Source organism: Streptomyces sp. cg36, from assembly GCF_041080675.1.
In the GTDB taxonomy this organism is placed as follows: Bacteria; Actinomycetota; Actinomycetes; order Streptomycetales; family Streptomycetaceae; genus Streptomyces.
The window spans coordinates 4,035,891-4,093,561 of record NZ_CP163520.1 but is presented as its reverse complement, the minus strand read 5'-3'; the positions used below and the strand labels follow the sequence as shown (position 1 = coordinate 4,093,561).

The following is a 57,671-nucleotide window of genomic DNA, read 5'->3' as shown; positions in this document are numbered from 1 at the left end:
ACGTCACCGCCGCCGACATCCTGGTTTCGCCGACCGGGGACTGGGGACTCGTTCTCACTCCCGCCTGCGACCTCTACGAGGACCCGTCCACGGCGGAGGGGAGCAAGAAGCGCCGGGCCAAGGCCGAGTTCGTACGTATGGCGCGCGCCCACATCCTCCACACGTCGCCGCCCGTCGCCGAATGGCAGGCCAATGGGGGCAGCAAGCAACGTGTCTCCGACCTCTTCCGAACCGACCACAACCGCTACCGCGTGCTGCCGAAGTATCTCGACGTGCCGGATCTATTGGTGGACTTCGAGGACGTCTCCTCCCTCCCGCTAGACGAGGTACGGGGGTGGCGGCGCGTCGCCACGCTCGACAGCCCCTTCGCAGAGGCGATGTTGACGGGACACAGCCGGGCCGTGGGACGCATCGGAACTCCGGACATCGACTTCGAACGGCAGAAGGAGGAACTCGGCCTCAAGGGCAACAAGCGGCAAGTCAGGCAGCCGACCGTACCGGCCGCGCGAGGTACGGAGCACACAGCGGTCGCCGACTGAACCGACCATATTCAGGGGTTTCGGACTCGCCAGAGGGTGAAGCGAAGCAGAGAGACGGAAGCGTCGACCGGGACGGCACGGCGGGTTTTCCATCCTCAGGTTGATGCGTGGTGAAGGACGAGGACGAGGCAGCTGGTCACCACAGCGCGCGTCGACATCAACGCACCCCGGCTTCACGGCCTCAGGCACACTTTCGCCATCCGCATCCTGCTGCCAGTGAGGCGGGAGTCCGAATTCCCGGCCCGGTTGGGTAGTCCTAGGTCTATACGCAAAGCGTTCTCGGTGCGGCGACCCTTCCCTGATCAGTTATTCCAATAACATTCGGGAGTGAATCCTGCTCCCCGCCGCTCCCCGCGCCGGATCGCGCTGGTACTACCTCTCGACCGCAGCCTGCGTACTGTGCTCCTCTGCTCCACCGCAGGTGGCTGCCGCCCACCGGAAACCCGGGTACGACGCGGCGAGAGCTACGAGGATGCCGCTGCCCGGGCGGTGGCGACATGGTGGCGACGGCCGCCGGCGTGGGAATTCGGGTCGCTCACCGGGCATATCTGGACGCCGTCGTCATCATGCGTCCTGGCCGGGGCCGAGCTTCGGATGATCTTGGTGGTGTTCCGGAGCCTGCCGGGTCCGGCTGACCGGGTAGTCCTCTTGGAGGGCGCACGGTGGTGGAGTCTTGCCGAGCTCGCCGCAGTGACGACCCGGCCAGCCGATCTGGCCCTGGTGATCCAGGGGTACTGGGAGGGCTGGCTGCCCGACGGCCCTCTCTCGGTCGACTGGGAGGAGTTTCCACCCTGAATCCGGCCGACCGAACCTTCCAATTGCTTAATTGGATTTACAAGGTCGGCCTACACTGTGCACACGTCCCAAGGTGGTGCACGGCCCTGTTGCGAGGGGACGAAGGCGGATGACGGCATGGCCTGAACGGCTGGGCATCGGCGACCGGGTGCGTCTCGACGGGCGGGCCTTCACGATTACGGGTCTGGCAGGGCGGCAGCTCACGCTGGTGGACGCGTTCGGTGCCGAGGTCCAAGCCGATGTCGGCGCGGTGCTGGTCAGTACCGATTTCAAGGTGCTGGATCAAGGAGATCCGCGGGTTCCGGTGGAACAGGACTGGCCGTCGCCCGCGGCCAGGGAGCAGGCCCTCTGGTGGCAGCGGCACATCGTCGAAGTGATGACCGGCCTGCCGCCTGGTGCACCGTCTGACACTCGCCCGCGCCCGGAGTACGACCCCGCTCTGTGCACCTTGGGGGAGCGAGAGGCGGCCAAGGCCGTGGAACTGCTGGCCCAGGGGGTCCATGGGGCGTCGGTGCGCTCGCTGCGCCGACGGCGCCAGCGTTACCAGGCCGAGGGGATCTTCGGGCTGGTGGACGGGCGGGCTGGGCGACGCGAAGAGGTGGGTGCGCGCTGGGACTACCGGGTACGGGAGGCCCTGCAGGTGGCCGTGTCCGAACTGCCGGACCGCCGACGATTCACGGTGGAGGGGCTGCGCCGCAGAGTGGCTGCCCTGGTGGAGCAGCGCCACAGCGTGGAAGGGGTAGCGCTGCCGTCTCGTTCCGCGTTCCACCGGCTGTATGCCGAGGCCGTCGGCGCGGGGTTGCTGGAGGGCAGGGTCTTCACCTATCCCGGCCAGCGGTCCTCGCACTGGCCGGGACGATACGTCGTGCTGGACATGGTGCGGCTTCCTTCGCCCTTGGGCGCTTTTGGTCACCAGGACCTTCCCGAGATCGTCATCGCCGTGGACGCCGACTCCGCCTGCGTTCTGACCGCCGCGGTCCACAGGGACAGGCGGACCCTTGACGGGGCGGCCCTGCTGGCCCGTATGGCGGTCCCCGCCGATGTACGGGCACAGTGGGTTGGCGGTCACCGTTTACCGGACGCCACCCTGGCTCCGGGAGAGGCGCCGCTGATCCGCCCGCAGACCATTGGGGTGGCCGGTATGCCGGCCAGTCTGCGGGGCTTCTCTCAGGCGTGTACCCGACTGGGGGTGCGCATCCGGCAGCACATGCCGCGCGTCACCGGCCGCGAGCAGCACGTCGACCTGCTCATCGCGTGCATGGCCGACCAGCTCGCCGACCTCCTGGGCAGCGGGGAGGGGATGGCGTTGGAAGATGTCCAGGCGCGGGTGGACGAGTGGGTTCTTCGCGTCTGGCCTCACACCCGGCTCGGCGCGCGTGCCAAGGAGGTCGCCGTGCCAGGCGCAGAAACGCCCGCCCAGCGCTACACCGCTCTCGTCGCTCAGGCCGGCTGGCTAGCCACTCCCTGGTCCCCCGATGCCTTCGCAGATCTGCTCCCGCGAGCCACCCGGGCGATTTCACCGATGGGCATTACCCTGCACGGCTGTATCTACAACAGCTCGGAGCTACAGCAGAGTTGGGCATCACCTCCGTCTGGCATCAGGGCCGTGGCCGAGGTCCGGTGGGACCCCTACGACTTCCAGCGGGTATGGCTGGGCACCCCGGACGGGCGGTGGCTGACCGTGCCGTTGTGTACCGGCAGGCGGCCCTCGTCGCTCCCGCCGTCCTTTTACGACAGGCAATTTGCCCGGTTCCAGCGAGGGGAGACGGCTTCCGCCTCCCCGTCGTCCAGTACACGGCGGTTGCCCACACCCGTACGGGCATCACGGCAGGCCGCCACCACGCGCACGTGGCTACCCCTGCAGGCGCCGTCGTCGGCCGCCCTGGACGCGCCCCGTCTGGCCTATCACGCCCAACTGCCCATCCATAGCGGGGAAGTTGTCGCCGCGGCCGCTCGGGTGCAGGAGCTGGTCTTGATGAACAAGCATTCCACGGGTGCCCGGCACGGGCTTCTAGTGCACGGGGCCGCTGCCACCGGCAAGACGACCGTGCTGGTCGAATCCGCCCGCTGGTACAACTGCCTGCACCCTACCGGCCAGGGGGAATCACCTCACCGGCCCGTGATCCAGGTCTCTGTTCCGCGAAGCGCCACGCCGCGGATGCTGCTCACCGAACTCATCCGAACCGCTGGGGTATCCGTCGCCGCCCCCTCGCGCGTCACTATCGCCGATCTCATGTGGCAGGCGCGTGCTGCCCTGGTCGCCAGCGGCACCGGCCTCATCCTGGTGGACGAGATCGACGGCCGCCACCTGCGGGCGGGCGCCGACACCTCCACGGCCCGGGTGCTGCGGGAGCTGTACGACTGGCTGCCGGTCACCTTCGTGTTCGCCGGGATGGATCTCGGAGCGGCGGATGCCCTCTCCGTGTGGGAGCAGCGGCGCCTGATGCTGGTGAGACTCACAGGCAGGTCCAGCAAGCAGGCCTGGCATACAACGATCGCCGAGGCGGAGGCAGCGTTGCGGCTGCGTCACCATGCCGCCGGCACTTTGCCGGACCTGGCCGACCACCTCTACAAGATCACCGGTGGCAGTATCGCGCGGCTGGCCTACCTGGTGCGCAGCGGAGCGATCCGCGCCATCCACGACGGCACCGAGTCCCTCACCCGTGAGGAGTTCGACGCCCTGTCCGGCCTGTGGGGCTCGCAGGCCTGCTGAGCTGACATCCACCACAACGCCCTCACGCGTCTGCGCCACGCTAAGGCCAGTAAGAGTGGGACAGCTGTGGGACAGGGCGCCAATCGGCCAACTGCTACGGGATGTTGATAGGCGTGACAGGCTAGTAAGCAAGGGTAGATATCGCACTGGTATCTGGCGATGGAATGGGTGATCCCAGAAAATGCGGCCCCGGGAAGCGAATTCCGCATCTGCACCCGAGCGCTCACACATCGTGCTGACAATCAACTGCCGTTCGCCCTACCGTGTTTGCATGGCCTACGAGTCGATGGCCGAGGGCCTCCTCGCGGACCCTGCGGACCAGATGGACCTGCTGAACCGCCGGTGCAAAGCCTCTCTGCTGCGATATGACCAGGCCATCCCCGAGTTGGAGCAGCGGCTCGGGGAGATGCGGAAGAAGCGTGAAGAAGTCCTGGCCTTGATGACCCGGAACACTGCCGCGCACACCGACTGGCTCGCCGTCCGCGAGGGCGCCGAGCAACTCGGTCTTCTGGAGTCCTCAACAGAACCGACGCGCCTGTGGGTGGTTCCCGACGAGGAGCCGCCGCCCTCACGGGATGGGGACGGGACGCCTGCTTCCACGCCGATGCTCCAGCCGGAAGGGACCCCAGGGCAGGACGGAGCCCTCATGTCCGCAGCCGGCTTCGCCCCAGAAAACCCGTCCGTGGCCACGGCACCGGCGCAGCCGGACCCGGTGCTGGTGAGGGGAGCGCGGCGCCACGAGGTCCTGAACCTCATCGGTTCCAAGCCGCACACCACGTGGAGCGTGGTAGACGTCGGGGCGCTGCTGGGAATCGAGAAAGAGGACGAGGCCGGCTTGCATTCCGTGCGCGAGGTGCTGCGCAAACTTGCCATTCTCGGCGCCCTGGAGCGCATCACCATCGAGGGCGACATTCATGCCTACTACCGGCCGCGCGGCACCTGGAGGTTCATCTGACCAAGGACTGCAACAGCACCCGCTGACACAGCACTTCACCACACATATGAACCGTCGCCGCAGGTTCTTTACGCCCTGGATTGCAGCCAGGGTCTGCGGCGACGGGGCCACTAGGCCGTTCCCGACACTACCGGTGTATGCCTATCCGTGTCGGGCATTCGGCCATCTTCACCTGCTCCCGCTCCAGGAAGCCGAATGCCCATGCGAATTCACTCCGGTGGATTGCCCGGGTTCCGCCCGGGCCACAGGTCCACATTGAGTTCCTTCTCCAGGGTCGCGATCGTCAGCAGGTCGCACCAGACCTGGCCGGCCAGCACCCGGGTGATGGTGATCCGGTCCACTCCCGTCCAGCGGGAGACCTCCACGATCGTCCAGCCGTGCTCCTCGATGACGCGCCGCAGGCGCGCGGCCACTTCCTGGGCAACCTGCGCCCCGTGGTGGTCGTCAAGCACGGCGTGCGGCCAAGCGCCCTCGAGCAGGTACTCGGCGGGCTTGCGACGGCGCTTGTCTCCTTGTGGCACAGCGAAGAGTGTCGCCCATACGGACCTCCCGGCATGACAGCGGCCGCCACCTCCACTGAATGTTATTGGAATAACACCCCTCCTGGGGTCTATTCCTGGTGGAGAGTCGTCATGGATGCGATCGAGCAGTACCGGCCCGAACTGCCCGCCCCCGTATGGGAGCGCATCGGGCCCGGCTGCCGGCGCGCGGTCACCCGGGCCAAGCCCAACACCCCCAAGCAGGCACGGGACTGGATGGGCGCACTCGCCTACGCCACCGCCCACGCCGATCTCTGCGGACGCCCGGCCGCAGCCGAACAGGTCCTGGCGCGGGAGGCGGTCGAATGGTTCCTGGCCACCGGCTGCCTGCACCTGAGCGACGGCACCCGCGGCAACTACCGGGGCCGTCTGGGCCACCTGCGCCGGGCTCTGTTCGGCCCCGACCTGGCCACCGGAAAACCGGCCGCCTACGCCGGCTCGGACTCCTCCAAGCCGTACAGCACGGCCGAGCAGTCCAGCCTCTTCGCATCCGCCCGCTTCCAGCCCACCGCCGAACTGCGCCACGGCAGTCTGACCCTGCTCGCTCTCGGCCTCGGCTGCGCACTGGATTCACCGGAGATCATCCCGCTGCGTGCCCACGACGTACGGGTCGCGCCCAACGGGGAAGCGGCCGTCGCGGTCCGCGGCCGTCGTGCCCGTCTCGTGCTGTGCCGCACCTCCTGGGCGCCGGCCCTCGCCGAAGCCGCGGCCCAGGCCGGCGAACCCGGGCAGGTCCGCTATCTCTTCCGCCCCAACGGCTACGCCCGCAATCCCAACACCGTCACCAACTTCATCGCCCGTACCAGGACGTCGCCCGGCACTCCGCCCCTGGTGATGGGGCGGGCCCGGGCCACCTGGCTCGTGGATGCGATCGAAGCCCGCATGCACCTGCCGACCCTGATGGCCGCCGCCGGGCTGACCACCCTGCGCTCCATCGACCGGATCATGCCGTACGTCCGCAACCTCACCGCCGAGCAGGCCGCAGCCGCGCTGAAGGGGCTGTGATGAGGAGCCGTCCCGAACGACACGACCGCATCGCCAGGCTCCGTGCCCGCCGCGTCACCGTCCCCGACCAGGACGTCATCGACCTGCTGTCGACCCTGGGTGCCGAGGGGCTGGTCGACAAGGCTGCGGCCCTGGCCGAGCAGCGCACCGGACGCCCGCGCCACCTCAGCGCCGAGGGGCTGCTGCTCGGCATGTACCTGTGCTCCGTCCTGCACTCCGGAGCCGTGATCCTGACCGCCGTTGCCGACCTGCTGGCCTTCGGCATCAGCCAGGCCATGCGCGACCGGTTCGGCATCCCGCACTACGCCGACAACGACCAAGGCTCCGAAGCCTTTTACGCGGTCGTCCGACGCCTCTTCCACAAGATCGTCGACTCCATCGACCCGTCCCCCCTGCCCAAGAACCACCGCATCCCCCTCACCGAAGCAGCCGAATTCCAGGCCGCAGCCGATGAAGCTGCCCTCGCCGACAAGCGCTCCCTGCTCGTCCACTTCTCCAACAAGATCCTCGGTACCTCCCTGCAGCCGGCCCATGCCCTGCTCGAAGAGACCTGGGAAGGTGACACCGTGGTGGACGCCACCGTCGTCGGCGCCTATGCCAAGGGCCTCGCCCCGGACAGCGAGGTCACCTCCACCGACCCCGACGCCGGCTGGTACGTCCGAGGCGCCCGCCACGAAGACCCCCTGGCCCTCGAAGAAATCGCCCCGCAACCAGAAAAAGGCGAGGGTGGCAAGAACACGGGCAAGGCCAAGCGCCGGAAGGTGAAGAAGAAGCTGTACGGCTTCGACGCCAGCCTGATCGTCGCCCGCGGCACCAGCTCCGACGGCGCCCCGCTCCCGGACGGCTCCGCCGACCCCGACACCGTCCCCGCCCTGATCATCGCCTTCGCCCTGGAAAAGCCCAGCTGCCGCCCGGGCGAGGTCGCCATCGAAGCCCTGCTCCAGGTCGATCCCCGCTACCCGCGCGGATACCTCGCCGGTGACCGCCTCTACAACGGACAGAAGGCGGAGGTCTACCAGCTGCCCATCCGCGCCCTGGGCTACGCCCCCGTCTACGACTACACCAAGGACCAGCTCGGCGTGCAGGGCAGCGTCGCCGGGGCCCAGCTCGTCGAAGGATCCTGGTACTGCCCCTCCATGCCCGCCCCCCTGGTCACCGCCACCACCGACTTCCTCGCCAAGCGGATCGACAAGGACACCTGGATCAAGCGCATCCGGCTGCGCGCCTCCTACCTGCTCATGCCGAAAGAGGCCGCAGACGACGAAGGCCACCGCCGGATGATGTGCCCCGCCGAAGCCCGCCGCGTCCAGTGCATCCTCAAGCCGCACACCATGGGCATCGGAATCCACCTGCCCCTGGTCGACCCCGCCCCCAGCCCCACCAAACCAGACCGCATCTGCACAAAACGCAGCGTCACCATCCCGCCCCAGGCCGGCGCCTCACAATGGCAGGCCCTCCAATACGGGAGCGACGAATGGCAGCGCGTCTACTTCCGCCTCCGTAACGCCATCGAAGGCATCAACGGCTTCGGCAAGGACCCCCTGCACGAACGCATGGAAGCAGCAGGCACCCGCCGCGTTCGCGGCATCGCCGCCCAGACCGTGCTCCTCGCCTTCCAGCTCGCCCACGTCAACCGCCGCAAACTCGCCAGCTGGGCCGACGCAGTCGCCCTTCACGGCAACCGCCCCCGCCGACGCCCCACTCGCCGACGCAAAACCCTCCCCATCGGCTCCTGGGCACCCAAAGGGCACATCAAAGAGACCTGAACCACCCGGCACACACCGCCCCGGGCCCACAACCGAAGATCACCGCAACCACCACTGCCAGCGGCCCCAGGCCGCTGGCAGTCATGTGCGTGAGCACCCTCACACCCCAGCCCGACAGCCCCGACAGCCAAGACCCGTCAGGGCATAGCGAAACGGTCGGCATCATGATCATGATGCCGACCGTTTCGTCGGTGCAACCAGAGCACTTTCGTCGGTGCTCCTCTGTGGGCGAGGGGGGATTTGAACCCCCACGTCCCGAAGGACACTGGCACCTGAAGCCAGCGCGTCTGCCGTTCCGCCACTCGCCCGAGTGGTGTCCAGTTCTTCGGCCCGTTCCGGTCCGTTTCCCTGGCGACGTCGAGAAGATTAGCACGCTGCGCAGGGTGGATTCACATCCGTTGTTTCCGGCGGCCCTGAAGGGCAGAAGGAAGGGCATAAGGAGGGGTGGGCAGCGGGAGAGGAAGGGACGGCGCCCGGCCGCGGTCCGCGGGCCCACAGGAACCTCACAGGGTGCCGGGGGGAACGCGGAGGGGCGCCACCCACTCCTCCACGGTGCACCCCGGGTGCGGGACACTGTCAGGAGGCCACCTCTACGATCCGTGTGAGAGGTGACACTCGTCCACCGGTCACAGAAGGGGAACCAGCCGATTTCCCGACGCGTGGATACGATCAGTAAGCAGTACCAGGACGACATCGACGGAGGAGGTGCCCCATGGGAGTCCTGAAGCGTTTCGAGCAGCGTCTCGAAGGTCTGGTCAACGGCACCTTCGCGAAGGTCTTCAAGTCCGAGGTCCAGCCCGTCGAGATCGCCGGCGCCCTCCAGCGCGAGTGCGACAACAACGCGACGATCTGGAACCGCGAGCGGACCGTCGTCCCCAACGACTTCATCGTCGAGCTGAGCGCGCCCGACTTCGAGCGGCTGAGCCCGTACTCGGGCCAGCTGGGCGACGAGCTGTCCGGCCTGGTCCGCGACTACGCCAAGCAGCAGCGCTACACGTTCATGGGCCCGATCAAGGTCCATCTGGAGAAGGCCGACGACCTGGACACCGGTCTGTACCGGGTGCGCAGCCGTACGCTCGCCTCCAGCACCGACCAGCAGGACCTGCACAGCCAGCAGGAGCAGTACGGCGGCCGGCCCCAGGGCTCCGCGCGTCCCGCTCCCGCCGCGCCGCCGCAGTCCCCCCAGGGGCGCGGCGGCTACGGCCATCCGCCCGCCGCCGCGCCGCCGATGCCCGCAGCCCCGCCGCCCGGCGGGAACGGGGCGGGCGCGCGGGCGGGCGCGGAGCGCCGTCCGACGGCTCCCGGCCCGATGCCGGGCGCCCCGGTGCGGCGCTGGATCGAGATCAACGGCACCCGCCACCAGATCTCCCGCCCGACGCTGGTGCTGGGTCGCAGCACCGACGCCGATGTGCGGATCGACGACCCCGGCGTCTCGCGCCGGCACTGTGAGATCCGGACCGGAACGCCCTCGACGATCCAGGATCTCGGGTCCACCAACGGCATCGTGGTGGACGGGCAGCACACCACCCGCGCTACGCTCCGCGACGGCTCGCGGATCGTCGTGGGCAGCACCACCATCGTTTACCGGCAAGCCGAAGGGTGAAGCGGGGGCAATGTCAGAGCTGACCCTCACGGTCATGCGGTTGGGTTTCCTCGCCGTACTGTGGCTGTTCGTCATCGTGGCCGTCCAGGTCATCCGCAGCGACCTGTTCGGCACCCGGGTCACCCAGCGCGGTTCGCGCCGCGGCGGCGACACGGGCCGCCAGCAGACCGGGCGGCAGGCCGCTGCCGCCGCCCCGCCGCAGCAGCGCGGCCAGCAGCAGGCGCCGTCCGGCGGCCGTCAGCGCCGGGGCGCGCCGACGAAGCTGGTGGTGTCCGAGGGCACCCTCACCGGCACCACGGTCGCGCTGCAGGGCCAGACCATCACGCTGGGCCGGGCCCATGACTCGACGATCGTCCTCGACGACGACTACGCGTCGAGCCGGCATGCCAGGATCTACCCGGACCGGGACGGCAATTGGATCGTCGAGGATCTCGGGTCCACCAACGGCACCTACCTGGACCGGACCCGGCTCACCACCCCGACCCCGATTCCGCTGGGCGCGCCGATCCGCATCGGCAAGACCGTCATCGAGCTGCGGAAGTAGTACGACAATGAGCGAGCGGAGCGAGCGAGCCGCGGCGGTCCGGACGACGGACCGGGCGGGGCTCCCGAGCGGAGGGTGGGCAGTGTGGCTCGACAAGACCGGCTGTACCCCGAGCCGACGGGCGAGGTGGGTATGAGTCTCTCCCTGCGCTTCGCCGCCGGATCCCACAAGGGCATGATCCGCGAGGGCAACGAGGACTCCGGTTACGCGGGTCCGCGGCTGCTGGCGATCGCCGACGGCATGGGCGGCCAGGCGGCCGGTGAGGTCGCCTCCTCCGAGGTGATCTCCACGCTGGTCACGCTCGACGACGACGTGCCGGGCTCCGACATCCTGACTTCGCTCGGTACGGCGGTGCAGCGCGCCAACGACCAGCTGCGCATGATGGTCGAGGAGGACCCGCAGCTGGAGGGGATGGGCACCACGCTCACCGCCCTGCTGTGGACGGGCCAGCGCCTGGGCCTGGTGCACGTGGGCGACTCGCGGGCGTACCTGCTGCGCGACGGGGTGCTCACGCAGATCACGCAGGACCACACCTGGGTGCAGCGGCTGGTGGACGAGGGCCGCATCACCGAGGAGGAGGCGACCACGCATCCGCAGCGTTCGCTGCTGATGCGGGCGCTGGGCAGCGGCGACCACGTCGAGCCGGACCTGTCGATCCGCGAGGTGCGGGCCGGGGACCGCTATCTGATCTGCTCCGACGGCCTGTCGGGGGTGGTGTCCCACCAGACGATGGAGGACACCCTCGCCAGCTACCAGGGCCCGCAGGAGACGGTGCAGGAGCTGATCCAGCTCGCGCTGCGCGGCGGCGGCCCGGACAACATCACGGTGATCGTGGCCGACGTCCTGGACGTCGACTCCGGTGACACGCTGGCGGGCCGGCTCAGCGACACCCCGGTGATCGTGGGCGCGGTCGCCGAGAACCAGCTTCAGCTGAACGACGACGGGGCGATGCAGACCCCGGCGGGCCGGGCCTCGGGCCTGGGCCGCAGCGCGCCGCCGCAGGGGGGCTTCGGCCCGCCCGGCAGCGGTGACGAATCCGGCTACGGCGCCCCGCCCGAGGGCGCCTTCGGCGCCTACGCGGACGAGGACTTCGTCAAGCCGCGGCGCGGCAAGTGGCTGAAGAGATCCGCCTACGTCGTGCTGGCGCTGGCGGTGGTCGGCGGCGGTCTGTACGGCGGCTACCGCTGGACGCAGACCCAGTACTACGTCGGCTCCAACGACGAGCACGTGGCGCTCTACCAGGGCATCAGCCAGGACCTCGCCTGGGTGAAGCTGTCGAAGGTGGAGACCGACCACCCCGAGATCGAACTCAAGTACCTGCCGCCGTACCAGCGCAAGCAGGTCGAGGCGACGATCGCGGAGAGCAGTCTCGCCAAGGCCCAGGCCAAGATCACCGAGCTTTCCGTCCAGGCGTCCGCGTGCAAGAAGGACGAGCAGCAGCGCGCCGCCGAGACCAAGAACCCGCCGAAGACCGGTACGGCGTCGTCGCCGTCGCCGACCGGCAAGACCGGTTCCACCAAGACCACCGCCACTCCCACGCCCGGCCCCAGCCTCTCGGAGGAAGAGAAGAAGCTGGTCCCGCAGTGCGGTAAGCAGTAGGCAGCCGTAGGGGGCCTTTCCACACCATGAGCGTTGTCACCAACACGACCACCATCGGCGCGATCGACGCACCGAGCCGCCGCAACACCGAGCTCGCGCTGCTCGTCTTCGCCGTCGCCATCCCGGTGTTCGCGTACGCCAACGTGGGGCTGGCCATGACCGGCAAGCTGCCCTCCGGCATGCTCGGATACGGGCTGGGCCTCGGGCTGCTCGCGGGCGTCGGGCACCTGGTGGTGCGCAAGTTCGCCCGCTACGCGGACCCGCTGCTGCTGCCGCTGGCGACGCTGCTGAACGGTCTGGGGCTGGTGCTGATCTGGCGCCTGGACCAGTCGCCGCGGCTGATCCAGCGGGCCAAGAGCGCCTTCGGCGCCTTCCACCCGGACGCCCCCAAGCAGCTGCTGTACACGGCGCTCGGCATGGCGCTGTTCATCGCCGTGCTGATGCTGCTGAAGGACCACCGGATCCTGCAGCGCTACACGTACATCTCGATGGCGTTCGCGCTGTTCCTGCTGATCCTGCCGATGTTCTTCCCGGCAGTGAACGGCGCGAAGATCTGGATCTCGATCCCCGGTCTGGGCACCATCCAGCCCGGCGAGTTCGCAAAGATCATCATCGCGGTGTTCTTCTCCGGCTACCTCATGGTCAAGCGGGACGCGCTGGCGCTCGCCAGCCGCCGTTTCATGGGCCTGTACCTGCCGCGCGGCCGTGACCTGGGCCCGATCCTCGTGGTGTGGGGCGTCTCGATCCTCATCCTGGTCTTCGAGACGGACCTCGGCACCTCGCTGCTCTTCTTCGGCCTGTTCGTGATCATGCTGTACGTGGCGACCGAGCGCACCAGCTGGATCGTGTTCGGTCTGCTGATGTCGGCGGCCGGCGCGGTCGCGGTGGCCTCCTTCGAGCCGCACGTGAAGCTGCGCGTGGACGCCTGGCTCGACCCCTTCGGCTGCTACAAGACCACCGGCGCCTGTGAGCAGATCGGCCAGGCGATCATGTCGTTCGGCTCCGGCGGCACCCTCGGTACGGGGCTGGGCCAGGGCAACTCCGACCTCATCGGCTTCGCCGCGAACGCCGACTTCATCCTCTCCACGGTCGGCGAGGAGCTGGGTCTGGCCGGGATGATGGCGATCCTGCTGATCTACGGCCTCATCGTGGAGCGGGGTGTGCGCACGGCGCTCGCCGCCCGCGACCCGTTCGGCAAGCTGATGGCCATCGGCCTCTCGGGCGCGTTCGCGCTGCAGGTCTTCGTGGTCGCCGGCGGTGTCATGGGTCTCATTCCGCTGACCGGTATGACCATGCCGTTCCTCGCGCAGGGCGGTTCGTCCGTGATCGCCAACTGGGCGCTGATCGGCATCCTCATCCGGATCAGTGACACCGCCCGGCGCCCGGCGCCCGCCCCCGCCCCGTCCCCCGACGCCGAGATGACCCAGGTGGTCCGACCGTGAACAAGCCCCTGCGACGGATCGCGATCTTCTGCGGGCTGCTGATCATGGCCCTGATGATCCGCGACAACTGGCTCCAGTACGTGCGGGCCGACGAGCTGAACACGCACAAGTACAACCGCCGGGTCCAGATCGAGCGGTTCGCCCACGAGCGCGGCAACATCATCACCGCCGACGGCCAGCCCATGACCTCCTCCAAGGAGACCTCGGGCAGCGACTTCAAGTACAAGCGCGCCTGGAACAACGGCACGCTGTGGTCGCCGGTGACCGGCTACAACTCGCAGGCGTTCGACTCCTCGCAGCTGGAGAACATCGAGGACAAGATCCTCTCCGGCAACGACGACCGGCTCTTCTTCGACCGCACCCTGTCGATGTTCACCGGTGAGAAGAAGCAGGGCGGCAACGTCGTCACCACCCTCAACAGCGCCGCCCAGAAGGCCGCCTTCGAGGGGCTGGGCGACAAGAAGGGCGCGGTCGCCGCGATCGACCCGCGCACCGGCGCGATCCTGGCGCTGGCCTCGACCCCCTCGTACGACCCCTCGGTCTTCGCGGGCAACTCCACGGCGGACTCCAAGGCCCGCCAGAAGCTGCTTGAGGACAAGGACAAGCCCATGCTGAACCGGGCCCTGCGCGAGACCTATCCGCCGGGCTCCACGTTCAAGGTGGTCACCGCCTCGGCGGCGCTGGAGAACGGGCTGTACACCAGCATCGACCAGCCGACCCGCTCGCCGGTGCCCTACCAGCTGCCGCAGTCGACGACGCCGCTGAAGAACGAGGGCAACATCCCCTGCGAGAACGCCACGCTGAAGGTGGCGCTCCAGTGGTCCTGCAACACCGTCTTCGGCAAGATCAGCGATGACCTGGGCAACAAGAAGATGATCGAGGAGGCCGACAAGTTCGGCTTCAACGACGAGGTCTTCACGCCTGTTCGGGCCGACGCCAGCATCTACCCCAAGGACAACCGGCCGCAGAACGCGATGGCCGGCATCGGCCAGGCGTCCAACCGCGCCACCCCGCTCCAGATGGCCATGGTCGCCGCCGCGGTCGCCAACGACGGCAAGCTGATGAAGCCGTACATGGTCGACCAGCTCCAGGCGCCCAGCCTGGACGTGCTCTCCAAGACCCAGCCGGAGAAGATGAGCCAGCCGCTGTCGGCGGCCAACGCCCAGAAGATCCAGGCGATGATGGAGAACGTCGTCACCGACGGCACCGGCAAGAGGGGCGCCATCGACGGCGTGGTCGTCGGCGGCAAGACCGGTACCGCCCAGCACGGCCAGAACAACAGCGAGAAGCCGTACGCCTGGTTCATCTCCTACGCCAAGACCGACCAGGGCTCCCCGGTCGCGGTGGCCGTGGTCGTCGAGGACGGCGACGCCAACCGCGACGACATCTCCGGTGGCGGTCTGGCCGCCCCGATCGCCAAGGCCGTGATGAAGGCGGTGCTCAAGAAGTGACCCCGGGACGTTTCACGTGAAACAGTCCTCGTTTCACGTGAAACGTCTCTCGCGCCCTGTACCGGTCCGGTATCAGCTGACGGTCGCGGACGGATCCGCCACCGGTGCCCGGTAGCGTATGCGCGAACAGCACACCGCCGGACCACACACACGGGTGCGGTCGGGACTGACGGAGAGGGCTGGAACGTTATGGAAGAGCCGCGTCGCCTCGGCGGCCGGTACGAGCTGGGCCAGGTGCTCGGCCGTGGTGGCATGGCGGAGGTCTACCTCGCGCACGACACCCGGCTCGGCCGCACTGTCGCCGTAAAGACGCTGCGGGCCGACCTCGCCCGCGATCCGTCCTTCCAGGCCCGGTTCCGCCGTGAGGCCCAGTCTGCCGCCTCCCTCAACCACCCGGCGATCGTCGCTGTCTACGACACCGGCGAGGACTACGTCGACAACATCTCCATCCCGTACATCGTGATGGAGTACGTCGACGGCTCCACCCTGCGTGAGCTGCTGCACTCGGGGCGCAAGCTGCTGCCCGAGCGCACGCTGGAGATGACGATCGGCATCCTCCAGGCGCTGGAGTACTCCCACCGCGCCGGGATCGTCCACCGCGACATCAAGCCCGCGAACGTCATGCTGACGCGCACCGGCCAGGTCAAGGTCATGGACTTCGGCATCGCCCGGGCCATGGGCGACTCCGGCATGACGATGACGCAGACCGCGGCCGTCATCGGCACCGCCCAGTACCTCTCCCCGGAGCAGGCCAAGGGCGAGCAGGTCGACGCCCGCTCCGACCTGTATTCGACCGGCTGCCTGCTCTACGAGCTGCTGACGGTCCGGCCGCCGTTCGTCGGTGACTCGCCGGTCGCGGTCGCCTACCAGCACGTACGGGAAGAGCCCCAGCCGCCGAGCAACTTCGACCCCGAGATCACGCCGGAAATGGACGCCATCGTCCTGAAGGCGCTGGTCAAGGACCCGGACTACCGGTATCAGTCGGCCGACGAGATGCGTGCCGACATCGAGGCGTGCCTGGACGGCCAGCCGGTCGCCGCGACCGCCGCCATGGGCGCGGTCGGCTACGGCGGCTACGACGCCTACACCTCGGGCCCCCAGGACCAGCCGACGACCGCGCTGCGCCCGGCGGACGCGGCCGGCCAGACGTCCATGCTGCCCCCGGTCAACCCGGACGACGGCGGCTACGGCTACGACGACCGCCCCGCCCGGCGCCGCCAGAAGAAGTCGCGCACCTCGACGATCCTGCTGGTCCTGGCCGGTGTGCTGGTCCTGGTCGGCGCGATCCTGATCGGCAAGGCGGTCTTCGGCGGCAAGGGCGACGACGGCCAGGTGCCGGTGCCGCAGCTGGTCGGTGAGACCAAGAAGTCCGCCGAGGGCCTGACGGCCAACATCGGGCTCAAGCTGGTCGTCTCCAAGTCGGAGCCCTGCGCCGACCAGCCCAAGGACAGCATCTGCAGCCAGACCCCGAACAGCGGCAAGCTGAAGAAGGGCGAGAGCGTCTCGGTCGTCGTCTCCACCGGTGCTCCCAAGGTCGAGGTCCCGGACGTCACGGAGAAGAAGAAGGACAACGCGACCGAGATCCTGAAGGACAAGGGCTTCGTCGTGAAGACGACGCTCGTGGAGGCCGACCAGGACCCGGGCACCGTCGTCTCCCAGGACCCCAAGGGCGGCACCCCCGCCGAGAAGGGCTCCGACGTCACGCTGTCGATCGCGACGAAGAAGAAGACGAACATGCCCGACGTCAAGGGCACGCTCTACGACGACGCGGTCTCCCGGCTCAACGACCTCGGGTTCACCAATGTGGCCCGCCAGGACATCGACTCGAACCAGCCCGCGGGCCAGGTCATCGACCAGAACCCGAAGGCGTACAGCCCCCAGGCCGCGGACGTCCAGATCACCCTGAAGGTCTCCAAGGGCCCGCAGAGCCCGCAGCCCGTACCGGTGCCCGGTGTGCTCGGGATGACCGTGAAGCAGGCCACCGAGAAGCTCAACGCGGCCGGCTTCAGCAACATCCAGTTCGCGCCCGGCAGCTCCAACGACGACAAGGCGCGGGTCCTGTCGCAGACCCCCGGGCCCAACACCCCGGCCGACCCGGCCACCACGGGGATCGTGCTGACCACGATCGGCGGGGGCGGCGGCAACCCCCAGGGGCAGGACGGCGGCTTCCCGTTCGGCTGATGCCCGGCCGGGGCGGCGACTGACCCCCGGAACAGTGCGAAGCCCCGGTCCCCCTCACAGGGGGCCGGGGCTTTTCCGTTTCACAAGGGGAGCCGGGGCTCGTCCGCGCGGGCGCCGCCCGGCACCGCGGACCCTCCACGGCTCGGGGCGGCCCCCAGGAAGGCCCCCGGAGGCCGGGGAGGGGCTGCACGCAGGTCAGCGCAGCTCGGCGGGCTTGGTGCGCTTCTCGTCGACCTTCTGGGTGCGCACCAGCTCGCCCCAGACGATGTAGCGGTAGTCGGAGGTGTAGACGGGCGTGCAGGTCGTCAGGGTGATGTAGTGGCCCGGCTTCCTCGCCCCGGACTCCTTCGGGACCGGCTGCAGCACGTCCACGTTGTACTTCGACGTCTCCTTGAGCTCGGCGAACGTCTTGTAGATGTACCAGGTGTCCTTCGTCTCGAAGACGATGGGATCGCCGGTGTGCACCTTGTCGATGTTGTGGAACTTGGCGCCGTGGCCGTCGCGGTGCGCGGCCAGCGTGAAGTTGCCGGCGGAGCCGCTGGACGGCAGGACCGCCTTCAGCGGGTCGGTGTAGTAGCCCGCCACCCCGCCGTTGAGGACCTTGGTACCGGTGCCCTTCTTGACCAGCACCTCGCCGTTGCGCATGGCCGGTACGTGCAGGAAGCCGATGCCGCCCTTGGTGTCGAGGGCGCCGGGGCCGCTGTTCGCCCAGTCGCGGCGCACGTCCTTGCCCTGCCGGGCGGCCTCGCGGTCCGCTATGACGTTGGTCCACCAGAGCGAGTAGACGACGAAGAGGCCGAGCACCAGCCCGGCCGTGATCAGCAGCTCTCCGATGACGCTGACGACCCCGGCGACCGCGCCGCGGCGGGCCCGCGTCGGGGCGGGGGCTTCGGTGTGCTGCTCGTCGTGCTCGGTCCTCACTGCCACCGCACCTGTCTGTCGTTCCGTCAGCCGGCGAGCGCGTCGGGCAATCCCTTGCTGCGCGGTCGCTCGTCGACCATCTTGCCCCACACGATCATTCGGTACGTACTCGTGAACTCGGGGGTGCAGGTCGTCAGCGTCAGGTAGCGACCGGGCCGGGTGAACCCCGAACCGACCGGGATCGGCTTGAGCACCGACACGTTCTTGGGGCTGGTCGACGGGAGCGTACTGGTGATCGCGTACGTGTAGTACGCCTGCTGGGTCTCGACGATCACCAGGTCGCCGGGCTTGAGCCGGTTGATGTAGCGGAAGGGCTCGCCGTGCGTGTTGCGGTGCCCGGCGACCGCGAAGTTGCCCGTCCTGTCCCCGGGCATGGCGGTCTTGAGGCTGCCCTGGCCGTAGTGGCCGACCATGCCCTTGTCGAGGACCTTGTGCTTGCTGGTGCCCTCGGCGACGGGGACGACCACGTCGAGCTTGGGGATGTGCATGATGGCGAAGCCCTGGCCGGGCTCGAAGGCGCCGGGGGCGGTCGTCTTGCCGCTCTCCCAGCCGTGCGTGATCTTCTTCGCCTCGTTGCCCGCCTGCTGGTGGGCGCGGACGTTGGTCCACCACAGCTGGTAGGTGACGAACAGCAGCATCACCACGCCGAGCGTGATGAACAGTTCGCCGATCAGCCGGCTGGCGATGACGGCCGGGCTGTCCTTGCGCGCCTTGGCCGCGCGGCGCGCCTCGACGCGGGTGAGCGGCCGGCCGGGCGCGTCCCCGGCGGCGGTGGAAGCCGAGGAGGAGGCGGGTGCGGCGGCGCCCCGGTGCCCCTTGGCCCTGGCGGCCCGGCGGCGCTCGGCCCGGCCCCCGGTGGGCGGCGCCGGCTCCCCGGATATCGGGGCGAGGGCGACGGTCGCGTCGTCGAAGGGGGCGGGGTACGCGACCGGGTCCGCCGCGCCGGGTATGGACGCCGGGTCCGGTTCCGGCCCGGGGTCCGCGTACCAGTCCTGGGGTTGCTGCTGCGCCGCGCGGGCGCCCTGCCGGGCCGGGCCCGCCGCGTGCCGTCCCGGCCGCGGCCTCTCCTGGAAGGGCGCCGGGGGCTCGGGCGCGGAGTCCGCCCCGGGCTCCGCCACGCGCGCGTGGCCGCCCTGCGGGGCCTGTGCGAGGGTGTCCGCCCTGAACCACGGTGACCCGTGACCGCCCGCCGGGAGAGGGTCCGTCAGCGGGTCGAATTCGTGCTCGGGCCGGACGGCCGTCACGCCGCGGCCTTGCCCACCACCGGTGCCAGACCTGCCGACCGCTCGACGGCTCCCGCGTCCCCGCACCGCACCAGCCAGTTGGCCAGCATCAGATGGCCGTGCTCGGTCAGCACGGACTCGGGATGGAACTGGACGCCCTCCACCGGCAGTTCGCGGTGGCGCAGCCCCATCACGATGCCGTCCGCCGTCCGCGCGGTCACTTCGAGCTCCGCGGGCAGCGTGCCGGGCTCGGCGGCCAGCGAGTGGTAGCGGGTCGCGGTGAACGGCGACGGCAGGCCCGCGAAGACGCCCGCGCCCTCGTGCAGGACCGGCGAGGTCTTGCCGTGCAGCAGCTCGGGCGCCCGGCCGACCACACCCCCGTACGCCACCATCATCGACTGCATGCCGAGGCAGACGCCGAAGACCGGCACCCCGGTGCCGGCGCAGTGGCGCACCATGTCGACGCAGATCCCGGCCTGCTCGGGGGTGCCGGGGCCGGGCGAGAGCAGTACGCCGTCGAAGCCGTCCTGGGCGTGCTCCAGGGACACCTCGTCGTTCCGTACCACCTCGCACTCCGCACCCAGCTGGTACAGGTACTGCACGAGGTTGAAGACAAAGCTGTCGTAGTTGTCCACGACGAGAACGCGTGCGCTCATCGGGCCGCTCCCATCCCCTGATCGACGGTGACGTCGTTGAACGGCAGCAGCGGCTCCGCCCACGGGAAGACGTACTGGAAGAGCACATAGACAATCGCCAGTACGAGCACGAGCGAAGTGAACGCCCTTACCCATGCGTTGCCCGGCAGATGCCGCCAGATCCAGCCGTACATGCTGTCCGCTGTCCCTTCCGACGATCGTTACCGCACCAGACTAAGGGGCGGCGCTGTGGTCGGGGGGTCAGCCGGCCAAAGCCGGGGGCTTGCCGCGGGCCACCGGAGCGGTGGAGTCCAGATGTCCCCAGGCGATCAGCCGGTGGCTGCTGCCCCACTCCGGATCGCAGGTGGTGAGGGTCAGATAGCGGCCCGGGGAGCGGAACGGGGACTCGGCGGGCACCGGATCGATGACCCCGACGTCGCTGGGCAGCGTCCGGAAGGGCTTGTTGTCGATGCGGTAGGTGAACCAGGTCGTGCCGTCGGAGAGGACCACCGCGTCACCGGGCCGCAGCTCGGGGAAGTCCTTGAACGGGTCGCCGTAGGTGCGCCGGTGCCCGGCCACCGAGAAGTTGCCGACCTGGCCCAGGGGCGCGGTGCTCGCGTAGTGCCCGAGGCCCTTCTGGAGGTTCTTCACGCCCGTCCCTTCGAGGACCGGCTTGTGCCAGTCGCCGCCCAGGCGGGGGATGTACATGACGGCGAAGGACCTGCCGTCGGTGTAGGGGGCGGGCGGTCCGCCGTGCGGCGGCGCGGCTGCCGCGGGGGCCCTGGCCCACCGGTCGCGCAGGGCCGAGATCTGGTGGTCGGCGGCGCTGTCCGCCTTCACCCCGGTCCAGTACAGGACGTAGACGACGAAGAGGACGATCAGGGTCCCGGCCGTGATGCACAGCTCGCTGAGCGCCCTGACGACCAGCCGCACCGAGACCACCGGAACAACGGACACCGGCCGCCCCCTCCCGCGCTATCCCACCGGCTTCGCGTAGTGGAGATCCACTGTGCCCGAGTAGCCGGGCAGAGTCATCGCCCTGTGCTCGTCGACTTTCCAGCCGAGCCCGTACGCCTTCACATACAGCTGGTAGTTCTGGATCGCCGGGGAGGCGGCGAGCGCCCCGCGCAGCTTCCCGGTGTCGCCCACCGCGGTGATCTTGTACGGGGGCGAGTAGACCCGGCCCTGGAGGATCAGGGTGTTGCCGACGCAGCGGACCGCGCTGGTGGAGATGAGGCGCTGGTCCATGACCTGGATGCCCTCGGCGCCGCCCTGCCACAGGGCGTTGACGACGGCCTGGAGGTCCTGCTGGTGGATGACCAGGTCGTTGGCCTGGGGGGCGGGGTAGCCGGGGGCGGCGGTGGCGTTGGGCGGGGCGTCGTTGAGGGTGACGGTGACGGCCTTGCCGGTGACCTTCTCGGTGCCCGCCGCGTCCTTGAGCGCGGCCAGCTGCTGGTCCTGCGCCTTGGTGGAGCCGTTGTCGCGCTGGGCCAGGGAGTCGACGTCGTCGCGGACGGCGGCGGTGGACTGGTCGAGCTCCGCGTTCTTGTGGCTGCGCTGCTGGATGAGGTCGGAGAGCTTCAGCAGGGAGGCGTCCGTGCGGATGTTGGTGCCCTTGGCGGTGTTGAAGCTGGTGACGAAGATGAGTCCGGCGAGGGCGAAGACGGCGGCGGAGAGCAGCCGGACGGGGCGGGCGCGGAAGCGACGGCCAGGTCCGGGGGGCTGCTCGTCGGGGAGCCCTTGTGGGGAGTCGGCGTAATTGCTCAACGTACCCTTACTCCTTCGGCGCCACGGAAGCACTACGCTAACGGACGCCCGGGGGCAGCAGTGATCCCCGTTGCCCCTCCGCCGCCCAGCCACAGTTCCCTGCGCGGTCACGCAGCGCATCGACAGGAGTGTTCCTCGTGCCGAAGTCACGTATCCGCAAGAAGGCCGACTTCACGCCGCCGCCGGCGGCGAAGCAGGCCACCGCCATCAAGCTGGGCAGCCGGGGCTGGGTGGCTCCGGTGATGCTGGCGTTCTTCCTGATCGGGCTCGCCTGGATCGTCCTCTTCTACGTGACCGAGGGCGACCTGCCGCTGAAGTCCTTCGGGAACTGGAACATCGTCGTCGGCTTCGGCTTCATCGCCGGCGGCTTCGGTGTCTCCACGCAGTGGAAGTAGCTGCTCCACAACCTCCTCGTCAAGCCTTGCCCAGTGGTTATCCACAGCGCTATCCACACTGGGGAAAAGGTCAGACGATCTGTGGATAACCTCTGCCGTGTTGACGCCGGTGTGACTGCCACTGTCCCACAACGGCCCATGGCACGCCCCTTGTCCCTGCTGGGAAAACCCAGGTCAGCGACAAGGGGCACATCTGTTCCCCACCCGGTGCACAAGATCCGGCACACACTGTGGACAACCTTGGGGGAAAGCGCGACTCCATGTGGCCGCCCGGGTGGGCGGCCCGGGCTCAGGTGAGCGCCGCGGTGCGGGCCACGACCGTGAACAGGACGGCCGCGAGCACCAGTCCACAGGCCCCCCACTGGACGAGCGCGCGCCGCTCGCGGGGCGCGTGGACCATGGCGTACGCGATCACCGTGCCGCCGACCAGACCGCCGATGTGCGCCTGCCAGGCGATGCCGCCCCAGGGGTTGAAGGTGATCACCAGGTTGATCACCAGGAGCGCGATCAGCGGGCGCATGTCGTACTTCAGCTTGCGCATCAGCACGGCCGTGGCACCGAACAGTCCGAAGATCGCCCCGGAGGCCCCCAGCGAGGGCTGGTTCGCCGCGGCCAGCCAGTACGTCAGCGCGCTGCCCGCCAGGCCGGAGACCACGTACAGCGCGAGATAGCGGACCCGGCCCAGGGCCGCCTCCAGCGGGCCGCCGATCCACCACAGGCTGAGCATGTTGAACGCGATGTGCATGACACTGGCGTGCAGGAACATCGACGTCGCCAGCCGGTACCACTGCCCCTCGGCGACGCCCTGGAGCGCGTCGAACCCGGGCACGAAGGCCCGGCCGATCAGCTCGTACCTCTCGGTGAACTTGTCCCCGACCGCCTGCTGGAGCAGATAGCCCACCAGGTTCAGCCCGATCAGCACCTTGGTGAGCAGCTGCGGGTCACCGGGGGCGAGCGCGGCGCCCGCCATGGTCCGCGGCTGGTTGGCCGTGGGCGCGTGCCCCGTGCCCGAGCCGCCCCGCACGCACTCGGGGCACTGGAATCCGACCGAGGCGCTGACCATGCAGTCCGGGCAGATCGGGCGCTCGCAGCGGGTGCAGGTGATCCCCGTCTGCACGCCCGGGTGCCGGTAGCAGCTCGGCAGGCTGGCCTGGTCCATCGTGCTCCTTGTCGTGGGTGTACGCGGCGGGGAGGCGCGGCGGGCGCGGCGCCGACCCGGTCGCGCGGGCGGCAATCGCACCGCCCCGCTCGTCACGTCATACGGACGAGCGGGGCGGTTTGGTTCCCCTCGAACGGGTGATCGGGCCTGTGCCCGCCCCGGGCGGGGGCCCGGCCTTGCGGACGCGGCCCCCGCGGGGCTCAGCCCTCGCGGGTCTCCACGACCACCGACTCGATGACCACGTCCTGGACGGGGCGGTCGGTGCGCGGGTTGGTGGCGGTGGCCGCGATGGCGTCCACGACCTTCTTGCCGGCGTCGCCGGTCACCTCGCCGAAGATCGTGTGCTTGCGGGTCAGCCAGGCGGTGGGGGACACCGTGATGAAGAACTGCGAGCCGTTGGTGCCCGGCCCGGCGTTCGCCATGGCCAGCAGGTACGGCTTGTCGAAGGCGAGGTCGGGGTGGAACTCGTCGGCGAACTCGTAGCCGGGGCCGCCCGTGCCGTTGCCCAGCGGGTCGCCGCCCTGGATCATGAAGCCGCTGATCACGCGGTGGAAGACCGTGCCGTCGTAGAGGCGGCCCGTGGACTTCTGGCCGGTCGCCGGGTGCGTCCACTCCCGCTCGCCCTGGGCCAGCTCGACGAAGTTCCGGACCGTCTTCGGGGCGTGGTTCGGCAGAAGCCGGATCTCGATGTCCCCCTGGTTGGTCTTCAGGGTCGCGTAAAGCTGCTCGGCCACGGGCTGCCTTCCTTTGGTCTGCACTGATGTCCCACGATCCTCGCACGGAGTGCCCCGCGGCAAGGAAATGCGCCGCGTACCCGCCGATCCGGGCCGATCCGCGCCGAACAGGCGCGCGACGGGGCGAAGCGTGGCATCGTCGGGCGCGAGCCAGGACATGCCTTTCGGATCGTGCCGGCTTCGGTTCCGCCGCGCTGTCGTGGTGGGCGGGCGGGGTGCGGTGCGCCCATGCCGGACCCCGCGAACCGGACGGGATCCGCAAGACACGCCCCGGCCGCGCACCGCCACGCTCCCGTCCGCCCGCGCGTCACCCGAAGTCGCCCCACATGACCCGGATGCCTTTCCGCGCATGCCGGGTACCCGTCAGACGGGCATGATTTCGAGATGGGTGGAAAGGCGAACACTGTGCTCATTCCGGCGGCAACCCCCCGGACCGCCCCGAACCCCGCCACCAAGGAGGAGGATCACGTGACCCGCATGGACAGCGTGCGCGCCGCGACCGGCTCGGCGAAGGACAGCGTGCGGCACGCCGCGGATGTGGTGGCGCCCTACGCCGACTCGGCCAAGAGCCACGCGGCGGAGTACGCGCACGAGGCGCGCGTACGGCTCGCACCGAAGGTGAGCCGCGCCGCGCAGCAGGCCCGCTGCCAGGCCCAGCTCCAGTACGACGCCCTGGTCGCGCCGCACGTGCCGCCGAGGGTCGAGGAGGTCGCCCGGCAGACCGCGGCGCGCTCCCGCCGGGCCGCCCGCCAGGCCGCCGACTACACCGCTCCCCGGGTCAGCCAGGCCGTCGCCGCGGCCCAGCCGGTGCGCGAGGAGGCGATGGCCCGCTCCACGGCCGCCCTCGCCGCGCTGCGCGGACAGGTCTCCCCGCACCAGATCGAGAAGCTCGCCAGGAAGCAGGAGCGCCGGGCCCGGGCCGGGCGTCTCGCCAAGGGCCTGCTGGTCTTCGGCGTTCTGGCCGGTGGCGCGGTCGCCGCGTGGAAGTGGTGGGACAAGCAGGCCAACCCGGACTGGCTGGTCGAGCCGCCCGCCCCCACCGAGGTCCCCGACGGCGACCTGGCCGAGCGCCCGCCGCTGTCCTCGGTCGACGGCAGCCGCTCCGGACTCGACCCGGAGGTCGAGGCGAAGGAGGCCGAGGAGGCCGAACTCGACGGCGAGGAACGCGGCACCGGCCGCTGACCCCGACCGCCCGAACCTCCGCCGACCCGGCGAATCGGCGCGAAAAGACCCCCCTGACCGCTTTTACGCAGGTCAGGGGGGTCTTCGTGAGGTGGAGCCTAGGGGAGTCGAACCCCTGACATCTGCCATGCAAAGACAGCGCTCTACCAACTGAGCTAAGGCCCCGGGAAGGTGATGCGCAGACCAGAGTACCGGGTAGAACCGGGTATCCCGCAAAAGGATTGGGACTCCCGGTGAGCGACCACTCTCCGTAAGATGCTCGTCGGGGTTCGCGACAGCGAAGCGCCTCAATGGGGAAGCGATGGGGAGACGCGCAATGGACGCAACGCAACAGGAAGCGACCGCAAGAGCCAGGGAGCTCCAGCGGAGCTGGTACGGGGAGCCGCTGGGGGCGCTCTTCCGCCGGCTGATAGACGATCTCGGCCTGAACCAGGCCCGGCTCGCCGCTGTCCTGGGTCTGTCGGCGCCCATGCTGTCCCAGCTGATGAGCGGCCAGCGCGCCAAGATCGGCAACCCGGCGGTCGTCCAGCGCGTCCAGGCCCTCCAGGACCTGGCCGGGCAGGTCGCCGACGGCAGCGTCAGCGCCGCCGAGGCCACCGACCGGATGGACGAGATCAAGAAGTCCCAGGGCGGCTCCGTCCTCACCAACACGGGCCAGACCACGACCAGTTCGGGCGCTCCGACCGTGCGCCGGGTGGTGCGCGAGATCCAGTCGCTGCTCCGCTCGGTCGCCGCCGCCGGGGACATCATCGACGCGGCGGACACCCTCGCCCCGGCCCACCCCGAACTGGCAGAGTTCCTCCGGGTGTACGGCGCCGGACGCACCGCCGAGGCGGTCGCCCATTACGAGGCGCACCAGAGCTGACAGCCATGGGGGCGGGGATGCCAGGTGGGTGAGGTCTTCGCCGGTCGGTACGAACTCATCGACCCGATCGGCCGCGGCGGAGTGGGCGCCGTCTGGCGCGCCTGGGACCACCGCCGCCGCCGCTGTGTGGCGGCGAAGGTCCTCCAGCAGAGCGACGCGCACACCCTGCTCCGCTTCGTCCGCGAGCAGGCTCTGAGGATCGACCACCCTCATGTGCTGGCCCCGGCGAGCTGGGCCGCCGACGACGACAAGGTCCTGTTCACGATGGACCTGGTCTCCGGCGGCTCGCTGGCCCATCTGATCGGCGACTACGGGCCGCTGCCGCCCAGGTTCGTCTGCGTGCTCCTGGACCAGTTGCTCGCCGGTCTGGCGGCGGTGCACGCCGAGGGGGTCGTCCACCGGGACATCAAGCCCGCCAACATCCTCCTCGAAGCCACCGGCACCGGACGGCCGCATCTGCGGCTGTCCGACTTCGGGATCGCGATGCGCAAGGGCGAACCGCGGCTGACCGAGACCAACTACGTAATGGGGACGCCCGGTTACTTCGCACCCGAACAGATCATGGGCGCGGAGCCGGACTTCCCGTCCGACCTGTTCGCGGTCGGGCTCGTCACCCTGTATCTGCTGGAGGGTCAGAAACCGGACGCACGGGCCCTCGTGGAGTACTTCTCCACCCACGGCACCCCCGGCGCCCCCCAGGGCGTGCCCGAGCCCCTGTGGCAGGTCCTGGCCGGTCTTCTGCAACCCGACCCGCACATCCGGTTCCGGACGGCCACCGGGGCGCGCAAGGCGCTGGCCTCGGCCGTGGAGCTGCTGCCCGACACCGGGACCGACGAGGAGCCGGTCGAGGTCTTCGACCAGATAGGCCCGCTGCCCCAGGGGTTCACCCCGCGCGAGCTGCCCCGCGTACTCCAGCATCCACCGACACCGTCGGCGCGGACCCCGCTGCCGGTCCAGCATCCGCAGCCGGTCCCCCATCCGTCGGCCGCCCCGAACCCGTCGCCCGCAGAGCAACCGGCGCAGGCGCAGGCGCAGTCCTACGGGCTGAACCCGTCGTCGGCCCAGAGCCGGCCCCAGCCGTACGGGCAGGCTCCTGCTCCGGCCCAGGAACAGCCGTACGGCCAGGATCCGGCACCGGCCGCCCAGGGGCAGCCGTGGCCCCAGGAGCACCCTTGGCCCCAGGAAGAGCACGGCTGGCCCCAGGAGCAGCAGGCATGGCAGCAGGGCCACCAGCCCTGGGATCCCTCGGGGCAACGCCCGCTGCTGGTCCCGCAGTTCCCCACCCCGCCCACGGCGGACGGATTCCATACGCCCCCACCCCCGTACCCCTCCTCGGCACCCACCCCCGTCACTAAGAGGTACACCGCTCGAAGCACGCAGGTTCCCACTTCGGCCCCACCGGTTTCCGGGACGAGCGGCGCACCCGCGTCACCCGGGCCCCGGGCCTCGCGGCGGCGCCCGGGACCACCCGCGAAGGTCGCCGTCCCGGTGCTGCTGCTCGCCCTGATCTGCTTCGCCGTCGGTTTCTGGGCCCTCAGCCGACTCTGAACCCGGCCGGCCGAAACGACCCGGGCAGGCATAACTGATCCCAGCCGGCAGAACTGGTCCCGGTCGAGCCCAGCCGGACCGTGGACCGGCCAAGGACGGGATCAGAGCGGCAGCGCCCGCCGCCGGGCCAGCAGCGTCCACACCCCGAGCCAGAGCACGAGCAGCGTGCCCGTGCCGATCCCGGCGGCTGCGAGCGCCTTCATCCCGGCCGAGCCGGAACCGGTGGCGGACGCGGCGCCCGTACCCGTGGTGGGCGAGCCGGTGGCGCCCGTGGTGACGTCGGGCGCGTCCTGCCGGTAGGAGGGCCCGGCCTTGGCCTGGCCCCGTACGTTCACGCGCAGCGTCACGGCGTACGCGCCGGGGCCGAACTTCGCGGCGAGCTCGGGGCTGACGCTCACGGCCAGGTAGTAGTCACCGCCCAGGCGCATGGCGGAGACCATGCCCGAGGGGGAGAAGCGGTTGCGGTAGTCGACGGGCGGGAGGGGGGCGAACGAGGTGGTGGCGGGCTTGCCGTCGTACACCGTGTACACATCGGCGACGGGCCCCAGCACCGGGTTGTAGAGCTGGAGGTCCAGGGCCTGCGGGACGTATCCGCCGCCGCCCGAGCGGCCCAGCTCGGCGGTGGCGAACAGCTGCTGGCCCCAGCCGACCGGCACCCGGAAGAACCGCGTCTCGCCCGGCCGCAGCGTGTCGCGCCAGACGCCCTGGGGCGTGCGGGGCGCGTCGGCGAAGCCCGTACCGCCGCGCAGCTCGTGCGCGCCCCCGGACGGCGGGAGCGGTGAGGCGCTCGGCCATCGGGTCGGTGCGGCGGTCGGCTCGTCCGGTGCGAGCCCTGGCTCGCGCGAGTGCCGCAGCTCGATGCCCCAGTCGCCCTTGGCGGACGCGTCGTCACCGACCCGTTCGACCAACACGTAGTAGGTGCCCGCCGCCTGACAGGGCGTCCCGCTCCGCGACAGGCCCCGGGTGACGTACGCGGCGAGCGGGCGGGGGTACTTGGGCGGGTCGAAGGCGACGCGGCTGGAGTCGCAGGTGTTGCCGTCGCGGTCCTGGAGGCTGAGCTGGATGCCTTCGCCGTCCGAGACCTCGGCGTCGCGGCCGGGCACGGCCACGGCCGACACATAGGCTTCGCCCAGGCCGGGGAGGGCGACCTGGAAGTAGGTCTTCGCATGGGGCCCGAGCGCCGCCCGGTAGACCGAGCCGGCCGTGAGCCGGGGTCCGTCCTGGGCGCTCGCCGCACCGGTGACCGGCCGCGCCAGGCGGTCGTAGCGGTAGGGGCCGTCGGGCTGGGGCCCGTTGGCGGCGCCCGCGCGCCCCGGGCCCTGGAGTAACGCCAGCGTGCACAGCGCGGCCACGGCGACCGCCGACCGGCCCTTACCCCGCTGGTTCGCCATGCCGCCGCGCCCCCTTCAATTTTGCTTATGCAAGCCATTGATTTGCGCAGGTGAATCCTCGGGGGCGGCTGCCCCGGGCACATGACAGCACAGAGCCCCGGCCGCGTCGGCGGCCGGGGCTCTGCAACTGGACTCTGTGGGTCTCACACACCCGAACCTGCGGGCACGGAGTCGGTCGCCTCCGTCCACAGGTCCTGCTCGGCGCGATCCGCCTGGATCTGGCGGTACACGAGGAGCCCGCCGATGGCGGCCAGTGCGACCAGGAGGAGCTTCTTCACCGCGCGACCTCGTCTTTCCTTGACGTAAGGGACCTCTGTCGCCCGACTATACACACCGATCGATACCAATCGGTGATGGTCCATACGAGTGCAGTTCATCGGAAGATCCGCCCATAACGGTGCGTCGCCCCCTCGCTCTGCGGCGCTGGTACACATCATGAGATCCAACGCAAATCGGGCAACCAAAGAACGACTCAGAAGCGAGGAAGTCATGGCAACCAGCAAGCTCACGACGTGGTGGACCGCACTCACCGGCGCGCTCGTCGCCCTCCTCGCCTTCCTCGGTCTGGCCGCCGGCCAGGCCACCGCCGCACCCTCCGTACCGCAGCAGACCGCCGCGCACCACCGCAGCGACAACTCGACGGCCATGACGCCGACCGTGCGCTGGGCCCTTCCCGGCGCATCCGCGCTGCCGCCCACGATGAAGCAGCGCATCCGCGCCGAGGCCCACGGCTCCTCGCCCTCGACCCGTCATCTGCCGGGCTCGTCCGACGAAGGGGGCGACGGGGCGAACGGCTCCTCCTCCGACGACGGCGCCGAGGCCCCGCCCCTGGACGACAGCGCCCCGGCGCCCACGCCCTGACCGTCCCACCAGCTCCTGCCCGAGCTTGCGAGCCCGGCAACTCCCCGAGTTGCCGGGCTTCTTCGTGTACGTACGCAGTACGTACACGGCGGCCTGATACACGGCGGCCTGTTACGCGTACGCGTGGACGTCGACCCGATGCGTGGCTGGCGGCCCCATGTGGGGGCGGCGGCGCGGTACGCCCGCGGTGGCCGTACACAGAGGAGCCGCACCGCACAACGAAAAGGTCCCCGGACGATTCGTCCGGGGACCTTCTGCACTGTGGGGCTAACAGGATTTGAACCTGTGGCCTCATCCTTATCAGGGATGCGCTCTAACCAACTGAGCTATAGCCCCGCCGCGCTCTTCGGGGTGTCCCCCGCGCGCTGACCTCTGAAGATTAGCGCACGTGGGGGCCAGTCCCAAAATCGATGACCGGCCCCCCTGTGAAGTGCGGGAACCTCGGTTACTCGTCCTCGGCGAGCGTGAGCTCGATACCGCCCACGAAACCGGCCGAGAGGTTGTAGATGAACGCGCCGAGCGTGGCCAGCGCGGTGGCGAGGACCACATCGATGACCGCGATCACCGAGGTGAAGATCAGCACGCGCGGCAGCGACAGGAAGGACTGCAGATCGAAGCCGTTGGACTCGTTGGAGCCCGTGGCCTCGCTGATGGTCCCGCCCACGGACGAGAAGACGCCCATGGCGTCCATCACCATCCACAGCACCGCCGATGCCACCACCGTGCACACGCCGAGCGCGATGGACAGCAGGAAGCTGACCTTCATCACCGACCACGGGTCGGCCTTGGCCACCCGCAGCCGCGCCTTGCGGGTACGCGGCGTCGTACGCGCGCCCGTGCGGGGGCGGCGCACCGCGGCGGTGGCACCGCCGCGCTGGCCGCCCTGCGTCCCGTTCTGGGACGTCGGGTACGCCTGCGGCGGGTGGTACGGCTGCGCGGGGCCCGAGGGCTTCTCGCGCTCGCCGGGGAGCGCGCCGGCGCGTCCCTCGTAGTCGGACCGGGCCTGCGGCCCGCGGGTGTCGGTCACCGTTACCCCCTGGGAGTCCGCGGCAGGGCCACGGGCACCGTTCGCTCCGGAAGCGGCCGATCCGGCGCCCGTGGCTCCACTCACGCTCTACTCCTCGTGCTCCCCGGCCGAGGGCTCCGTGCCCTCGACTGCGGCCTCGGCTGACTCGCCTTCGACCGTGTCGATCTCGGCCCCCTCGGGACCGTCGACCTCTTCAGCCTCGCGACCGGCCTCGGCGTTACGAGCGATGCCGACGACGGCATCGCGCTTGCCCAGGTTGATCAGTTGGACGCCCATGGTGTCACGGCCCGTCTCCCTGACCTCGTTGACTCGCGTACGAATCACACCACCGCCGAGCGTGATGGCGAGGATCTCGTCCGTCTCCTCGACCACCAGCGCGCCGACCAGCGAGCCCCGGTCCTCCACGATCTTGGCGGCCTTGATTCCGAGGCCACCGCGACCCTGGACGCGGTACTCGTCGACGGGGGTCCGCTTCGCGTACCCGCCGTCGGTGGCGGTGAACACGAAAGTACCGGGCCGGACGACATTCATCGAGAGCAGCTCGTCGCCCTCGCGGAAACTCATCCCCTTGACGCCCGAAGTGGCGCGTCCCATCGGGCGCAGGGCGTCGTCCGTCGCCGTGAAGCGGATGGACTGGGCCTTCTTGCTGATGAGCAGCAGATCGTCCTCGGCCGATACCAGCTCGGCGCCGATCAGCTCGTCCTCGCCACCGGTCTCCGTCTCCCGGAGGTTGATGGCGATGACACCACCCGAACGGGGCGAGTCGTAGTCCTTGAGCGAGGTCTTCTTCACCAGGCCGGACTTGGTGGCGAGCACCAGGTAGGGCGCCGCCTCGTAGTCGCGGATGGCGAGGATCTGGGCGATCTTCTCGTCCGGCTGGAAGGCCAGCAGGTTCGCCACGTGCTGGCCGCGCGCGTCCCGTCCGGCGTCCGGCAGCTCGTACGCCTTGGCCCGGTAGACCCGGCCCTTGTTGGTGAAGAAGAGCAGCCAGTGGTGGGTGGTGGAGACGAAGAAGTGGTCGACGATGTCGTCCTGCTTCAGCTTGGTGCCCCGTACGCCCTTGCCGCCGCGCTTCTGCGACCGGTAGTCCTCGGTCTTGGTGCGCTTGACGTAGCCGCCGTTGGTGATGGTGACGACGATGTCCTCTTCGGCGATCAGGTCCTCGATGGACATGTCACCGTCGAAGGGCACCAGCTTGGAGCGCCGGTCGTCGCCGAACTTCTCGACGATCGCCGCCAGCTCCTCGCTGATGATCTGGCGCTGGCGCTCGGGCGAGGCGAGGATCGCGTTGTACTCGTTGATCTTCGCCTGGAGCTCGTCGTGCTCGGCGACGATCTTCTGGCGCTCCAGGGCGGCGAGCCGGCGGAGCTGCATCTCCAGGATCGCGTTGGCCTGGATCTCGTCGATCTGGAGCAGGCCCATCAGGCCCTCGCGCGCGACCTCGACGGTCTCGCTGCGCCGGATCAGCGCGATGACCTCGTCGATCGCGTCGAGCGCCTTGAGCAGACCGCGCAGGATGTGGGCCCGCTCCTCGGCCTTGCGCAGCCGGAACCTGGTGCGCCGGACGATGACCTCGATCTGGTGCGTCACCCAGTGGCGGATGAACGCGTCCAGCGAGAGCGTGCGCGGCACGCCGTCGACGAGCGCCAGCATGTTGGCGCCGAAGTTCGTCTGGAGGTCGGTGTGCTTGTACAGGTTGTTCAGGACGACCTTGGCGACCGCGTCGCGCTTGAGCACGATGACCAGGCGCTGACCGGTACGGGAGCTGGTCTCGTCCCGGACGTCGGCGATGCCGCCGACCTTGCCGTCCTTGACCAGGTCGGCGATCTTCTGGGCCAGGTTGTCGGGGTTGACCTGGTACGGAAGCTCGGTGACCACCAGGCACTGGCGGTTCTGGATCTCCTCGACCGCGACCACCGCGCGCATGGTGATCGAGCCGCGCCCGGTGCGGTACGCCTCCTCGATGCCCTTGCGGCCGACGACGAGCGCGCCGGTGGGGAAGTCGGGGCCCTTGATGCGCTCGATCAGCGCGTCCAGGAGCTCCTCGTGCGACGCCTCGGGGTGCGACAGGAACCACTGGGCGCCGTCCGCGACCTCGCGCAGGTTGTGCGGCGGGATGTTGGTGGCCATACCGACGGCGATGCCGGCGGAGCCGTTGACCAGCAGGTTCGGGAAGCGCGCCGGCAGGACCGTCGGCTCCTGGTTGCGGCCGTCGTAGTTGTCCTGGAAGTCGACGGTCTCCTCGTCGATGTCGCGGACCATCTCCATGGACAGCGGCATCATCTTGCACTCGGTGTACCGCATGGCGGCGGCCGGGTCGTTGCCCGGGGAACCGAAGTTGCCGTTGGAGTCGACCAGCGGCATCCGCATCGACCAGGGCTGGGCGAGGCGGACGAGCGCGTCGTAGATCGAGGAGTCGCCGTGCGGGTGGTAGGTGCCCATGACGTCGCCGACGACGCGGGCGCACTTGTAGAAGCCCTTCTCGGGCCGGTAGCCGCCGTCGTACATCGCGTACAGCACACGGCGGTGCACGGGCTTCAGGCCGTCCCGTACGTCCGGCAGCGCGCGCGAGACGATGACGGACATCGCGTAGTCGAGGTAGGAGCGCTGCATCTCCGTCTCGAGCCCGACGGGCTCGATGCGCAGTACAGGGTCTTCCTCGGTGGATTCAGTGGTCGCGGGAGTGTTCTCGTCGGCCATTGCTGGTTCTCAAGTCCTTTCGAAGCGGTCAGCGACGGACCGACTCAGATGTCGAGGAAGCGGACGTCCTTGGCGTTGCGCTGGATGAACGAGCGCCGCGCCTCGACGTCCTCGCCCATCAGCACCGAGAACAGGTCGTCGGCCTGGGCCGCGTCGTCCAGGGTGACCTGGCCGAGGACGCGGTGCTCGACGTCCATGGTGGTGACGCGCAGCTCCTCGGCGTTCATCTCGCCGAGACCCTTGAAGCGCTGGATCGAGTCCTCGCGGATCCGCTTGCCCGCCTGCTTGCCGAGCTCCACGAGCGCGTCGCGCTCACGGTCCGAGTACGCGTACTCGAAGTCGTCCCGGCCCCACTTGATCTTGTAGAGCGGCGGGCGCGACAGGTAGACGTGCCCGGCCTCGACCAGCGGACGCATGAAGCGGAAGAGGAAGGTCAGCAGCAGGGTGTTGATGTGCTGGCCGTCGACATCGGCGTCCGCCATCAAGATGATCTTGTGATAGCGGAGCTTCTCGATGTCGAAGTCCTCGTGGACTCCGGTACCGAAGGCCGAGATGAGCGCCTGGACCTCGGTGTTCTGCAGGATCTTGTCGATACGGGCCTTCTCGACGTTCAGGATCTTGCCTCGGATGGGCAGGATGGCCTGGTACATCGGGTTGCGGCCGGACTTCGCCGAACCACCGGCGGAGTCACCCTCGACGATGAAGATCTCGCACTTCGTCGGGTCGTTGGACTGGCAGTCGGAGAGCTTGCCGGGAAGCGAGGCGCTTTCGAGCAGACCCTTGCGGCGGGTCAGGTCGCGCGCCTTGCGGGCGGCGACACGTGCCGTCTGCGCCTGGATGGCCTTGCGGATGATGTCCGCGGCCTCGTTGGGGTTCCGGTCGAACCAGTCGGTCAGGTGCTCGTGCACCACCTTCTGGACGAACGTCTTCGCCTCGGTGTTGCCCAGCTTGGTCTTGGTCTGGCCCTCGAACTGCGGCTCGCCCAGCTTGACGGAGATGATCGCCGTCAGACCCTCGCGGATATCCTCGCCGGAGAGGTTGTCGTCCTTCTCGCGCAGCAGCTTCTTGTCGCGGGCGTACCGGTTGACCAGGCCCGTGAGCGCGGCGCGGAATCCCTCCTCATGCGTACCCCCCTCGTGCGTGTGGATGGTGTTCGCAAAGGAGTAAACGCCCTCGCTGTACTGAGAGTTCCACTGCATCGCGATTTCCGCCGAGAGCATCCGCTCCTTGTCCTCGGCGTCCACGTCGATCACGGTCGGGTGGATCAGCTCGCCCTTGCGCGAGTTGAGGTACTTCACGAAGTCGACGATGCCGCCCTCGTAGTAGTACGTCACCGAGAGCGGCTGCTGCTCGTCGCTCTCCTCGGCGGAGTCGGCGCCCGCGACGGCCTTGGCCGACTCGCGCTCGTCCGTGAGCTTGATCGTCAGGCCCTTGTTGAGGAAGGCCATCTCCTGGAAGCGCCGCGCGAGCGTCTCGAAGGAGTACTCGGTGGTCTCGAAGACGTCCGGGTCGGCCCAGAAGGTGACCGTGGTGCCGCTCTCCTCGACCTGCTCGTGCTTGGCCAGGGGAGCCGTGGGAACGCCGAGCTTGTAGTCCTGGGTCCAGCGGTAGCCGTCGCGCTTGATCTCGACCGCGAGCTTGGTCGACAGGGCGTTCACGACGGAGACACCGACGCCGTGCAGACCACCGGAGACGGCGTAGCCACCGCCGCCGAACTTGCCGCCCGCGTGGAGCACGGTCAGCACGACCTCGACGGCCGGCTTCTTCTCCACGGGGTGCATGTCGACGGGGATGCCACGGCCGTTGTCGACCACGCGCACGCCGCCGTCGGCCAGGATCGTCACGTCGATCGTGTCCGCGTGGCCGGCCAGCGCCTCGTCGACGGAGTTGTCCACGACTTCCTGCACCAGGTGGTGCAGACCGCGCTCACCGGTCGAGCCGATGTACATGCCGGGTCGCTTGCGGACCGCGTCCAGACCCTCGAGGACGGTGATCGCGCTGGCGTCGTACGAGGCGGTTACCTCGCCGTTCTCGCCGACGGCAGTGGACGGGGTGTTCTCGTTGGGGTTGCCGGAATCGGCCACGAAGCGCCCTTTCTGGCACAGCACAGCCTTCCCCTGGGCAGACAGGAGCAGCTGCGTCGTTCAGCGATGGTCAGCGCCGGGCGGTGCCACGGGGCAGCGTCCGACCGCGTCATTCGGTGGGTCCCGCGAGGAGGGCGGGATTATTGACCAGTCTACCGGTAGCGCCGACATGAATGGGGGTTTGCCGGTACCTGAGTCCGCATGTGCCGCCCTGAGCGGGCCTTCACCGACTCCCCATATCCAGGCAGGGGCTCTAAGAGCCTCACAGCGGCATTGAGAGCTTCGGCCTGTCAACCTCCGGCTACCGTGAGGGACGCCTCACCCATACCGACCGGTTTCCTGCAGCGCGAGGCCGCTCAACAGGGGGAACGCGGCCCGTCCTTCGGGCGCGGAAGCGGTTCTGCCCATGCCGGGCGGCCGGATCCGGCCGCGATCATCCGTAGGTGTCGCCGGGGCCCGTGCTGCCCGGGGCGCGCAGGCGCCCGTACCGGGTGGGCGGCCCGCCCGGACCCAGGACCTTGATCATCCGGACCGTGCCGTGGCCCAGGTCGGCGTTGAGCCGGGCCACCAGCTGGGGCGCGAGCAGCCGCAGCTGCGTCGCCCACGCCGTGGAGTCGCACTGCACGGTGAGCACGCGCTCGTCCGGGTCCTCGTCGTAGCGCAGCGGAACGCAGTGCTTGGCCAGGTCCTCGCCGACGATCTGCGGCCAGCGGCCCATCACCCCGCCGACGGCCGCCGGGGTCTCCCAGCCGCGCTCGGTGATCAGCCGGTTGATCGCGGCGCCCAGCGGCTGCGGGTCGCGCCCGTCGGCCCGGGCGCCCGAGCGCAGCCCGCCGCCCCTCCTGGCCTGCTTCTTCTGCTGCGCGGCGGCGCCCCGCGCCTTGGCCTGCTCCTTGGCGGCGCGCAGCGCCACGCGCGCGAGGTCGATGCCGGAGGACTCGGGAACCTTGGGGCGGGGCGCCTCGTTGTCGGACTGTCCGCTCATACCCGCGCCACCTCTCCGGCGGCGACCTGGTAGCGCACCCCTGCCAGGACACCGGGGACGTCGTCGTCCACGGCCGCCGTCACCAGCACCTGCTCGCCCGGGGCCACCAGCTCCGCCAGCCGTTCGCGGCGCCGGGCGTCCAGCTCCGCGAACACGTCGTCCAGGACCAGCACCGGCTCGTTGCCCTCGGCCCGCAGCAGGTCGTACGAGGCGAGCCGCAGCGCCAGCGCGTACGACCAGGACTCGCCGTGGCTCGCGTACCCCTTGGCGGGCAGCTGGCCGAGCTTGAGGAGCAGGTCGTCGCGGTGCGGCCCGACCAGGGTCACGCCCCGCTCGATCTCCTGCTTGCGCACCTCGGCGAGCGCGGCCATCAGCTGCCCGTACAGATCCTCACGGGTGGCGGCCTCGCCCTGCGCCGACGGCCGGTACTCCAGCGCCACCGGCCCGCCGCCCGGCGCCAGCTGCTCGTACGCCTTGTCGGCGAGCGGCTGGAGGGTGGCGATCAGGTCGAGCCGCTGGGCCAGCAGCTCGGCGCCCGCCCGCGCCAGATGCTGGTCCCACACGTCGAGGGTGGACAGGTCCATGCCACGACCGTCGTGGCGCCGAGCCATGGCGGCGGACTTCAGCAGGGTGTTGCGCTGCTTGAGCACGCGGTCGTAGTCGGAGCGCACGGCCGCCATGCGCGGGGAGCGCGCGGTGACCAGCTCGTCCAGGAACCGGCGGCGCTCGCCGGGGTCGCCCTTGACCAGCGCCAGGTCCTCCGGCGCGAAGAGCACCGTGCGCACTATCCCCAGTACGTCACGCGGTCTGACCTGCGAGGACCGATTGATACGGGCCCGGTTGGCCCGGCCCGGGTTGAGCTCCAGCTCGATCAGCTGGGAGCGCTCCCCCTGGGTGACGGCCGCGCGGATGACGGCCCGCTCGGCCCCCATGCGCACCAGCGGCGCGTCCGAGGAGACGCGATGGCTGCCGAGGGTCGCCAGATAGCCGACGGCCTCGACGAGATTGGTCTTGCCCTGGCCGTTGGCGCCCACGAACGCGGTGACGCCCGGGTCGAGCGGAACCTCGACCCGGGCGTACGAGCGGAAGTCGGCCAGCGAGAGATGCGTGACGTGCATGGTGGTGCGCCGACCTCCCCCGGCCCTGCCAACAGCCTGTGGATTACTTCTTGGACTCGACCGCGTGGCCGCCGAACTGGTTGCGCAGCGCCGCGATCATCTTCATCTGCGGGGAGTCGTCCTGCCGGGACGCGAACCGCGCGAACAGCGACGCGGTGATCGCGGGCAGCGGCACGGCGTTGTCGATGGCCGCCTCGACGGTCCAGCGGCCCTCGCCGGAGTCCGCCGCGTAGCCGCGCAGCTGCTCCAGGTGCTCGTCCTCGTCGAGGGCGTTGACCGCCAGGTCGAGCAGCCAGGAACGGATGACCGTGCCCTCCTGCCAGCTGCGGAAGACCTCGCGCACGTCGGTGACGGAGTCGACCTTCTCCAGGAGCTCCCAGCCCTCGGCGTACGCCTGCATCATGGCGTACTCGATGCCGTTGTGGACCATCTTGGCGAAGTGGCCGGCGCCGACCTTGCCCGCGTGGACCGCGCCGAACTCGCCCTCGGGCTTGAGCGCGTCGAAGACCGGCTGGACCTTCGCCACGTTCTCGGCGTCGCCGCCGTACATCAGCGCGTAGCCGTTCTGCAGGCCCCAGACGCCGCCGGAGACGCCGCAGTCGACGAAACCGATGCCCTTGAGGCCCAGCTCGACGGCGTGCTTCTCGTCGTCCGTCCAGCGCGAGTTGCCGCCGTCCACGACCACGTCGCCGGGGGAGAGCAGCTCGGCCAGCTCGTCGATGGTGGACTGGGTCGCGGCACCGGCCGGGACCATCACCCAGACCACGCGCGGGCCCTTGAGCTTGCCCACAAGCTCTTCGAGGCTGTGGACATCGGCGACGTCCGGGTTGCGGTCGTAACCGATGACGGTGTGGCCTGCGCGGCGGATCCGCTCGCGCATGTTGCCGCCCATCTTGCCGAGGCCGACGAGACCGAGCTCCATCACATGATCCTTTGACGTTGTGGCGTTCGTACCCGCGTCCGAGCCTACGCCCGGACGCGGGCACACACCTGTGGGGTCCGCCGCTCAGACGAACGCGGCCCCGGGCAGCTCGGCCGTACGGATCAGCCGGAGAGGCGGACCGGCATGATCAGGTACTTGTACGCGTCGTCCGCCTCGGCGTCGAGCGCGGGCTTGCCGCTCAGCAGCGCCGGCTTGGTCGAGGTGGTGAAGGAGAGCTGGGCGACCGGGGAGTCGATGGCGCTCAGGCCGTCGAGCAGGAAGGTCGGGTTGAAGGCGATCGAGATGTCGTCGCCCTCCAGGTTGGCGTCGACCCTTTCCACAGCCTGTGCGTCGTCGCTGGAGCCGGCCTCCAGGATGAGCACGCCCTGCTCGAAGCTGAGCCGGACCGGCGTGTTGCGCTCGGCGACCAGGGAGACGCGCTTGACGGCCTCGACGAAGGGCGCGGTCTCGATCACCGCGACCGAGTTGAACTCGGTCGGGAACAGCGTCCGGTACTTCGGCAGGTCGCCTTCGAGCAGGCGGGTGGTGGTGCGGCGGCCCGCGCCCTCGAAGCCGATCAGGCCCTCGCCGGCGCCCGAGCCCGACAGCGCGAGCGTGACCGTGTCACCGCTGGTGAGGGCCTTGGCGGTGTCCAGGAGCGTCTTGGCGGGCACCAGGGCGACCGCGGAGGCGTCCGGGTTCTCCGGCTTCCACAGGAACTCGCGGACCGCGAAGCGGTAGCGGTCGGTGGAGGCCAGGGTGACCGTGTCGCCCTCGATCTCGATCCGCACACCGGTCAGCACCGGCAGCGTGTCGTCGCGCCCGGCGGCGATGGCGACCTGGGCGGCGGCGGAGGCGAAGACCTCACCGGGAACGGTGCCCGTCGCGGTCGGCATCTGCGGCAGCGCCGGGTACTCCTCCACAGGAAGGGTGTGGAGGGTGAAGCGGGAGGAGCCGCAGACCACCGTCGCCCGTACACCGTCTGTGGAAATCTCCACCGGGCGGTTGGGGAGGGCGCGGCAGATGTCGGCGAGCAGGCGGCCGGAGACGAGCACCGTGCCGTCCTCGTCCACCTCGGCGTCGACCGAGACGCGGGCCGAGACCTCGTAGTCGAAGCTGGAGAAGCTGAGGGCGCCGTCCTCCGCCTTCAGAAGAAGGCCCGCGAGCACGGGCGCGGGCGGACGGGCCGGGAGGCTGCGGGCCACCCACGCCACCGCCTCCGCGAGAACATCGCGCTCCACCCGGATCTTCACCGGAACCGCCTCCTGCTGTTGCTGGCTCGCCCTGCTGGCTTTCGTCGTCGGCTGTATCGCCGGGGACCAGTCTGACGTACGCCGCTGACACTCGGTGCGACTCGGGGTCAAGTCGTGCCGACGGGTCACCGGAGCGACGGCGGCGAGTTGTGCACAGGTCCCACTTCGAAGCGAAATCCGAGCTAACTCTAAGTGGGAGTAGTAGTAGGGCCTGTGGAAACCGTGGATAACCCCGTTTTCGCAGGTCAGGCCCACTTTTTTGTCCACCGGTCCTGTGGGTGGAGCCCGTGGACAACTCGCTGCTTCTGTGGACACCCGAAAGTTCTGCACACCCGATGCACAGGCAGGGCCCAGTTCTCCCCAGAGCTGTCCCCAGCTTTACCCAGGTTCCCCACAGCCCAACCCGGCTCCTTGGTGTGACGGCTTTCACTCGACCCGGTGATCCGGGGTGTTTCGTTGCCGAACAGTGGACAGTGCTGTGGAGAAGCTGTGGGCAACGCGGCCCGGCCTGTGGGCCGCCGGTGGACAACTTTGATCACAGCCTGTGGACGAAAATTTTGTCCACAGGCTGTGGAACGTGTTCGCGCACAAATCCACAGGCTGCTGACCTGGAGTGATGGAGTATCAGGGCGCTCGCCTGTGGATGCAATCTGGACAACTTCGCAGTCCCCAGGGTGTGGACGGGGAAAAGTCCCCGGTTCTGTGGAGAACCCCCGGTCACCGGCGCGTATTCGAACAGGTGGGGCGTGAGGACGGCCGTGCGCCGGGCCCGCGAAGGCCCCGCACACGCCCCAGGAGCGCCTCCGCGGAGCGGTCGAGGGCCGTACGAAGGACCGCTGAGGGCCGCCCGGAGGCCGTGTCCGGGCATGCGAAAGGGCGCCCGGGACGGTGTGTCGTCCCGGGCGCCCTCCGAGGCCCTGCGAGCGGTCGGCTCAGCCGTTCTTGATGCGGTTGGTGAGCTCGGTGACCTGGTTGTAGATGGAGCGGCGCTCGGCCATCAGCGCCCGGATCTTGCGGTCCGCGTGCATCACGGTCGTGTGGTCGCGCCCGCCGAACTGCGCCCCGATCTTCGGCAGCGAGAGGTCGGTGAGCTCGCGGCAGAGGTACATGGCGATCTGGCGGGCCGTCACCAGGACGCGGCTGCGCGAGGATCCGCAGAGGTCCTCCACCGTCAGTCCGAAGTAGTCCGCGGTCGCCGCCATGATGGCGCCGGCCGTGATCTCGGGCGCGGAGTCCTCCCCGCCGGGGATCAGGTCCTTGAGCACGATCTCGGTGAGCCCGAGGTCCACCGGCTGCCGGTTGAGCGAGGCGAACGCCGTCACCCGGATCAGCGCGCCCTCCAGCTCGCGGATGTTCCGCGAGATCCGGGAAGCGATGAACTCCAGCACCTCCGGCGGGGCGTTCAGCTGCTCCTGCACCGCCTTCTTACGAAGGATGGCGATACGGGTCTCCAGCTCCGGCGGCTGCACATCGGTGGTCAGACCCCACTCGAAACGGTTCCGCAGCCGGTCCTCCAGGGTCATCAGCTGCTTGGGCGGCCGGTCCGAGGACAGCACGATCTGCTTGTTGGCGTTGTGGAGCGTGTTGAACGTGTGGAAGAACTCCTCCTGCGTCGACTCCTTGCTCGCCAGGAACTGGATGTCGTCGACGAGCAGGATGTCCACGTCCCGGTACCGCTTGCGGAAGGTGTCGCCCTTGCCGTCGCGGATCGAGTTGATGAACTCGTTGGTGAACTCCTCGGAGCTCACGTACCGCACGCGCGTGCCGGGATAGAGGCTGCGGGCGTAGTGCCCGATGGCGTGCAGAAGATGCGTTTTGCCCAGGCCCGACTCCCCGTAGATGAAGAGCGGGTTGTACGCCTTGGCGGGCGCCTCGGCGACCGCGACGGCCGCCGCGTGCGCGAACCGGTTCGAGGAACCGATGACGAACGTGTCGAAGAGGTACTTGGGGTTCAGCCGCGCGTGCGGCTCGCCCGGACCGCCCGGCTGCGCCGAGGAGGACGACGGGGGGCCGCCCATCGGACGGGGGCCGCCGCCCGGCTGCGGGCCGCCGGAGTGCTGCGGCGCCTGCGGCTCGGGCAGCTCGTGCCGCTCCGGGCGCGGCTCGTACGCCGGGGGCTGCTGCTCGTACTGCGGACGCTCGGGCATCTGCGGCTGGCGGTAGTCGTGCTGCGGCTGCTGCGGGCGGCCCGTCGCGTACGGCTCGCGCCACTGCTCGGGGCCCGTGTCGCGGTCCTGGAAGCCGCCGAGCCGGGGCTGCTGCCAGGAGAGGTCCTCCTGGGCGCGCGGCCAGGCGCCGGGCTCGGGGCGCTGCTGCTGGTACTCCGGGTAGGCCGGGCGGACGCTGGGCAGGCCGTCGTCGGCGGGCCGGCCGTAGCCGTCGTCCTGGTAGCGCGGGGGCTGCTGCTGCGCGGGCGGCGCGGGCTGCGGGCCGGGGGGCTCGCCCACCGAGTCGTCGACCGTGATCGCGATCCGGATCGGGCGCCCGCACTCACGGCTGAGCGTGTCGCTGATCAGCGGGGCCAGCCGGCCCTCCAGGACGCGCTTGCCCCACTCGTTGGGGACGGCGAGCAGCGCGGTGTCGGCCACCAGGGCGAGCGGCTGGCAGCGCTCGATCCACTGCTTGTCCTTCGGCTCGATCCCCTGCTGGCCCTCCGCGAGGAGCTGCTCCAGCACTCGTGGCCACACTGCGGCAAGATCGGCAGGTACGTCAGCCACAAGGCACGCTCTCTCGCAGGTCCCACGAATGTGTGGTTCTCGGGACGGGATGGAAGGACAGGCAAGGACAGAAAGGAAAAGATTCGGGGTCGAGCCACGGTAGTCGTGGCGACTGACGTGGTTCAAGTTGTTGTCCACAGGCTGTGCACAGCGGGGCCCGCTGAGGGGCTGGTTTGACCGGATGGCGTAGTCGCGCGTACCGTAACCAGGTCGAGTTGTCGATGGCTGCTGCCGCCTGCCTCCGATGGGCAAAGATCACGGTCTGTGATCGTGAAGCGGTGCACTCGGGCGTTATGCGAGCTTCGTGTATTGCGAGCTTCTCGTGGGCGCACGGTGACAGCCAGGCGATGTCCCGCCACCACCGAATCATTTCTGGAGCCCCCGAGTGAGCAAGCGCACCTTCCAGCCGAACAACCGTCGTCGCGCCAAGACCCACGGCTTCCGCCTGCGGATGCGTACCCGTGCCGGTCGCGCCATCCTCGCGAACCGTCGTGGCAAGGGCCGCGCCAGCCTGTCCGCCTAATCGCATACAGGTCATGACGTGCTGCCTACCGAGAATCGGCTGAGGCGGCGCGAAGACTTCGCGACCGCGGTACGCCGAGGACGCCGGGCCGGTCGCCCGCTCCTTGTCGTCCATCTACGCAGCGGTGCCACGGACCCGCACGCGCCTGGGGAGAGCGCTCCCCCGACGCGTGCGGGTTTCGTCGTCAGCAAGGCCGTGGGTGTCGCGGTCGTGCGCAACCTGGTGAAGCGCCGCCTTCGCCATCTGGTGCGCGATCGGATCCCCCAGCTGCCCCCCGGTAGCCTTGTTGTCGTACGGGCATTGCCCGGTGCGGGCGACGCCGATCAAGCACAGCTGGCCCGAGACCTGGACGCCGCCCTGGAGCGGCTGCTGGGAGGGGGTGCGCGATGAAGTACCCGCTGCTGGCCCTGATCAAGCTGTACCAGTGGACGATCAGCCCGCTGCTCGGGCCCGTCTGCAGGTACTACCCGTCGTGTTCCCACTACGGATTCACGGCCATTGACCGGCATGGCGCGGTGAAGGGCACGGCACTGACCGCCTGGCGCATCCTGCGGTGCAATCCGTGGTCGCCGGGCGGCGTGGATCACGTCCCCGAACGCAAGCGCCCTCGATGGCACGAGGCGCTGCGCAACGCCTGGCGCGGCGACAAGGGCGGGCACTCCGCCGCTGAGACCGAGCCCAGCCCGGCCGCAGAGACCTCGCCCAATGCTCAAGGAGCCTGATTAGTGGACACGATTGCCAGTCTGTTCAGCTTTATCACCTGGCCTGTTTCCTGGGTCATCGTCCAGTTCCACAAGTTGTACGGCGCGATCTTCGGGCCGGACACGGGCTGGGCCTGGGGACTGTCCATCGTGTCCCTGGTGGTGCTGATCCGGATCTGTCTGATCCCGCTCTTCGTGAAGCAGATCAAGTCGACCCGCAACATGCAGGCGCTCCAGCCGAAGATGAAGGCGATCCAGGAGCGCTACAAGAGCGACAAGCAGCGCCAGTCCGAAGAGATGATGAAGCTGTACAAGGAGACGGGCACCAACCCGCTCTCCTCGTGCCTTCCCATCCTGGCCCAGTCGCCGTTCTTCTTCGCGCTCTACCACGTGCTGTCGGGCATCGCGAGCGGCAAGACCATCGGCGTGATCAACCAGCCGCTGCTGGAGAGCGCCCAGAAGGCACACATCTTCGGCGCCCCGCTGGCGGCCAAGTTCACGGACAGCGCCACCAAGGTCGAGGGCCTCGGTGCCACGCTCACCGACGTCCGCGTGATCACCGCGATCATGATCGTGCTGATGTCGGCGTCCCAGTTCTTCACCCAGCGCCAGCTGATGACGAAGAACGTCGACCTCTCGGTGAAGACCCCGTTCATGCAGCAGCAGAAGATGCTGATGTACGTCTTCCCGGTCATCTTCGCCGTGATGGGCATCAACTTCCCCGTCGGTGTCCTCGTCTACTGGCTGACCACCAACGTGTGGACCATGGGCCAGCAGATGTACGTGATCAACCAGAACCCGACGCCGGGCTCCAAGGCTCAGGCCAGCTACCTGGAGCGGCTCGGCAAGAGCATCTCCGCCCACGACGACGTCCGTGGCAAGCGCCGTCGCGCCGTCGTCCAGGCCATCGTCGCCAAGGGCCCGGACCGCAACGACAACGAGCGGAAGTTCATCACCGGCCTGGCCAAGCAGGGCTTCGCGGCCCAGGCCGACGGCACCGTGGTGAAGAGCGACACCGCCGTGGCCGAGGCGGAGGGCAACGCGCCCAAGCGCCAGCAGCCCAAGCGCCAGACCAAGGCCCAGCGCCAGTCCGGCACGGCTGCCCCGCAGGGCGCGGCCGACGCCGAGGCGGTGGCGAAGACCTCGCTGGACAAGGGCACGTCGGACGAGGACTCCCAGGCGAAGCAGGACGCGCCGCAGGACGCCAAGTCCAAGCCGGCCGCCAAGCCGGCCGCCGGTACCGCACGCAGCAAGGCCCAGTCCGGACAGCGCAAGGGTCAGCAGCGGCCCAAGCACCCGTCCAAGAAGTAAGAAGGAGTCCATCCGTGACGGAAGGCACCACCCCGGCCGCCGAGGGTGTCGACACCCTGTCCCGCCTGGAGCAGGAGGGGGAGATCGCCGCCGACTACCTCGAGGGCCTGCTCGACATCGCCGATCTCGACGGCGACATCGACATGGACGTCGAGGCGGACCGTGCCGCGGTCTCCATCATCAGCGACGCCGGCAGCCGTGACCTGCAGAAGCTCGTCGGCCGTGACGGTGAGGTGCTGGAGGCGCTCCAGGAGCTGACGCGGCTCGCGGTGCACCGGGAGACCGGGGACCGCAGCCGTCTGATGCTGGACATCGCGGGCTTCCGTGCCAAGAAGCGCACGGAGCTCGCCGAGCTGGGTGCCAAGACCGCGGACGAGGTCAAGAACTCCGGCCAGCCGGTGAAGCTCCAGCCCATGACCCCGTTCGAGCGCAAGGTCGTGCACGACGCGGTCGCCGCCGCCGGTCTGCGCAGCGAGTCCGAGGGCGAGGAGCCGCAGCGCTTCGTCGTCGTGCTCCCCGTCTGAGCGTTCATCGCTTTCTCGGCCCCGTCTGTTCGCAGGCGGGGCCGATCTTTGTCAGCCTGATAGTCAGCCACCCCAGCGCGGGAAGCGCGGTACGGAAGGACGGTCCCCGTGACGGAGGCAGCAGCAGAGCTTCCCCAGGCGCCCGAAGAGGCGCGCGCGGTTTTCGGCGAGTACTTCCCGGAAGCCGTCCGGTACGCCGAGCTGCTCGCGGACGCGGGAGTCAAGCGCGGTCTGATCGGCCCGCGTGAGGTGCCGCGGCTCTGGGAGCGCCATCTGCTCAATTGCGCGGTGCTCTCCGAGGTCGTTCCGGAAGGCGTCACTGTGTGCGACGTCGGCTCCGGGGCGGGGCTGCCGGGCATCCCCCTGGCACTGGTCCGCCCGGACCTGAAGATCACGCTCCTTGAGCCGCTGCTGCGGCGCACCAATTTCCTCCAGGAAGTGGTAGAGCTGCTGGGCTTGGACCATGTGACCGTGGTGCGCGGCCGGGCCGAGGAGGTACTGGGCAAGGTGCAGCCGGTGCACGTGGTCACGGCCCGTGCGGTGGCGCCGCTGGACCGGCTGGCGGGCTGGGGCGTTCCCCTGCTGCGCCCCTACGGCGAGATGCTGGCCCTCAAGGGCGACACCGCCGAGGAGGAGATCCTGGGGGCGCGGGCCGCACTGAGCAAGCTGGGTGTGGTGAATACCTCAGTACTGCATGTCGGCGAGGGCATCGTCGACCCGATGTCCACGGTGGTGCGGGTCGAGGTCGGCGAGAGTCCGGGCGGTGTTCGGTTCGCGGCCAAGCGTGCCAAGGCTGCCAGGACCGGCCGTACCCGGCGCCGCCGCTGAAGTCTCCGGCCCGCCGAAGGGCTGATGCTCCATAGAAGGTCCGATACGTACGCATTTCGGAGTGTCGTGACGATCTGACCGTAGGGCGCGTGCATCGTGTTTCACGTGAAACGTCGCTCTCTGCTGCATGGAATCATCAGCCGCGGCCGTAATGCCGCGCCGCGCGACCGCAAGCCCTTCGGCGGGGCCCTGGAGTCCCCCCCAGGGGCTATGGAGTTGTCCACAGAGGTGGATTCATCCACAGAAGACCCGGCCTCGCTGGTTCACGACCCCGAAAGCATGGCAGGCTCTGTGCATTGCGAGCCTGAAGTCGAGGAGAGTGAATCCTTGCGGTCCGACGCCAACATCGCGGGACCGATGACCGATCCGGTCCCCGGTCCCCGTACCGAGTCGGCGGGGGAGGATGTTTCACGTGAAACACCGCCCCCGATGGACGACACCCCCATCGGTCGCGCTGCCCAGCTGGCGGTGGAAGCTCTCGGCCGTGCCGGCGAGGGACTGCCCCGGCCGGAGCAGACGCGCATCATGGTGGTCGCCAACCAGAAGGGCGGCGTAGGAAAGACCACGACCACGGTCAACCTCGCCGCTTCCCTGGCGCTGCACGGCGCCCGGGTCTTGGTGGTCGACCTCGACCCGCAGGGCAACGCCTCCACGGCGCTGGGGATCGATCACCACGCCGAGGTCCCCTCGATCTACGACGTCCTGGTGGAGAGCAGACCGCTCTCCGAGGTCGTCCAGCCGGTCCGCGATGTGGAGGGCCTGTTCTGCGCCCCCGCCACGATCGACCTGGCCGGTGCGGAGATCGAGCTGGTGTCCCTGGTCGCCCGGGAGAGCCGTCTCCAGCGCGCCATCCAGGCGTACGAGCAGCCGCTGGACTACATCCTGATTGACTGCCCGCCGTCCCTGGGGCTCCTCACGGTCAATGCGCTCGTGGCCGGAGCCGAGGTCCTCATCCCCATCCAGTGCGAGTACTACGCGCTGGAGGGACTGGGCCAGCTGCTGCGGAACGTCGATCTGGTGCGGGGCCATCTCAACCCCACCCTGCATGTGTCGACGATCCTGCTGACCATGTACGACGGCCGGACCAGGCTCGCCTCCCAGGTGGCCGACGAGGTACGCAGCCACTTCGGCCACGAGGTCCTGCGGACGAGCATTCCGCGGTCCGTCCGCATCTCGGAGGCCCCGAGCTACGGCCAGACCGTCCTCACCTATGACCCGGGCTCCAGCGGCTCGCTCTCGTATCTCGAAGCCGCCCGTGAGATCGCCCTGCGCGGGGTCGGCATCAATTACGACCCGACGACGCACATCCCCGCGGGCATTCAGAACAACCAGCACAGCATGTCGGAGGGGATCCAGTGAGTGAGCGACGAAGAGGGCTGGGACGTGGGCTCGGTGCGCTGATCCCCGCCGCCCCGCAGGAGAAGAGCGTGCCTTCGGTAGGGGTGGCCTCCACCTCCCCTACGGCGGTTCCGGTGCTGACCCCGGAACGGGGCGTGGCAGCGGCGAAGGTGGCCACGCTCGCGCCGCCCGCTGTTTCACGTGAAACAGCGGCGCCGGTCCAGGCGCCCGAGCCCGCCGTGGTGCCGGAGCTGAAGGCGCCCGCCGGGGCGTACTTCGCCGAGGTGCCGCTGGACTCGATCACGCCGAACCCGCGCCAGCCGCGTGAGGTGTTCGACGAGGACGCCCTCGCCGAACTCATCACCTCCATCAAGGAAGTCGGGCTGCTGCAGCCCGTCGTGGTCCGTCAGCTCGGCCCCGAGCGCTATGAGCTCATCATGGGTGAGCGGCGCTGGCGGGCCTGCCGTGAGGCCGGCCTGGAGCGGATTCCCGCGATTGTCCGGGACACCGACGACGAGAAGCTGCTCCTGGACGCGCTCCTGGAGAACCTGCACCGCGCGCAGCTGAACCCTCTGGAAGAGGCCGCGGCCTACGACCAGCTGCTGAAGGACTTCGCCTGCACGCACGACCAGTTGGCGGACCGCATCGGCCGCTCGCGCCCGCAGGTCTCCAACACGCTGCGGCTGCTGCGGCTCTCGCCGCCGGTACAGCGCCGGGTGGCGGCCGGAGTGCTCTCCGCCGGGCACGCCCGGGCACTGCTCTCGGTCGACGACTCGGACGAGCAGGACCGGCTGGCGCACCGCATCGTGGCCGAAGGGCTGTCGGTGCGGGCGGTCGAAGAGATCGTGACGCTGCTGAACTCGGAGCCCAAGAGCGCGGCCAAGGCCAAGGGCCCGCGTGCGGGGACCCGGCTGTCGCCCGCGCTCTCCGACCTCGCCTCCCGCCTCTCGGACCGCTTCGAGACCCGGGTGAAGGTCGATCTGGGGCAGAAGAAGGGCAAGATCGTCGTCGAGTTCGCGTCGATGGACGATCTGGAGCGGATCCTCGGCACCCTCGCTCCGGGCGAGGGCAAGGTCCTCAACAAGGTCCTCACCGATGAGTCCGAAGAAGGCGACGAAGCCTGATCCGGTGACGTTCCCGCCGCCCCGGCAGCGGCGGTCGCCGTAACGGGCGGGCTGTGTTCCGATGCATACCGGAACACAGCCCGCCCTTTGCTTTTGTGCGCTATCCGCACTGACGTTGGGTGGATACGATGCGTTCTGGTATGGCACATCCACCTTGGGCCACTTCAGAAGAAGGGCGGGGAGCCATGCGAACGGTGAGCCGTACCCAACTGGTGACAGCGGGGCTTGGCCTCGGGGCGGTCGGCGGATTCGTCGGCAGCCTCCTCCGGGAACGGAGTGTGCTGGCAGCGGTTCAGGGGGCGGCAGGCGAAGGAAGCGAGGAACGGCCTTCATGGGGCGTCGGCTTGTACCGCTCACGCTGGACAACCTTCCGGACCTTCCCAAGCGCTGCCGCGCCTGTGTCTTCTGGGAACTTGATCCGGTCAGCGGAGAGGCAGCGATAAAGGCCGGTACTCCCGAACTCGAAAAGGAAGCCTGGATATCGGCCGTCCTTCTCGAATGGGGTTCATGTGGCCGCGTCGTCTATGTCGACGACGTACCGGTGGGTTTCGTGCTCTACGCCCCGCCGGCCTATGTGCCGCGCTCCACGGCTTTTCCCACCAGCCCGGTCTCTCCGGACGCGGTGCAGCTGATGACGGCCTGGATCATGCCGGGCTATCAGGGGCAGGGGCTGGGGAGAGTGATGGTGCAGACGGTCGCGAAGGACCTGCTGCGCCGGGGCTTCAAGGCCATCGAGGCGTTCGGGGACGCCAACTGGCGCGAGCCCGCGTGTGTGCTGCCCGCGGACCATCTCCTCGCGGTGGGCTTCAAGACCGTACGGCCGCATCCCCGCTATCCGCGGCTGCGGCTGGAGCTGCGGACGACGCTCTCCTGGAAGGAGGACGTCGAGCTGGCGCTGGACCGGCTGCTCGGAGCCGTCCAGAAGGAGCCGGCCCTGCGACCGCTCTAGCACGCGTACGTCAGCCCGTCACGCACGGCTGCAGGAGAACGCGAACGGGCCCGGATCCCCCCGAGGGGTCCGGGCCCGTGGCGATGTTTCACGTGAAACATCGACGCTGGGTGCTACGCGTTGATGAAGACGTCCAGGTCGCGCTCGAGAGCGGCCTTCGGCTTGGCGCCGACGATGGTCTTGGCGACCTCGCCGCCCTGGTAGACGTTGAGGGTCGGGATCGACATCACGCCGTACTTGGCAGCCGTGCCCGGGTTCTCGTCGATGTTGAGCTTGACGATCTCGATCTTGTCGCCGTGCTCCGCCGCGATGGCCTCCAGCGACGGGGCGATCTGGCGGCAGGGGCCGCACCACTCGGCCCAGAAGTCCACGAGCACGGGCTTGTCGCTCTTGAGGACGACCTCGTCGAAGTCGGCGTCGGTCACGTTCTTCAGGGTGCCGGCCACGGCATCCTCCTTGCGGGGTGTGGGTGAGGGGGGTGGGGAAAGCAGCGGGGTCAGACGGAGGCCGCGGCGGCCTTCTCGCCGTCGGCGAGGGCGGCCAGGAAGCGCTCGGCGTCCAGGGCGGCGGAGCAGCCGGTACCGGCTGCGGTGATCGCCTGACGGTAGGTGTGGTCGACCACGTCACCGGCGCCGAAGACACCGGTCAGGTTGGTACGGGTCGAGGGCGCTTCCACCTTCAGGTAGCCCTCGTCGTCCAGGTCGAGCTGGCCCTTGAAGAGCTCGGTGCGCGGGTCGTGGCCCACGGCGATGAACAGACCGGTCACGGCCAGCTCGGAGGTCTCGCCGGTCTTGGTGTTGCGCAGGGTCAGCCCGGAGAGCTTCTGGTCGCCGTGGATCTCGGCGACCTCGCTGTCCCAGGCGAAGCTGATCTTCGGGTCGTCGAAGGCGCGCTGCTGCATGGCCTTGGAGGCGCGCAGCGTGTCCCGGCGGTGGACGATGGTGACCGACTTGGCGAAGCGCGAGAGGAAGGTCGCCTCCTCCATCGCGGTGTCGCCGCCGCCGACCACGGCGATGTCCTGGTCCTTGAAGAAGAACCCGTCACAGGTGGCGCACCAGGAGACGCCCCGCCCGGACAGCTTGTCCTCGTTCGGCAGGCCGAGCTTGCGGTGCTGGGAGCCGGTGGTGACGATCACGGCCTTGGCGCGGTGGACGGTGCCCGCGGTGTCCGTGACGGTCTTGATCTCGCCGCTGAGGTCGACGGCGACGACATCGTCGGGGACCAGCTCGGCGCCGAAGCGCTCGGCCTGCGCCCGCATGTTGTCCATCAGGTCGGGGCCCATGATGCCGTCGCGGTAGCCGGGGAAGTTCTCCACCTCGGTGGTGTTCATGAGCGCACCGCCGGCGGTGACGGCGCCCTCGAACACCAGCGGCTGAAGCGACGCACGCGCGGTGTAGAGCGCGGCCGTGTAGCCGGCCGGCCCGGAGCCAATGATGATCACGTTACGGACGTCGCTCACGGGTTCTTCCTCGTCTCTGCGGACTGTCTACTGCCTACCGGGGCCCGGTCCAGGTCTCTCACCCCACCCAACGGATCCTACGGGGCGAGCATTCCCGAGGGGTCTACCGAAGGGGGTAGGCGTGGGTCAGCAGCAGCTTGCCCTTGGCATTGGGAGCCTGGGTCTCGCAGGAAGCGTCGACCACATACGCCTGCACCTGAGTGCTGTCCGTGGCGTGCGGAAGGACGAGGAGATAGGCGCGGGTTCCCTGGTACTCACCGGTCTCCGCCGCCAGGGGAGCGTCGGAGGTCCGCCCGGTGCCCGCCTGGACGCACGGCGGCACGGTGACTTCGAGCTTCGGTGGGCCGGACTTCACGCCGAATCCCGACTCCTTGTCCGCCGGCGCGTTCTGACTCGGGGCGGTCTTGGCACTCTCGGTGGTGGGGCGGGCGGCCAGGAGGGTCTGCACCTGGTGGGGCAGCGAGGAGGTCGAGAACACCGCTCCCTGCTGGGTCCGTGCCCCCTTCTCGGCCACGGCATGGTTGCCGCCGCCGGAGTGGATCCCCTGCACCAGCAGGGCGCCCATACCGATGGCCGCCGCGCCGAAGACCGCGCCGAGCACCACGCGGCGGCGGCGCCGGGGCGTACGAGGGCGCCCCGGCCCGGTGGCGGCCCGGGAGTGTCCGGTCGGCCGGTCGGACGCGGGAGCCTCGGCCGAGGGAGATCCGGGCGATGTTTCACGTGAAACATGCGCGCCGTCGTCCGGAGCCGCGGCCCGCACCGGCGCTCCCGCACCGACCGGTACAGCCGCTCCCGCGGGCGCCGTGGCATCCAGCAGGGCCTCGGCGGCGAGGGCGGCATCGATACGGCCCGCGATGTCGGCGGGCATGCGGACCGGCCCCGGCAGCGTGCCGAGCAGGTCGCGGATCTCGCTGAGCGAGGCGTGTACGTCCGCGCAGAGCTCGCAGGAGTCCAGGTGCTGCCGTACGTCGGCGGTACGGGAGGGCGGCAGAAGGCCCTCATGGAGGTCGGAGATCTCCGAGACGTCCGGGTGCTGGGTCATGTCGGCCGTGGATGTCACGCGCGCCCACCTCCGCCCTTCACAGCAGCAGGATCATTCGGTCCTGCATCCCTTGGTCCCGACGCAGGTGGGACGGATGTCCCCGGCGTCCGGTTCCTTCCCCCTCCTCGCTCGTCGTTATCCCTGGTCTCACCGGTATCACTGCGCAGATGAGTGAGCAGCGGCTGGAGCCGGGCCCGGCCCCGGGCGCAGCGGCTCTTCACGGTGCCCACCGGCACCTCAAGGATCTGTGCCGCCTCCGCCACCGGATAGCCCTGCATGTCCACGAGGACGAGTGCGGCGCGCTGATCGGCCGGGAGGGTCGCCAGGGCCTTCACCAGCTGCCGCTGGAGGTCCTGGCGCTCCGCGGGCGCCTCGGCGGACTCGTGGGGCTCCAGGAGCTGCTCCAGGCGCTCCGCGTCGTCCACGGGCGAGGTGCGCCGGGAGGCGGCCTTGCGGGCCCGGTCCAGACAGGCGTTCACGGTGATGCGGTGCAGCCACGTGGTGACGGCCGACTGGCCGCGGAAGGTGTGTGCGGCCCGGTAGGCCGACACCAGAGCGTCCTGGACCGCGTCGGCCGCCTCCTCGCGGTCGCCGAGCGTGCGCAGGGCGACCGCCCAGAGTCTGTCGCGGTGGCGCCGGACGAGCTCACCGAAGGCGTCGGGGTCACCGTCGACATGGCGCGCCAGAAGGTCCTGGTCGCTCGCGCCGCCGAGTGTGGCGTCGTCCAACGGTGAGCCCCCTCCCCACGCTGTCGGTTCCTCCGGATCAGCCGGTGAACTTCACATCCGTTATGGCCTGCTTGTACCCCGCGCGGCTGTACTGGTCCTCCGGGGCCTTGGGCATGGCCGTGATCCAGACCAGAACGTACTGGGTCTTGACCGGCTTGTCCGCCTTCAGCTGGGCCTGCGTGCCACTGGTCGTGACGGTCGAGATCTTCTTCATCGATTCGACCGGCGACGAAGGCGACAGCGAGTCCGTCGCATAGAGCGTGATCTTGGTGTGATCGCCGCCGTAGCGCAGCATTATCGTCGCGACCGAGACGTTCTTGGAAGAGCCCAGGTCGTAGACGATGCCGACGCCCTTCTTCACCGACGGCGCCATGGCGGGGCCGTCGAAGTAGCTCTTGGTGCGCCAGTAGGTCGAGCTGTCGCCGTCGTACGTCTTGTCGACGTCCGCCGCGTCCTGCGGGGAGTTGTCCGGTGCGTACTCCTGGGCGCCCTGGATCGCCAGTGGCACGAGGGCCTTCGGCTTGTCGCCGTCGGTCTTGTTCGTCTGCTGGGACGTGCCCGACTCGCCGGAACCCTTGTCGTGCCCGAGGAGCGTGTCGGCCAGCTGCCAGCTGCCCAGGCCCAGCGCGGCGATCAGCAGCGCCGACACGGCCCACTTGAGGGCCTTGCCGGTACGGCCCTGGAGCGCCGGCGGCGGGGCCTGCACGGTCTGGGTGACCGCCGGGTGCGGTCCCACCGGCGGACGCCCGTAGGTGCCCTGCTGGTAGGTGGTGCGCTGGTACTCCGGAGGCGCCGTGAACACGGGCTCCGGCGGCCGGATGCGCGGCATCGCCGCGACGGCCTTCACCAGTTCGTCCGGGGTGGTGCAGGCGGGCTCCTGGCGGGACGCGGTGGCCCCGTCGTTGGCCAGCGCCCGCATCGCGAGCTCCGACAGGCCGCGGTGGACACCCGCCCGTACCTGGTCGGGAGCGATCAGGCCGACGCCCTTGGGCAGCCCGTGCAGGCCGTAGGCGTCGCTGTCGTACGGCCAGCGCTGGGACAGCGACGCGTACAGCAGCGCGCCGATCGCCTCCGTGTCGGACCGCTGGGGGGTGTCCGAGGTGATTCCGCGCAGGGCCGCGTTCACCGCGAGCCCCCGGATCCGGTACTGCCCGGAGGAGGTCCGCAGGATGGCGCCGGGGGTCAGCCGCAGGTGCGCGAGACCCTCCCGGTGGGCCGCCGCCATGGCCTGGGAGATCTGGGTGACCAGCTGGTAGGCGTCGTGCGCCTCCAGCGGCCCCGCGGCCAGCAGCGCGGTCAGCTCGGTGGCGTCCGGCAGCCACTCGTGGACCACGTAGACGAGGTCGTTCTCCTCCACCGCGTCCAGGACCTGGACGAAGCGGGGGTCGCCGAGCAGCGCGGACGAGCGGGCCGCCGCCAGCACGGAACGTGCCCGCGGATGGTCCGCGGGCAGCAGATGGACCCCCACGGCACGACGGAGCTTCTCGTCGACCGCACGCCAGCTGCTGAAACCGTCCAGACGGGTGACGCACTCTTCGAGCCGATAGCGTCTGGCGAGCTTGTGGCCGCTGTGCAGCTCCGGTGTGGCGATGGAGGGTTCGACGGGCTTGCGCTCACCGCCCGTGTCGCCGGAGCCCTGCTCCGCCGTGTCTGCCGTGTCGATGGATTCCGCCACCCCGTCGGTCGTGGCCCCGTCCGCCTTGGCGGTCAGCGGGTTGTCGCCGCTGTTGTCGGCCACGTCGACGGCAGCCGTGCTACGTTCCGCCACCGTCGTTCCTGCCTCCCCATCCGTTGCGTGCTGTCGGCCAGCCATGCAAAGTCATGCCAATTGTGCCCACAGTCCGGCGCTATGCACGACACACAGCGGCGGACGATGGTTGTGCGCGGAGCGACGGACTCAGCGTCCGAGGCGTCCGCGCACCATCCCGACCATGGAGTTCAGCTCCTCGATCCGCATCTTCTTCGCCGCGACGAAGAAAACGCCGAGCAGTGCCGCACCGCCGACCACGAGTGCCACCAGCGAGCCGAGCGCGCCGTCGCCGAGGCCCTTCATGACGAAGAAGGCCACCGCGCCACCGGCCACGGCGCCCGGCACCGACGCCAGGCACAGCCTCGCGTAGGTCCGCAGCACGTGCGCGCCGTCCAGGTCGCCGCCGAGACGGTTGCGCAGCCGGCGCCACGCCACACCCACGCCCACGGCGTAGGCGAGGCCGTAGGCGCCCGCCATTCCCACGACCGCCCACTTGGCGGGCAGCACCATGTAGCAGGCCGCCGAGACGGCGGCGTTGACCGCGGCCACGATGACGGTGTTGTAGAACGGCGTGCGCGTGTCCTCGTACGCGTAGAAGCCGCGCAGCACCACGTACTGGACCGAGTACGGGATCAGGCCCAAGGCGAACGCCATCAGGATGAAGCCCATGGACCTCGCGGCCTCGGAGCCGGTCGGCGAGAACAGCAGCGTGCACATCGGGATGCCGAGCGCCAGGAACGCGAAGGAGATCGGCACGATCGCCACGGCCGAGTTGCGCAGCCCCTGCGAGATGTCGTCGCGGACCGCGCCCGGGTCGTTGTCGTGCGCGGCGCGCGAGATCCTCGGCAGCAGCGCCGCCATCACGGAGACGGTGATGATCGCCTGCGGCATGCCCCAGATCAGCTGGGCGTTGGAGTAGGCGAGGAAGCCGGTGCCCTTGGTGGGCGACGCCTTGCCGGCAGCCGTGGCGAGCTGGGTGACGACCAGCACGCCGGCCTGGTTGGCGAGGACGAAGAGCACGGTCCACTTGGCGAGCTTGACCGTCTTGCCGAGGCCGTGGCCCTTCCAGTCGAAGCGCGGCCGGAACCGGAAGCCCGTCTCCCGCAGGTACGGGATCATCGCCAGAGCCTGCACGACCAGACCGAGCAGGGTGCCGATGCCGAGCAGCCGGATGCCCTCCGGCGGAATGGTCTGCACCCCCATGTGGGATTCGGCGGAGGTGCCGTACACCCAGATGAACAGGCCGAACGTGGCGATCATGACGATGTTGTTGAGGACCGGGGTCCACATCATCGCGCCGAACTTGCCGCGCGCGTTGAGGATCTGCCCCAGCACCACGTGCACACCCATGAAGAAGATCGTGGGCAGGCAGTAGCGGGCGAAGGTGACCGCGACGCTGTTGGCGGCCGTGTCGTCGGAGATGGTGCCCGACATCAGCTTGATCAGCAGCGGCGCCGCGAGCACCACCACGGCGACGATCGCACCGAGCGCCACCATGACGAGGGTGAGCAGCCGGTTGGCGTACGCCTCGCCCCCGTCCTCGTCGTCCTTCATGGACCGCACGAGCTGTGGCACGAAGACCGAGTTCAGGCCGCCGCCGACGGTGAGGATGTAGATCATCGTCGGCAGGGTGTACGCCACGGTGTACGTGTCGCCGAGGAGCTGGGCGCCGAGCGCGGCGGTGATCACCAGGCTGCGGATGAAGCCGGTGAGCCGCGAGACCAGCGTGCCCGCCGCCATCACCGCGCTCGACTTGAGCAGCCCGGAGGCGCGCCCGCCGGACTTGCGCGGGGGCGCGGGCGGCAGCGGCTCCGGCTCGGGCGCGGCCGGCGCGGGACCGGACGCCTGCTGGTCCCGGTAGAGGTACGCGAAGGCGTCCTGCTCGGGCAGCTCCTCGCCCGCCTGGGTGACCAGGTCGTCCACGCCCACGAACTGCGTGGTGGCCGCGTGGTCTCCGTACGGCAGATGGCGCGACGGACCGTCCGGCTCGGGCGGCGGGGTCTGGGCCCAGATGCGGGGGTCCGGCGCGTACTGCTGCTGCGGCGGCTGCTGGTAGAGCGGCTGCGGCTCCGCGTAGGTGCCCGGGGGCGGCGGCGGATGCGCGGCACGGTCGTAGAGCGCTTCGGTCACCGGGTCCTGCGCGGACAGGTCCTGCGCCCGGTACGGGTCGTAGTTGTAGGTGTCCTGGAAGTACGGTTCCGGTACGGGCTGCTGGGGCGGCACCTGCCCGGGGTAGGGAGGCACCGGGGGCGTGCCCCCGGAAGACGCGGAGCCGCCGCCCGCGCCCTGCCCGCGGTCACCGTCGTACGGCGCGTTCATGGTTACCCCACCTCATCGTCCCCGGCCTGGCCGGCCACGGTGCATAGCGATAGCTCAATGCTCCACTTTCTCACCCGTGCCGGGCGAGGCCCCGCTTTCCGGACCGGTGTCCGGTGTCGGGTCACTCGGCTGCCCGGGATCGCCGCCGCCATCTGCGTCTGCGCCGTCACCGCTGTCGCCGTTCTCGGCCTCCTTGCGGGCGGTCGAGCGCTTGCGCTGGGTGTACATCCTGATGCCCGCCAGCACGAGCAGCAGTACACCGCCGGCGATCACCAGCATCACGGTCGGAGTGATTTCGGAGACCTGGACGGTGAACTCCATGGGGTCGCCGTAGGGTGTGCCGTCCTGCGTATAGAGCCGCGCCGTCACCTGAACGGGGCCGTTGGCGTTGGCCGTGGCGGTGAACTTCACCGACTGGCTGTGGCCTCCGTCGATCTTGACCGGCTGGCCGCCGTT

General features: G+C 69.6%; 51 protein-coding genes and 3 tRNA genes (2 of these 54 cut by a window edge). 25 read left to right on the top strand and 29 right to left on the bottom strand.

What is annotated here, in order from left to right:
* The 3 genes from AB5J87_RS18270 to AB5J87_RS18260 all read left to right on the top strand — a co-directional run.
* Positions 1-539: the end of a hypothetical protein gene (locus AB5J87_RS18270; RefSeq protein WP_369377834.1), read on the top strand. It extends 670 nt beyond the left edge of the window; the window shows 539 of its 1,209 coding nt (coding positions 671-1,209); its start codon lies off the left edge, out of view; the stop codon is at positions 537-539.
* 904 nt (positions 540-1,443) lie between these two features.
* Positions 1,444-4,047: a TniB family NTP-binding protein gene (locus tag AB5J87_RS18265; RefSeq protein WP_369377833.1), complete on the top strand. Its 2,604-nt coding sequence runs from the start codon at positions 1,444-1,446 to the stop codon at positions 4,045-4,047.
* 271 nt (positions 4,048-4,318) lie between these two features.
* Entirely contained in the window at positions 4,319-5,002 is a 684-nt protein-coding gene (locus AB5J87_RS18260; RefSeq protein ID WP_369377832.1) for a hypothetical protein, read from the top strand.
* 209 nt (positions 5,003-5,211) lie between these two features.
* On the opposite strand, the gene AB5J87_RS18255 is transcribed toward AB5J87_RS18260, so the two are convergent.
* A complete protein-coding gene (locus AB5J87_RS18255; protein ID WP_369377830.1) occupies positions 5,212-5,523 on the bottom strand; it encodes a helix-turn-helix domain-containing protein in 312 nt (103 codons plus the stop codon).
* Between the two features lie 111 nt (positions 5,524-5,634).
* On the opposite strand from AB5J87_RS18255, the gene AB5J87_RS18250 reads away from it, so the two are divergent.
* The gene (locus AB5J87_RS18250; RefSeq protein WP_369377829.1) at positions 5,635-6,546 is read left to right on the top strand and encodes a hypothetical protein; all 912 of its coding nucleotides are present in this window, start codon (positions 5,635-5,637) and stop codon (positions 6,544-6,546) included.
* A complete protein-coding gene (locus AB5J87_RS18245) occupies positions 6,546-8,312 on the top strand; it encodes a hypothetical protein (protein WP_369377828.1) in 1,767 nt (588 codons plus the stop codon). Before AB5J87_RS18250 ends, AB5J87_RS18245 begins: the two co-directional genes overlap by 1 nt.
* A gap of 225 nt (positions 8,313-8,537) precedes the next feature.
* Here AB5J87_RS18245 and AB5J87_RS18240 read toward each other — a convergent pair.
* Positions 8,538-8,620: transfer RNA gene (locus AB5J87_RS18240), tRNA-Leu, on the bottom strand.
* 404 nt (positions 8,621-9,024) lie between these two features.
* Here AB5J87_RS18240 and AB5J87_RS18235 point away from each other — a divergent pair.
* The 6 genes from AB5J87_RS18235 to pknB all read left to right on the top strand — a co-directional run bounded on the left by AB5J87_RS18235 (position 9,025) and on the right by pknB (position 17,132).
* Positions 9,025-9,915, top strand: a complete 891-nt coding sequence (locus tag AB5J87_RS18235; RefSeq protein ID WP_369377826.1) for an FhaA domain-containing protein — start codon at positions 9,025-9,027, stop codon at positions 9,913-9,915.
* A gap of 10 nt (positions 9,916-9,925) precedes the next feature.
* Positions 9,926-10,459: an FHA domain-containing protein gene (locus AB5J87_RS18230; protein ID WP_369377824.1), complete on the top strand. Its 534-nt coding sequence runs from the start codon at positions 9,926-9,928 to the stop codon at positions 10,457-10,459.
* Positions 10,460-10,591: 132 nt separating this feature from the next.
* Complete coding sequence (locus tag AB5J87_RS18225; protein ID WP_369377823.1) at positions 10,592-12,058, top strand: Stp1/IreP family PP2C-type Ser/Thr phosphatase; 1,467 nt, start codon at positions 10,592-10,594, stop codon at positions 12,056-12,058.
* A gap of 26 nt (positions 12,059-12,084) precedes the next feature.
* The gene (locus AB5J87_RS18220; protein WP_369377822.1) at positions 12,085-13,500 is read left to right on the top strand and encodes an FtsW/RodA/SpoVE family cell cycle protein; all 1,416 of its coding nucleotides are present in this window, start codon (positions 12,085-12,087) and stop codon (positions 13,498-13,500) included.
* Positions 13,497-14,951, top strand: a complete 1,455-nt coding sequence (locus AB5J87_RS18215) for a peptidoglycan D,D-transpeptidase FtsI family protein (RefSeq protein ID WP_369377821.1) — start codon at positions 13,497-13,499, stop codon at positions 14,949-14,951. Before AB5J87_RS18220 ends, AB5J87_RS18215 begins: the two co-directional genes overlap by 4 nt.
* A 189-nt stretch (positions 14,952-15,140) precedes the next feature.
* On the top strand, positions 15,141-17,132 hold the full coding sequence (gene pknB / locus AB5J87_RS18210) for a Stk1 family PASTA domain-containing Ser/Thr kinase (protein ID WP_369377820.1): 1,992 nt from the start codon (positions 15,141-15,143) through the stop codon (positions 17,130-17,132).
* A 195-nt stretch (positions 17,133-17,327) separates the two neighbouring features.
* Here the strand turns inward: pknB and AB5J87_RS18205 are convergent, their stop codons facing one another.
* The 6 genes from AB5J87_RS18205 to AB5J87_RS18180 all read right to left on the bottom strand — a co-directional run bounded on the left by AB5J87_RS18205 (position 17,328) and on the right by AB5J87_RS18180 (position 21,591).
* A complete protein-coding gene (locus AB5J87_RS18205; RefSeq protein ID WP_369377819.1) occupies positions 17,328-18,059 on the bottom strand; it encodes a class E sortase in 732 nt (243 codons plus the stop codon).
* A gap of 20 nt (positions 18,060-18,079) precedes the next feature.
* On the bottom strand, positions 18,080-19,297 hold the full coding sequence (locus AB5J87_RS18200; RefSeq protein ID WP_369377818.1) for a class E sortase: 1,218 nt from the start codon (positions 19,295-19,297) through the stop codon (positions 18,080-18,082).
* The gene (locus tag AB5J87_RS18195; protein ID WP_369377817.1) at positions 19,294-19,932 is read right to left on the bottom strand and encodes an aminodeoxychorismate/anthranilate synthase component II; all 639 of its coding nucleotides are present in this window, start codon (positions 19,930-19,932) and stop codon (positions 19,294-19,296) included. Before AB5J87_RS18195 ends, AB5J87_RS18200 begins: the two co-directional genes overlap by 4 nt.
* Complete coding sequence (locus AB5J87_RS18190) at positions 19,929-20,105, bottom strand: hypothetical protein (RefSeq protein WP_369377815.1); 177 nt, start codon at positions 20,103-20,105, stop codon at positions 19,929-19,931. Before AB5J87_RS18190 ends, AB5J87_RS18195 begins: the two co-directional genes overlap by 4 nt.
* A gap of 67 nt (positions 20,106-20,172) precedes the next feature.
* Positions 20,173-20,868, bottom strand: a complete 696-nt coding sequence (locus AB5J87_RS18185) for a class E sortase (RefSeq protein ID WP_369377814.1) — start codon at positions 20,866-20,868, stop codon at positions 20,173-20,175.
* An 18-nt stretch (positions 20,869-20,886) separates the two neighbouring features.
* Positions 20,887-21,591, bottom strand: a complete 705-nt coding sequence (locus tag AB5J87_RS18180) for a DUF881 domain-containing protein (RefSeq protein WP_369383574.1) — start codon at positions 21,589-21,591, stop codon at positions 20,887-20,889.
* A 224-nt stretch (positions 21,592-21,815) separates the two neighbouring features.
* Between AB5J87_RS18180 and crgA the strand changes: the two genes are divergently transcribed.
* Positions 21,816-22,073, top strand: a complete 258-nt coding sequence (crgA, locus tag AB5J87_RS18175; RefSeq protein WP_101389137.1) for a cell division protein CrgA — start codon at positions 21,816-21,818, stop codon at positions 22,071-22,073.
* 289 nt (positions 22,074-22,362) lie between these two features.
* On the opposite strand, the gene AB5J87_RS18170 is transcribed toward crgA, so the two are convergent.
* Both AB5J87_RS18170 and AB5J87_RS18165 read right to left on the bottom strand, forming a co-directional pair.
* Positions 22,363-23,232: a rhomboid family intramembrane serine protease gene (locus AB5J87_RS18170; RefSeq protein ID WP_369377812.1), complete on the bottom strand. Its 870-nt coding sequence runs from the start codon at positions 23,230-23,232 to the stop codon at positions 22,363-22,365.
* Positions 23,233-23,432: 200 nt separating this feature from the next.
* The gene (locus AB5J87_RS18165; RefSeq protein WP_369377811.1) at positions 23,433-23,966 is read right to left on the bottom strand and encodes a peptidylprolyl isomerase; all 534 of its coding nucleotides are present in this window, start codon (positions 23,964-23,966) and stop codon (positions 23,433-23,435) included.
* A 468-nt stretch (positions 23,967-24,434) separates the two neighbouring features.
* On the opposite strand from AB5J87_RS18165, the gene AB5J87_RS18160 reads away from it, so the two are divergent.
* Positions 24,435-25,148, top strand: a complete 714-nt coding sequence (locus AB5J87_RS18160) for a DUF5324 family protein (protein WP_369377810.1) — start codon at positions 24,435-24,437, stop codon at positions 25,146-25,148.
* Between the two features lie 92 nt (positions 25,149-25,240).
* Here AB5J87_RS18160 and AB5J87_RS18155 read toward each other — a convergent pair.
* Positions 25,241-25,313 (bottom strand) — tRNA-Ala (locus tag AB5J87_RS18155).
* Between the two features lie 151 nt (positions 25,314-25,464).
* Here AB5J87_RS18155 and AB5J87_RS18150 point away from each other — a divergent pair.
* Together AB5J87_RS18150 and AB5J87_RS18145 are read left to right on the top strand one after the other, a co-directional pair.
* Positions 25,465-26,013, top strand: a complete 549-nt coding sequence (locus AB5J87_RS18150) for a DNA-binding protein (protein WP_101389140.1) — start codon at positions 25,465-25,467, stop codon at positions 26,011-26,013.
* A gap of 24 nt (positions 26,014-26,037) precedes the next feature.
* Complete coding sequence (locus AB5J87_RS18145) at positions 26,038-27,561, top strand: protein kinase (RefSeq protein WP_369377809.1); 1,524 nt, start codon at positions 26,038-26,040, stop codon at positions 27,559-27,561.
* 101 nt (positions 27,562-27,662) lie between these two features.
* Here the strand turns inward: AB5J87_RS18145 and AB5J87_RS18140 are convergent, their stop codons facing one another.
* On the bottom strand, positions 27,663-28,952 hold the full coding sequence (locus tag AB5J87_RS18140; RefSeq protein WP_369377807.1) for a hypothetical protein: 1,290 nt from the start codon (positions 28,950-28,952) through the stop codon (positions 27,663-27,665).
* A 143-nt stretch (positions 28,953-29,095) separates the two neighbouring features.
* Complete coding sequence (locus tag AB5J87_RS18135; protein WP_003958712.1) at positions 29,096-29,230, bottom strand: DLW-39 family protein; 135 nt, start codon at positions 29,228-29,230, stop codon at positions 29,096-29,098.
* Between the two features lie 211 nt (positions 29,231-29,441).
* Between AB5J87_RS18135 and AB5J87_RS18130 the strand changes: the two genes are divergently transcribed.
* On the top strand, positions 29,442-29,813 hold the full coding sequence (locus tag AB5J87_RS18130; RefSeq protein ID WP_369377805.1) for a DUF6344 domain-containing protein: 372 nt from the start codon (positions 29,442-29,444) through the stop codon (positions 29,811-29,813).
* Between the two features lie 262 nt (positions 29,814-30,075).
* Here the strand turns inward: AB5J87_RS18130 and AB5J87_RS18125 are convergent.
* The 9 genes from AB5J87_RS18125 to dnaA all read right to left on the bottom strand — a co-directional run bounded on the left by AB5J87_RS18125 (position 30,076) and on the right by dnaA (position 42,619).
* Positions 30,076-30,149, bottom strand: a tRNA-Ile gene (locus AB5J87_RS18125).
* A gap of 109 nt (positions 30,150-30,258) precedes the next feature.
* Positions 30,259-30,840, bottom strand: coding sequence for a DUF3566 domain-containing protein (locus AB5J87_RS18120; protein WP_369377804.1), 582 nt, complete (start codon positions 30,838-30,840; stop codon positions 30,259-30,261).
* An 87-nt stretch (positions 30,841-30,927) separates the two neighbouring features.
* Positions 30,928-33,540, bottom strand: a complete 2,613-nt coding sequence (gyrA, locus tag AB5J87_RS18115) for a DNA gyrase subunit A (protein WP_369377803.1) — start codon at positions 33,538-33,540, stop codon at positions 30,928-30,930.
* Positions 33,541-33,584: 44 nt separating this feature from the next.
* A complete protein-coding gene (gyrB, locus tag AB5J87_RS18110) occupies positions 33,585-35,648 on the bottom strand; it encodes a DNA topoisomerase (ATP-hydrolyzing) subunit B (protein WP_369377802.1) in 2,064 nt (687 codons plus the stop codon).
* Positions 35,649-36,057: 409 nt separating this feature from the next.
* Positions 36,058-36,609 (bottom strand): DUF721 domain-containing protein, encoded by a 552-nt coding sequence (locus AB5J87_RS18105; protein WP_369377801.1) that lies wholly within the window; start codon positions 36,607-36,609, stop codon positions 36,058-36,060.
* A complete protein-coding gene (gene recF, locus AB5J87_RS18100) occupies positions 36,606-37,727 on the bottom strand; it encodes a DNA replication/repair protein RecF (protein ID WP_369377799.1) in 1,122 nt (373 codons plus the stop codon). Before recF ends, AB5J87_RS18105 begins: the two co-directional genes overlap by 4 nt.
* Positions 37,728-37,770: 43 nt before the next feature.
* On the bottom strand, positions 37,771-38,649 hold the full coding sequence (gene gnd / locus AB5J87_RS18095; RefSeq protein ID WP_369377798.1) for a phosphogluconate dehydrogenase (NAD(+)-dependent, decarboxylating): 879 nt from the start codon (positions 38,647-38,649) through the stop codon (positions 37,771-37,773).
* Between the two features lie 122 nt (positions 38,650-38,771).
* Entirely contained in the window at positions 38,772-39,902 is a 1,131-nt protein-coding gene (gene dnaN, locus AB5J87_RS18090) for a DNA polymerase III subunit beta (RefSeq protein ID WP_369377797.1), read from the bottom strand.
* A 932-nt stretch (positions 39,903-40,834) separates the two neighbouring features.
* Positions 40,835-42,619: a chromosomal replication initiator protein DnaA gene (gene dnaA / locus AB5J87_RS18085; RefSeq protein ID WP_369377796.1), complete on the bottom strand. Its 1,785-nt coding sequence runs from the start codon at positions 42,617-42,619 to the stop codon at positions 40,835-40,837.
* A gap of 385 nt (positions 42,620-43,004) precedes the next feature.
* Here dnaA and rpmH point away from each other — a divergent pair, with 385 nt between their 5' ends.
* From rpmH to AB5J87_RS18040, 9 genes are all read left to right on the top strand, one after another.
* Positions 43,005-43,142, top strand: a complete 138-nt coding sequence (rpmH, locus tag AB5J87_RS18080; RefSeq protein WP_006381191.1) for a 50S ribosomal protein L34 — start codon at positions 43,005-43,007, stop codon at positions 43,140-43,142.
* 18 nt (positions 43,143-43,160) lie between these two features.
* Positions 43,161-43,532: a ribonuclease P protein component gene (gene rnpA, locus AB5J87_RS18075; protein WP_369377795.1), complete on the top strand. Its 372-nt coding sequence runs from the start codon at positions 43,161-43,163 to the stop codon at positions 43,530-43,532.
* The gene (yidD, locus tag AB5J87_RS18070) at positions 43,529-43,864 is read left to right on the top strand and encodes a membrane protein insertion efficiency factor YidD (RefSeq protein WP_369377794.1); all 336 of its coding nucleotides are present in this window, start codon (positions 43,529-43,531) and stop codon (positions 43,862-43,864) included. The genes rnpA and yidD overlap by 4 nt, the downstream gene beginning before the upstream one ends.
* A gap of 3 nt (positions 43,865-43,867) precedes the next feature.
* Positions 43,868-45,154, top strand: a complete 1,287-nt coding sequence (gene yidC, locus AB5J87_RS18065) for a membrane protein insertase YidC (RefSeq protein WP_369377793.1) — start codon at positions 43,868-43,870, stop codon at positions 45,152-45,154.
* Between the two features lie 14 nt (positions 45,155-45,168).
* Positions 45,169-45,678 (top strand): protein jag, encoded by a 510-nt coding sequence (locus AB5J87_RS18060; protein WP_369377791.1) that lies wholly within the window; start codon positions 45,169-45,171, stop codon positions 45,676-45,678.
* A 108-nt stretch (positions 45,679-45,786) separates the two neighbouring features.
* Positions 45,787-46,506, top strand: coding sequence for a 16S rRNA (guanine(527)-N(7))-methyltransferase RsmG (gene rsmG / locus AB5J87_RS18055; RefSeq protein ID WP_369377790.1), 720 nt, complete (start codon positions 45,787-45,789; stop codon positions 46,504-46,506).
* Between the two features lie 279 nt (positions 46,507-46,785).
* Positions 46,786-47,865, top strand: coding sequence for a ParA family protein (locus tag AB5J87_RS18050; RefSeq protein ID WP_266981650.1), 1,080 nt, complete (start codon positions 46,786-46,788; stop codon positions 47,863-47,865).
* Positions 47,862-48,968, top strand: coding sequence for a ParB/RepB/Spo0J family partition protein (locus AB5J87_RS18045; RefSeq protein WP_369377789.1), 1,107 nt, complete (start codon positions 47,862-47,864; stop codon positions 48,966-48,968). The genes AB5J87_RS18050 and AB5J87_RS18045 overlap by 4 nt, the downstream gene beginning before the upstream one ends.
* A 331-nt stretch (positions 48,969-49,299) precedes the next feature.
* Complete coding sequence (locus AB5J87_RS18040) at positions 49,300-49,917, top strand: GNAT family N-acetyltransferase (RefSeq protein ID WP_369377788.1); 618 nt, start codon at positions 49,300-49,302, stop codon at positions 49,915-49,917.
* A gap of 113 nt (positions 49,918-50,030) precedes the next feature.
* On the opposite strand, the gene trxA is transcribed toward AB5J87_RS18040, so the two are convergent.
* From trxA to AB5J87_RS18005, 7 genes are all read right to left on the bottom strand, one after another.
* Positions 50,031-50,363 (bottom strand): thioredoxin, encoded by a 333-nt coding sequence (gene trxA / locus AB5J87_RS18035; RefSeq protein WP_369377787.1) that lies wholly within the window; start codon positions 50,361-50,363, stop codon positions 50,031-50,033.
* A gap of 50 nt (positions 50,364-50,413) precedes the next feature.
* Positions 50,414-51,376 carry a thioredoxin-disulfide reductase gene (gene trxB, locus AB5J87_RS18030; protein ID WP_369377786.1) on the bottom strand — a complete coding sequence of 321 codons (963 nt, stop codon included), beginning with the start codon at positions 51,374-51,376 and terminating at the stop codon, positions 50,414-50,416.
* A gap of 103 nt (positions 51,377-51,479) precedes the next feature.
* On the bottom strand, positions 51,480-52,436 hold the full coding sequence (locus AB5J87_RS18025) for an anti-sigma factor (protein WP_369377785.1): 957 nt from the start codon (positions 52,434-52,436) through the stop codon (positions 51,480-51,482).
* The gene (sigM, locus tag AB5J87_RS18020) at positions 52,433-53,146 is read right to left on the bottom strand and encodes an RNA polymerase sigma factor SigM (RefSeq protein ID WP_369377784.1); all 714 of its coding nucleotides are present in this window, start codon (positions 53,144-53,146) and stop codon (positions 52,433-52,435) included. Before sigM ends, AB5J87_RS18025 begins: the two co-directional genes overlap by 4 nt.
* Positions 53,147-53,183: 37 nt before the next feature.
* Positions 53,184-54,914, bottom strand: a complete 1,731-nt coding sequence (locus tag AB5J87_RS18015) for a protein kinase family protein (RefSeq protein WP_369377783.1) — start codon at positions 54,912-54,914, stop codon at positions 53,184-53,186.
* A 129-nt stretch (positions 54,915-55,043) separates the two neighbouring features.
* Complete coding sequence (murJ, locus tag AB5J87_RS18010) at positions 55,044-57,215, bottom strand: murein biosynthesis integral membrane protein MurJ (RefSeq protein ID WP_369377782.1); 2,172 nt, start codon at positions 57,213-57,215, stop codon at positions 55,044-55,046.
* A 54-nt stretch (positions 57,216-57,269) separates the two neighbouring features.
* Positions 57,270-57,671: the 3' end of a DUF6049 family protein gene (locus tag AB5J87_RS18005; RefSeq protein ID WP_369377781.1), read on the bottom strand. Its footprint extends 1,935 nt past the window's final position; only the last 402 of its 2,337 coding nucleotides appear in the window; the start codon falls outside the window, past its right edge; its stop codon occupies positions 57,270-57,272.

Coding starts and splice junctions, on each gene's coding strand:
- AB5J87_RS18105 (WP_369377801.1), bottom strand. CDS start 36,609: ATGAGCGGACAGTCCGACAACGAGGCGCCCCGCCCCAAGGTTCCCGAG.
- gnd (WP_369377798.1), bottom strand. CDS start 38,649: ATGGAGCTCGGTCTCGTCGGCCTCGGCAAGATGGGCGGCAACATGCGC.
- AB5J87_RS18170 (WP_369377812.1), bottom strand. CDS start 23,232: ATGGACCAGGCCAGCCTGCCGAGCTGCTACCGGCACCCGGGCGTGCAG.
- AB5J87_RS18190 (WP_369377815.1), bottom strand. CDS start 20,105: ATGTACGGCTGGATCTGGCGGCATCTGCCGGGCAACGCATGGGTAAGG.
- AB5J87_RS18140 (WP_369377807.1), bottom strand. CDS start 28,952: ATGGCGAACCAGCGGGGTAAGGGCCGGTCGGCGGTCGCCGTGGCCGCG.
- AB5J87_RS18050 (WP_266981650.1), top strand. CDS start 46,786: ATGGCAGGCTCTGTGCATTGCGAGCCTGAAGTCGAGGAGAGTGAATCC.
- gyrA (WP_369377803.1), bottom strand. CDS start 33,540: ATGGCCGACGAGAACACTCCCGCGACCACTGAATCCACCGAGGAAGAC.
- murJ (WP_369377782.1), bottom strand. CDS start 57,215: ATGAACGCGCCGTACGACGGTGACCGCGGGCAGGGCGCGGGCGGCGGC.
- pknB (WP_369377820.1), top strand. CDS start 15,141: ATGGAAGAGCCGCGTCGCCTCGGCGGCCGGTACGAGCTGGGCCAGGTG.
- AB5J87_RS18040 (WP_369377788.1), top strand. CDS start 49,300: ATGGGGCGTCGGCTTGTACCGCTCACGCTGGACAACCTTCCGGACCTT.
- AB5J87_RS18235 (WP_369377826.1), top strand. CDS start 9,025: ATGGGAGTCCTGAAGCGTTTCGAGCAGCGTCTCGAAGGTCTGGTCAAC.
- recF (WP_369377799.1), bottom strand. CDS start 37,727: ATGCACGTCACGCATCTCTCGCTGGCCGACTTCCGCTCGTACGCCCGG.
- AB5J87_RS18230 (WP_369377824.1), top strand. CDS start 9,926: ATGTCAGAGCTGACCCTCACGGTCATGCGGTTGGGTTTCCTCGCCGTA.
- AB5J87_RS18245 (WP_369377828.1), top strand. CDS start 6,546: ATGAGGAGCCGTCCCGAACGACACGACCGCATCGCCAGGCTCCGTGCC.
- AB5J87_RS18265 (WP_369377833.1), top strand. CDS start 1,444: ATGACGGCATGGCCTGAACGGCTGGGCATCGGCGACCGGGTGCGTCTC.
- AB5J87_RS18250 (WP_369377829.1), top strand. CDS start 5,635: ATGGATGCGATCGAGCAGTACCGGCCCGAACTGCCCGCCCCCGTATGG.
- AB5J87_RS18130 (WP_369377805.1), top strand. CDS start 29,442: ATGGCAACCAGCAAGCTCACGACGTGGTGGACCGCACTCACCGGCGCG.
- AB5J87_RS18195 (WP_369377817.1), bottom strand. CDS start 19,932: ATGAGCGCACGCGTTCTCGTCGTGGACAACTACGACAGCTTTGTCTTC.
- AB5J87_RS18150 (WP_101389140.1), top strand. CDS start 25,465: ATGGACGCAACGCAACAGGAAGCGACCGCAAGAGCCAGGGAGCTCCAG.
- AB5J87_RS18260 (WP_369377832.1), top strand. CDS start 4,319: ATGGCCTACGAGTCGATGGCCGAGGGCCTCCTCGCGGACCCTGCGGAC.
- AB5J87_RS18220 (WP_369377822.1), top strand. CDS start 12,085: ATGAGCGTTGTCACCAACACGACCACCATCGGCGCGATCGACGCACCG.
- yidD (WP_369377794.1), top strand. CDS start 43,529: ATGAAGTACCCGCTGCTGGCCCTGATCAAGCTGTACCAGTGGACGATC.
- AB5J87_RS18225 (WP_369377823.1), top strand. CDS start 10,592: ATGAGTCTCTCCCTGCGCTTCGCCGCCGGATCCCACAAGGGCATGATC.